The organism is Lentzea sp. NPDC059081 (genome assembly GCF_042738015.1).
Taxonomy (GTDB): Bacteria; Actinomycetota; Actinomycetes; order Mycobacteriales; family Pseudonocardiaceae; genus Lentzea.
Genome location: NZ_JBHYGW010000021.1, coordinates 29,957 through 83,458 on the forward strand (window position 1 = coordinate 29,957; position 53,502 = coordinate 83,458).

The 53,502-nt window shown below is 69.8% G+C and carries 58 protein-coding genes and 3 pseudogenes (1 of these 61 running past the window's edge); 28 read left to right on the top strand and 33 right to left on the bottom strand.

Annotated elements, in window-relative coordinates; translation table 11 throughout:
- From ACFWV3_RS33765 to ACFWV3_RS33775, 3 genes are all read left to right on the top strand, one after another.
- Window positions 1–464 (top strand): pentapeptide repeat-containing protein (locus ACFWV3_RS33765; RefSeq protein WP_382417361.1); only part of this gene is annotated, 464 nt, incomplete at its 5' end.
- A gap of 115 nt (window positions 465–579) precedes the next feature.
- Window positions 580–963, top strand: a complete 384-nt coding sequence (locus tag ACFWV3_RS33770; protein WP_382417553.1) for a MarR family winged helix-turn-helix transcriptional regulator — start codon at window positions 580–582, stop codon at window positions 961–963.
- A 7-nt stretch (window positions 964–970) separates the two neighbouring features.
- Window positions 971–1,318, top strand: coding sequence for an MmcQ/YjbR family DNA-binding protein (locus ACFWV3_RS33775; protein ID WP_382417363.1), 348 nt, complete (start codon window positions 971–973; stop codon window positions 1,316–1,318).
- Here the strand turns inward: ACFWV3_RS33775 and ACFWV3_RS33780 are convergent.
- A complete protein-coding gene (locus ACFWV3_RS33780) occupies window positions 1,315–1,695 on the bottom strand; it encodes a VOC family protein (protein WP_382417365.1) in 381 nt (126 codons plus the stop codon). The genes ACFWV3_RS33775 and ACFWV3_RS33780 overlap by 4 nt on opposite strands.
- A gap of 56 nt (window positions 1,696–1,751) precedes the next feature.
- Between ACFWV3_RS33780 and ACFWV3_RS33785 the strand changes: the two genes are divergently transcribed.
- Entirely contained in the window at window positions 1,752–2,144 is a 393-nt protein-coding gene (locus ACFWV3_RS33785; protein WP_382417366.1) for a VOC family protein, read from the top strand.
- On the opposite strand, the gene ACFWV3_RS33790 is transcribed toward ACFWV3_RS33785, so the two are convergent.
- From ACFWV3_RS33790 to ACFWV3_RS33800, 3 genes are read right to left on the bottom strand one after another with little or no spacing between them, the layout of a single operon-like run.
- Window positions 2,145–3,071 (bottom strand): ABC transporter permease, encoded by a 927-nt coding sequence (locus tag ACFWV3_RS33790; RefSeq protein WP_382417368.1) that lies wholly within the window; start codon window positions 3,069–3,071, stop codon window positions 2,145–2,147.
- Window positions 3,068–3,376 (bottom strand): hypothetical protein, encoded by a 309-nt coding sequence (locus ACFWV3_RS33795; protein WP_382417370.1) that lies wholly within the window; start codon window positions 3,374–3,376, stop codon window positions 3,068–3,070. The genes ACFWV3_RS33790 and ACFWV3_RS33795 overlap by 4 nt, the downstream gene beginning before the upstream one ends.
- Window positions 3,369–6,215 (bottom strand): alpha/beta fold hydrolase, encoded by a 2,847-nt coding sequence (locus ACFWV3_RS33800; protein WP_382417371.1) that lies wholly within the window; start codon window positions 6,213–6,215, stop codon window positions 3,369–3,371. Before ACFWV3_RS33800 ends, ACFWV3_RS33795 begins: the two co-directional genes overlap by 8 nt.
- A gap of 358 nt (window positions 6,216–6,573) precedes the next feature.
- Here ACFWV3_RS33800 and ACFWV3_RS33805 point away from each other — a divergent pair, with 358 nt between their 5' ends.
- Window positions 6,574–7,581, top strand: a complete 1,008-nt coding sequence (locus ACFWV3_RS33805) for a TerC family protein (RefSeq protein WP_382417373.1) — start codon at window positions 6,574–6,576, stop codon at window positions 7,579–7,581.
- Here ACFWV3_RS33805 and ACFWV3_RS33810 read toward each other — a convergent pair.
- The gene (locus ACFWV3_RS33810; RefSeq protein WP_382417375.1) at window positions 7,578–8,780 is read right to left on the bottom strand and encodes an amidohydrolase family protein; all 1,203 of its coding nucleotides are present in this window, start codon (window positions 8,778–8,780) and stop codon (window positions 7,578–7,580) included. The two genes, ACFWV3_RS33805 and ACFWV3_RS33810, sit on opposite strands and share 4 nt — an antisense overlap.
- Window positions 8,781–8,869: 89 nt before the next feature.
- Between ACFWV3_RS33810 and ACFWV3_RS33815 the strand changes: the two genes are divergently transcribed.
- Window positions 8,870–10,729 carry a S9 family peptidase gene (locus tag ACFWV3_RS33815; protein ID WP_382417377.1) on the top strand — a complete coding sequence of 620 codons (1,860 nt, stop codon included), beginning with the start codon at window positions 8,870–8,872 and terminating at the stop codon, window positions 10,727–10,729.
- A 31-nt stretch (window positions 10,730–10,760) separates the two neighbouring features.
- Here the strand turns inward: ACFWV3_RS33815 and ACFWV3_RS33820 are convergent, their stop codons facing one another.
- Both ACFWV3_RS33820 and ACFWV3_RS33825 read right to left on the bottom strand, forming a co-directional pair.
- A complete protein-coding gene (locus ACFWV3_RS33820) occupies window positions 10,761–11,417 on the bottom strand; it encodes an RES family NAD+ phosphorylase (RefSeq protein ID WP_382417379.1) in 657 nt (218 codons plus the stop codon).
- Between the two features lie 28 nt (window positions 11,418–11,445).
- Entirely contained in the window at window positions 11,446–12,030 is a 585-nt protein-coding gene (locus ACFWV3_RS33825; protein WP_382417381.1) for a DNA-binding protein, read from the bottom strand.
- Between the two features lie 156 nt (window positions 12,031–12,186).
- Here ACFWV3_RS33825 and ACFWV3_RS33830 point away from each other — a divergent pair, with 156 nt between their 5' ends.
- Window positions 12,187–13,356: a glycosyltransferase 87 family protein gene (locus ACFWV3_RS33830; protein WP_382417383.1), complete on the top strand. Its 1,170-nt coding sequence runs from the start codon at window positions 12,187–12,189 to the stop codon at window positions 13,354–13,356.
- Here ACFWV3_RS33830 and ACFWV3_RS33835 read toward each other — a convergent pair.
- Complete coding sequence (locus tag ACFWV3_RS33835; protein ID WP_382417385.1) at window positions 13,298–13,843, bottom strand: HdeD family acid-resistance protein; 546 nt, start codon at window positions 13,841–13,843, stop codon at window positions 13,298–13,300. The genes ACFWV3_RS33830 and ACFWV3_RS33835 overlap by 59 nt on opposite strands.
- Window positions 13,844–13,896: 53 nt before the next feature.
- Here ACFWV3_RS33835 and ACFWV3_RS33840 point away from each other — a divergent pair, with 53 nt between their 5' ends.
- A complete protein-coding gene (locus ACFWV3_RS33840; RefSeq protein ID WP_382417386.1) occupies window positions 13,897–14,418 on the top strand; it encodes a hypothetical protein in 522 nt (173 codons plus the stop codon).
- Here ACFWV3_RS33840 and ACFWV3_RS33845 read toward each other — a convergent pair.
- The 7 genes from ACFWV3_RS33845 to ACFWV3_RS33875 all read right to left on the bottom strand — a co-directional run bounded on the left by ACFWV3_RS33845 (window position 14,415) and on the right by ACFWV3_RS33875 (window position 22,087).
- The gene (locus ACFWV3_RS33845) at window positions 14,415–15,308 is read right to left on the bottom strand and encodes a hypothetical protein (RefSeq protein ID WP_382417388.1); all 894 of its coding nucleotides are present in this window, start codon (window positions 15,306–15,308) and stop codon (window positions 14,415–14,417) included. The genes ACFWV3_RS33840 and ACFWV3_RS33845 overlap by 4 nt on opposite strands.
- A 139-nt stretch (window positions 15,309–15,447) precedes the next feature.
- Window positions 15,448–15,891, bottom strand: a complete 444-nt coding sequence (locus ACFWV3_RS33850; RefSeq protein ID WP_382417389.1) for a hypothetical protein — start codon at window positions 15,889–15,891, stop codon at window positions 15,448–15,450.
- 36 nt (window positions 15,892–15,927) lie between these two features.
- Window positions 15,928–16,398: a hypothetical protein gene (locus tag ACFWV3_RS33855; protein ID WP_382417391.1), complete on the bottom strand. Its 471-nt coding sequence runs from the start codon at window positions 16,396–16,398 to the stop codon at window positions 15,928–15,930.
- Window positions 16,370–20,683, bottom strand: a complete 4,314-nt coding sequence (locus ACFWV3_RS33860; RefSeq protein WP_382417393.1) for a hypothetical protein — start codon at window positions 20,681–20,683, stop codon at window positions 16,370–16,372. Before ACFWV3_RS33860 ends, ACFWV3_RS33855 begins: the two co-directional genes overlap by 29 nt.
- Window positions 20,683–20,988: a type VII secretion target gene (locus tag ACFWV3_RS33865; RefSeq protein ID WP_382417395.1), complete on the bottom strand. Its 306-nt coding sequence runs from the start codon at window positions 20,986–20,988 to the stop codon at window positions 20,683–20,685. The genes ACFWV3_RS33860 and ACFWV3_RS33865 overlap by 1 nt, the downstream gene beginning before the upstream one ends.
- Before the next feature lie 52 nt (window positions 20,989–21,040).
- Complete coding sequence (locus ACFWV3_RS33870; protein ID WP_382417397.1) at window positions 21,041–21,568, bottom strand: YbaB/EbfC family nucleoid-associated protein; 528 nt, start codon at window positions 21,566–21,568, stop codon at window positions 21,041–21,043.
- A 144-nt stretch (window positions 21,569–21,712) separates the two neighbouring features.
- Window positions 21,713–22,087, bottom strand: a complete 375-nt coding sequence (locus tag ACFWV3_RS33875; protein WP_382417399.1) for an FKBP-type peptidyl-prolyl cis-trans isomerase — start codon at window positions 22,085–22,087, stop codon at window positions 21,713–21,715.
- A 173-nt stretch (window positions 22,088–22,260) separates the two neighbouring features.
- Between ACFWV3_RS33875 and ACFWV3_RS33880 the strand changes: the two genes are divergently transcribed.
- Both ACFWV3_RS33880 and ACFWV3_RS33885 read left to right on the top strand, forming a co-directional pair.
- Complete coding sequence (locus tag ACFWV3_RS33880) at window positions 22,261–23,067, top strand: S1 family peptidase (protein ID WP_382417401.1); 807 nt, start codon at window positions 22,261–22,263, stop codon at window positions 23,065–23,067.
- A 56-nt stretch (window positions 23,068–23,123) separates the two neighbouring features.
- Complete coding sequence (locus ACFWV3_RS33885) at window positions 23,124–25,073, top strand: beta-propeller domain-containing protein (RefSeq protein ID WP_382417403.1); 1,950 nt, start codon at window positions 23,124–23,126, stop codon at window positions 25,071–25,073.
- Here the strand turns inward: ACFWV3_RS33885 and ACFWV3_RS33890 are convergent.
- A complete protein-coding gene (locus ACFWV3_RS33890; RefSeq protein WP_382417405.1) occupies window positions 25,063–25,821 on the bottom strand; it encodes an EI24 domain-containing protein in 759 nt (252 codons plus the stop codon). The genes ACFWV3_RS33885 and ACFWV3_RS33890 overlap by 11 nt on opposite strands.
- A 48-nt stretch (window positions 25,822–25,869) precedes the next feature.
- Window positions 25,870–26,619 carry a GNAT family N-acetyltransferase gene (locus tag ACFWV3_RS33895; protein WP_382417407.1) on the bottom strand — a complete coding sequence of 250 codons (750 nt, stop codon included), beginning with the start codon at window positions 26,617–26,619 and terminating at the stop codon, window positions 25,870–25,872.
- 61 nt (window positions 26,620–26,680) lie between these two features.
- Here ACFWV3_RS33895 and ACFWV3_RS33900 point away from each other — a divergent pair, with 61 nt between their 5' ends.
- Window positions 26,681–27,046, top strand: coding sequence for a hypothetical protein (locus ACFWV3_RS33900; protein ID WP_382417409.1), 366 nt, complete (start codon window positions 26,681–26,683; stop codon window positions 27,044–27,046).
- On the opposite strand, the gene ACFWV3_RS33905 is transcribed toward ACFWV3_RS33900, so the two are convergent.
- Window positions 27,017–27,949 carry a YihY/virulence factor BrkB family protein gene (locus ACFWV3_RS33905; protein ID WP_382417411.1) on the bottom strand — a complete coding sequence of 311 codons (933 nt, stop codon included), beginning with the start codon at window positions 27,947–27,949 and terminating at the stop codon, window positions 27,017–27,019. The genes ACFWV3_RS33900 and ACFWV3_RS33905 overlap by 30 nt on opposite strands.
- Window positions 27,936–28,124 (bottom strand): hypothetical protein, encoded by a 189-nt coding sequence (locus ACFWV3_RS33910; RefSeq protein ID WP_382417413.1) that lies wholly within the window; start codon window positions 28,122–28,124, stop codon window positions 27,936–27,938. Before ACFWV3_RS33910 ends, ACFWV3_RS33905 begins: the two co-directional genes overlap by 14 nt.
- Before the next feature lie 95 nt (window positions 28,125–28,219).
- Here ACFWV3_RS33910 and ACFWV3_RS33915 point away from each other — a divergent pair, with 95 nt between their 5' ends.
- Window positions 28,220–29,821 carry a hypothetical protein gene (locus tag ACFWV3_RS33915; protein ID WP_382417415.1) on the top strand — a complete coding sequence of 534 codons (1,602 nt, stop codon included), beginning with the start codon at window positions 28,220–28,222 and terminating at the stop codon, window positions 29,819–29,821.
- Between the two features lie 2 nt (window positions 29,822–29,823).
- On the opposite strand, the gene ACFWV3_RS33920 is transcribed toward ACFWV3_RS33915, so the two are convergent.
- Window positions 29,824–30,966, bottom strand: coding sequence for a cysteine desulfurase-like protein (locus ACFWV3_RS33920; RefSeq protein WP_382417417.1), 1,143 nt, complete (start codon window positions 30,964–30,966; stop codon window positions 29,824–29,826).
- Between the two features lie 139 nt (window positions 30,967–31,105).
- On the opposite strand from ACFWV3_RS33920, the gene ACFWV3_RS33925 reads away from it, so the two are divergent.
- From ACFWV3_RS33925 to ACFWV3_RS33935, 3 genes and pseudogenes are all read left to right on the top strand, one after another.
- Window positions 31,106–31,609 carry a DinB family protein gene (locus tag ACFWV3_RS33925; RefSeq protein WP_382417419.1) on the top strand — a complete coding sequence of 168 codons (504 nt, stop codon included), beginning with the start codon at window positions 31,106–31,108 and terminating at the stop codon, window positions 31,607–31,609.
- A 128-nt stretch (window positions 31,610–31,737) separates the two neighbouring features.
- Window positions 31,738–32,130, top strand: a pseudogene (locus tag ACFWV3_RS33930) (DUF6359 domain-containing protein); the annotation flags it as partial.
- Entirely contained in the window at window positions 32,116–32,895 is a 780-nt protein-coding gene (locus ACFWV3_RS33935; protein ID WP_382417554.1) for an endonuclease I family protein, read from the top strand. The pseudogene ACFWV3_RS33930 and the gene ACFWV3_RS33935, both read left to right, overlap by 15 nt.
- Here ACFWV3_RS33935 and ACFWV3_RS33940 read toward each other — a convergent pair.
- The gene (locus ACFWV3_RS33940) at window positions 32,882–33,328 is read right to left on the bottom strand and encodes an NUDIX domain-containing protein (protein WP_382417421.1); all 447 of its coding nucleotides are present in this window, start codon (window positions 33,326–33,328) and stop codon (window positions 32,882–32,884) included. The two genes, ACFWV3_RS33935 and ACFWV3_RS33940, sit on opposite strands and share 14 nt — an antisense overlap.
- A gap of 25 nt (window positions 33,329–33,353) precedes the next feature.
- Here ACFWV3_RS33940 and ACFWV3_RS33945 point away from each other — a divergent pair, with 25 nt between their 5' ends.
- Together ACFWV3_RS33945 and ACFWV3_RS33950 are read left to right on the top strand one after the other, a co-directional pair.
- Window positions 33,354–34,412 (top strand): DNA polymerase IV, encoded by a 1,059-nt coding sequence (locus tag ACFWV3_RS33945; RefSeq protein ID WP_382417423.1) that lies wholly within the window; start codon window positions 33,354–33,356, stop codon window positions 34,410–34,412.
- 31 nt (window positions 34,413–34,443) lie between these two features.
- The gene (locus ACFWV3_RS33950) at window positions 34,444–34,656 is read left to right on the top strand and encodes a hypothetical protein (protein ID WP_382417425.1); all 213 of its coding nucleotides are present in this window, start codon (window positions 34,444–34,446) and stop codon (window positions 34,654–34,656) included.
- Window positions 34,657–34,813: 157 nt separating this feature from the next.
- On the opposite strand, the gene ACFWV3_RS33955 is transcribed toward ACFWV3_RS33950, so the two are convergent.
- Window positions 34,814–34,987 (bottom strand): hypothetical protein, encoded by a 174-nt coding sequence (locus tag ACFWV3_RS33955; protein ID WP_382417426.1) that lies wholly within the window; start codon window positions 34,985–34,987, stop codon window positions 34,814–34,816.
- A gap of 159 nt (window positions 34,988–35,146) precedes the next feature.
- Here ACFWV3_RS33955 and ACFWV3_RS33960 point away from each other — a divergent pair, with 159 nt between their 5' ends.
- The 4 genes from ACFWV3_RS33960 (at window position 35,147) to ACFWV3_RS33975 (ending at window position 39,306) form a co-directional block, all read left to right on the top strand.
- Window positions 35,147–35,974 carry a hypothetical protein gene (locus ACFWV3_RS33960; RefSeq protein WP_382417427.1) on the top strand — a complete coding sequence of 276 codons (828 nt, stop codon included), beginning with the start codon at window positions 35,147–35,149 and terminating at the stop codon, window positions 35,972–35,974.
- 226 nt (window positions 35,975–36,200) lie between these two features.
- Window positions 36,201–36,386, top strand: coding sequence for a DUF397 domain-containing protein (locus tag ACFWV3_RS33965; RefSeq protein WP_382417428.1), 186 nt, complete (start codon window positions 36,201–36,203; stop codon window positions 36,384–36,386).
- Between the two features lie 229 nt (window positions 36,387–36,615).
- Window positions 36,616–37,422 carry a helix-turn-helix domain-containing protein gene (locus tag ACFWV3_RS33970; RefSeq protein WP_382417429.1) on the top strand — a complete coding sequence of 269 codons (807 nt, stop codon included), beginning with the start codon at window positions 36,616–36,618 and terminating at the stop codon, window positions 37,420–37,422.
- Between the two features lie 291 nt (window positions 37,423–37,713).
- Window positions 37,714–39,306, top strand: a complete 1,593-nt coding sequence (locus ACFWV3_RS33975; RefSeq protein ID WP_382417430.1) for a TIR domain-containing protein — start codon at window positions 37,714–37,716, stop codon at window positions 39,304–39,306.
- A gap of 1 nt (window position 39,307) precedes the next feature.
- Here the strand turns inward: ACFWV3_RS33975 and ACFWV3_RS33980 are convergent, their stop codons facing one another.
- The 3 genes from ACFWV3_RS33980 to ACFWV3_RS33990 form a co-directional block, all read right to left on the bottom strand.
- Window positions 39,308–40,189 carry an SRPBCC domain-containing protein gene (locus ACFWV3_RS33980; RefSeq protein ID WP_382417431.1) on the bottom strand — a complete coding sequence of 294 codons (882 nt, stop codon included), beginning with the start codon at window positions 40,187–40,189 and terminating at the stop codon, window positions 39,308–39,310.
- A 3-nt stretch (window positions 40,190–40,192) separates the two neighbouring features.
- Window positions 40,193–40,504 carry an ArsR/SmtB family transcription factor gene (locus ACFWV3_RS33985; RefSeq protein ID WP_382417432.1) on the bottom strand — a complete coding sequence of 104 codons (312 nt, stop codon included), beginning with the start codon at window positions 40,502–40,504 and terminating at the stop codon, window positions 40,193–40,195.
- A gap of 117 nt (window positions 40,505–40,621) precedes the next feature.
- The gene (locus tag ACFWV3_RS33990; RefSeq protein WP_382417433.1) at window positions 40,622–41,077 is read right to left on the bottom strand and encodes a GyrI-like domain-containing protein; all 456 of its coding nucleotides are present in this window, start codon (window positions 41,075–41,077) and stop codon (window positions 40,622–40,624) included.
- 74 nt (window positions 41,078–41,151) lie between these two features.
- Between ACFWV3_RS33990 and ACFWV3_RS33995 the strand changes: the two genes are divergently transcribed.
- Both ACFWV3_RS33995 and ACFWV3_RS34000 read left to right on the top strand, forming a co-directional pair.
- Window positions 41,152–42,288: a PLP-dependent aminotransferase family protein gene (locus ACFWV3_RS33995; protein WP_382417434.1), complete on the top strand. Its 1,137-nt coding sequence runs from the start codon at window positions 41,152–41,154 to the stop codon at window positions 42,286–42,288.
- Window positions 42,285–42,728 (top strand): class I SAM-dependent methyltransferase, encoded by a 444-nt coding sequence (locus ACFWV3_RS34000; RefSeq protein ID WP_382417436.1) that lies wholly within the window; start codon window positions 42,285–42,287, stop codon window positions 42,726–42,728. The genes ACFWV3_RS33995 and ACFWV3_RS34000 overlap by 4 nt, the downstream gene beginning before the upstream one ends.
- On the opposite strand, the gene ACFWV3_RS34005 is transcribed toward ACFWV3_RS34000, so the two are convergent.
- The 4 genes and pseudogenes from ACFWV3_RS34005 to ACFWV3_RS34020 all read right to left on the bottom strand — a co-directional run bounded on the left by ACFWV3_RS34005 (window position 42,713) and on the right by ACFWV3_RS34020 (window position 44,844).
- A complete protein-coding gene (locus ACFWV3_RS34005) occupies window positions 42,713–43,135 on the bottom strand; it encodes a PPOX class F420-dependent oxidoreductase (RefSeq protein ID WP_382417438.1) in 423 nt (140 codons plus the stop codon). The two genes, ACFWV3_RS34000 and ACFWV3_RS34005, sit on opposite strands and share 16 nt — an antisense overlap.
- Before the next feature lie 281 nt (window positions 43,136–43,416).
- A pseudogene (rnhA, locus tag ACFWV3_RS34010) lies at window positions 43,417–43,860 on the bottom strand (ribonuclease HI); the annotation flags it as partial.
- 11 nt (window positions 43,861–43,871) lie between these two features.
- Complete coding sequence (locus ACFWV3_RS34015; RefSeq protein WP_382417440.1) at window positions 43,872–44,249, bottom strand: DUF1801 domain-containing protein; 378 nt, start codon at window positions 44,247–44,249, stop codon at window positions 43,872–43,874.
- A gap of 4 nt (window positions 44,250–44,253) precedes the next feature.
- Window positions 44,254–44,844 carry a TetR/AcrR family transcriptional regulator gene (locus ACFWV3_RS34020; protein WP_382417442.1) on the bottom strand — a complete coding sequence of 197 codons (591 nt, stop codon included), beginning with the start codon at window positions 44,842–44,844 and terminating at the stop codon, window positions 44,254–44,256.
- Between the two features lie 59 nt (window positions 44,845–44,903).
- On the opposite strand from ACFWV3_RS34020, the gene ACFWV3_RS34025 reads away from it, so the two are divergent.
- Window positions 44,904–45,446, top strand: coding sequence for an NADPH-dependent FMN reductase (locus ACFWV3_RS34025; protein ID WP_382417444.1), 543 nt, complete (start codon window positions 44,904–44,906; stop codon window positions 45,444–45,446).
- A gap of 273 nt (window positions 45,447–45,719) precedes the next feature.
- On the opposite strand, the gene ACFWV3_RS34030 is transcribed toward ACFWV3_RS34025, so the two are convergent.
- A complete protein-coding gene (locus ACFWV3_RS34030) occupies window positions 45,720–46,700 on the bottom strand; it encodes an amidase family protein (RefSeq protein WP_382417446.1) in 981 nt (326 codons plus the stop codon).
- Here ACFWV3_RS34030 and ACFWV3_RS34035 point away from each other — a divergent pair.
- Window positions 46,699–47,280, top strand: coding sequence for a hypothetical protein (locus ACFWV3_RS34035; protein WP_382417448.1), 582 nt, complete (start codon window positions 46,699–46,701; stop codon window positions 47,278–47,280). The two genes, ACFWV3_RS34030 and ACFWV3_RS34035, sit on opposite strands and share 2 nt — an antisense overlap.
- Before the next feature lie 3 nt (window positions 47,281–47,283).
- On the opposite strand, the gene ACFWV3_RS34040 is transcribed toward ACFWV3_RS34035, so the two are convergent.
- Complete coding sequence (locus tag ACFWV3_RS34040; protein WP_382417450.1) at window positions 47,284–48,330, bottom strand: hypothetical protein; 1,047 nt, start codon at window positions 48,328–48,330, stop codon at window positions 47,284–47,286.
- Window positions 48,331–48,600: 270 nt separating this feature from the next.
- Between ACFWV3_RS34040 and ACFWV3_RS34045 the strand changes: the two genes are divergently transcribed.
- Window positions 48,601–49,728, top strand: a complete 1,128-nt coding sequence (locus ACFWV3_RS34045; RefSeq protein WP_382417452.1) for an HIRAN domain-containing protein — start codon at window positions 48,601–48,603, stop codon at window positions 49,726–49,728.
- A 39-nt stretch (window positions 49,729–49,767) separates the two neighbouring features.
- Here ACFWV3_RS34045 and ACFWV3_RS34050 read toward each other — a convergent pair whose 3' ends face one another.
- The gene (locus tag ACFWV3_RS34050; protein ID WP_382417453.1) at window positions 49,768–50,469 is read right to left on the bottom strand and encodes an MBL fold metallo-hydrolase; all 702 of its coding nucleotides are present in this window, start codon (window positions 50,467–50,469) and stop codon (window positions 49,768–49,770) included.
- A 115-nt stretch (window positions 50,470–50,584) separates the two neighbouring features.
- On the opposite strand from ACFWV3_RS34050, the pseudogene ACFWV3_RS34055 reads away from it, so the two are divergent.
- Window positions 50,585–51,541 (top strand): annotated as a pseudogene (locus ACFWV3_RS34055) (acyltransferase family protein); the annotation flags it as partial.
- A 50-nt stretch (window positions 51,542–51,591) separates the two neighbouring features.
- On the opposite strand, the gene ACFWV3_RS34060 reads toward ACFWV3_RS34055, so the two are convergent.
- A complete protein-coding gene (locus ACFWV3_RS34060; protein WP_382417455.1) occupies window positions 51,592–52,344 on the bottom strand; it encodes a maleylpyruvate isomerase family mycothiol-dependent enzyme in 753 nt (250 codons plus the stop codon).
- A 225-nt stretch (window positions 52,345–52,569) separates the two neighbouring features.
- Between ACFWV3_RS34060 and uvrA the strand changes: the two genes are divergently transcribed.
- On the top strand, window positions 52,570–53,502 hold the beginning of the coding sequence (gene uvrA / locus ACFWV3_RS34065) for an excinuclease ABC subunit UvrA (protein WP_382417457.1). It continues 1,947 nt past the right edge of the window; 933 of the gene's 2,880 nt are visible here — the first part of the coding sequence; the start codon lies at window positions 52,570–52,572; the stop codon falls past the right edge of the window.

Sequence of the window (53,502 nt, forward strand, 5' to 3'; positions counted from 1 at the left end):
ACCGTGCCCGGCTCGACCGTGCCCGGCTCGACCGTGCCCGGCTCGACCGTGCCCGGCTCGACCGTGCCCGGCTCGACCGTGCCCGGCTCGACCGTGCCCGGCTCGACCGTGCCCGGCTCGACCGTGCCCGGCTCGACCGTGCCCGGCTCGACCGTGCGCCGCGGCAGGCAGCACGGCCCGGCAGCACGGCCCGGCAGCACGGCCCGGCAGCACGGCCCGGCAGCACGGCCCGCCCCAGGTCCCCGAAACCACGTCCGAGCCTGTCGCTCTCACCCCCGGAGCACCCTCACCGCACCCTCGCCGAGGCCCTCGCTCCCGCCCTTTCGTCCTCGAACTCACCCCCAGCGGTGTTGCTCTCCGTGTGTCCTTTGTGTCATGTCTCGTTTTGTCTGTCGCTCACGGTGAGTTCCGCATGTGCGGTGAGTAGCAATTTTGTGCCTAAGCCCATGTTTTGCCGCTCGTAAATCCCCCTCTGGGGTGAGATGTCGGCTGACACCTTTCGTCACGGCGCAAGTTGGCCATGATCGCACGGTGGATGTGGACTCCCACCTCGCCGCGGTGGAGCAGGCGCTGATCGCTGTGCGGCGCAGTCAGTCACGTCGAGCGCTCGCTGAGCTTGCCGTACCGGCTTTTGACGTGTTGGACGTTGTCGAGGCCGCCGAGCGCGCCGGGGTCCAGGCGACTGTGTCCAGTGTGGCTTCGGCCCTGCACGTCGACCAGCCCCGTGCCAGCAAGCTCGTCACCAGTGCCGTGGACGCCGGGCTGGTGTCGCGGGTCGCCGACAAGGCGGACGGGAGGCGGGTGTTGCTCGTCCGGACCCCTCGGGGGCGGGCCACGTCGGCTGAGCTGCACCGGGCCCGGCAGGCCGCCTGCGCGACCGCCATGGCGGACTGGACCGAGGAGGAGCGCACGATGTTCGCCGGGTTGCTCACGCGTTTCGTCGCGGTCTTCGGCGGGCGATAATCCTGTTGTGACACTGGACGAGTTGATCGCCTACTGCGCCGGCAAGCCCGGGGCGGAGGAGACGTACCCGTGGGGCGACGCCGAGCTGGTGTGCAAGGTGGGTGGCAAGGCGTTCGCCTTCATCGGGCTCGACGCACACACCGTCGGGGTCAAGTGCGGCGCCGACGCCGAGGCCGCCGCGCCGTGGCGAGAACGCTTTCCCGATGACGTCTCGGTCAGCGGGTACATCGGGCGGTACGGGTGGAACACGGTCGCCCTCAAGGGATCCGTGCCGGACGACGACCTCCTGGAGCTGGTCGACGGGTCCTACGAGGCCGTCGTCGCACGGCTGCCCAAGCGCAAGCGGCCCGCCTAGCGCTCGTCCGGCTGCAGGATGCCGAAGATGTTGCCCTCGGTGTCCCTGTAGTAGGCGAGGAGGCCGACGCCGGGCATCTTGTCCTTGGGCAGGGCCACGGTGCCGCCGTTGACCTCGATGGCCGCTATGGCGACGTCGATGTCGACCACGCTGATCGTCATCACGAAGCCGTTCACGGGTGCGTCGGGGGCCGGGTCGGGGCCCTGGCGCGGGAGCAGGCCGCCGTTCACGCCCGCCTGGTCGTCGTCGCCCGTCACGATCGTCCAGTAGGGGATGTCGCCCCACTGTTCGATCTTCCAGCCGAAGACCGACGTGTAGAAGTTCCGCGCTCGCTCGGGATCTGCGGCGTGGATCTCGAAGTGCACAGGACGTTGCATGGGGCGGGACGCTACTCCGGACAGTGGGTGTCCGCATTGGTCTCTACGGTTGCGCCATGGCTATCGGAATCCAGGTCACGATGGACGCGGCGGACCCCGGCAAGCTGGCCGCCTTCTGGGCGGAGGCGCTCGGGTACGTGGTGCAGCCGCCGCCTCCCGGCTTCGACTCGTGGGAGGACTTCGCCGTCAAGAACGGCATTCCCTTCGAGACGGTCAACGACTACTCGGCCATCGTCGACCCCGAGGGCAAGGGGCCGCGGTTCTTCTTCCAGCGCGTGCCCGAGGGCAAAACCGCGAAAAACCGCCTCCACCTCGACGTGAACGCCGGGCTGGAGGCGGTTGACCGGCTCGTCGGCCTCGGGGCGACCAGGGTCCAGGAGTTCCACGACTCCAAGGGGCACTGGGTCGTGATGCTCGACCCCGAGGGCAACGAGTTCTGCGTGCAGTAGCTAGCTCGTGATGTCCTTCGTCTTGAACTGGCGCGCGGCCAGCAGGGTGAAGACGCCGCCGAAGACGAGCGCGGAGAACGTCCCGCGGGCCATCTGCGACCAGTCGATGTCCGTCGAGAGCAGGTCGACCCACGCCATCGAGTAGTGCGTGGGCAGGTAGTTGCGCAGGTCCCCGAGCGGTTCGATCTGGTCGAGGATCTGCGACAGGATCGACACGAGCACCGTGCCGCCGACCGCGCCGAGGGGCGCGTCGGTGGTCACGGACAGGAACAGCGCCAGGCCCGCCACCCAGAACAGGTTGATGGCGATGTAGCAGACGGCCAGCCCCATCGCGAGCACGCCGTCGCCGAACGGGGCCGCCTCGCCCGTGGGGCTCACGACCTCACCCGCGCCGTACCAGAGCAGGCCCACGCCGAGCGCTACCGCGGGGAGCAGGGCGAGGGCGAAGAAGCTGAGGATGCCCGACGCGATCGCCTTCTGCCGCAACAGCCGGTGCCGCGGGATCGGGGCGGCCAGCAGGTACTTGAGGCTCGACCAGGACGCCTCGGACGCGATCGTGTCGCCGAAGAACAGCGCCACGATCATCGGCAGCAGGAAGCTGCCGCTCACGAACAGCGTCAGCACCACGAAGTTGATGCCGCTCGCGGTCGCGAGGTCCACGAACCCGCCGGAGCGGCGGTTCGGGTCGGACTGACCGATCTCGAAGCTCAGCGCGAGGATGAACGGCAGCAGCACCAGGAAGCCCAGCACGAGCTGGGTCCTGCGGCGGCGGATCTGCCGTTGCAGCTCCACGCGGATCGGGAGAGTGCGGCGCGCCTTATAGCCCACGGCCGACCCGTCCGGCGCCACCTCGGTGCGCTGGTGGGCCGCGGCGTCGGTGAGCTCGGTGATCGCGCCGGGGTCGGTGTGGACGCCGTGCTCGCTCATCGGTCCGCCTCCTGCCGGATCGGGGCCTTCGTGCGGTTCGGGTTCGCCGTGAGCACGGTTTTCACCGTGGGCGAAACCGGGGCCGCCGGGGGCTGTCCGGCGCCGGAACTGTCGGTGCCGGCTGGGATAATTGATTCAAGGGGTCCCCCTTCGCGCGCGGGCGACGTGCGCTCGCTCGGAGAGGGGACCTCTGCCTCGGCTCGGGCCAGCGCCTCGCCCAGGCCCGCGTCCTCGAGCGCGTCGAGTGCGGCGGGGTCCGGGGCGTCCGCCGTGGCGGACGCCGCTGCCATCAGGAAGTCATTCACCGACCAGCTCCAGGAACGCGTCTTCCAGCCTGCGGCGCGGACCCGCCTGGTCCACCGCCACGCCCGCGGCGACCAACGCCGTGAGTGCGGCGGCGCGCGGGACGCCGTTCATCGACGCGTGCACGGCGTCCTCGTCCTCGTGCACGTCGTGCACGCCTTCGAGGCCCCGCAGCACGTCGGCCGCCTTCGCCGGGGAGTCGACGCGGAACGTCGCCTCGCCACCGCCTGCCGCGATGTCACCGACCTCGCCCGCGGCGACGAGCCGGCCCTTGTGCATCACGACCACGTGCGAACAGGTCTGCTCCACCTCGGCCAGCAGGTGCGACGACACGACCACCGTGCGGCCCGCCGCGGCGTAGCGGCGCAGGACCTCGCGCATCTGGTGGATCTGGGGCGGGTCGAGACCGTTGGCCGGCTCGTCCAGGATCAGCAGGTCCGGCAGGCCCAGCATCGCCTGGGCGATCGCGAGCCGCTGCCGCATGCCCTGGCTGTACGTGCGCACCCGGCGGTGCACCGCGTTGCCGAGACCCGCGATCTCCAGCGCCTCCTCGACGTGCGCCTCCTCCAGCGGACGGCCGGTCGCCGCCCAGTAGAGCTTGAGGTTCGCGGCGCCCGAGAGGTGCGGCAGGAAGCCAGACCCCTCGACGAACGACCCGATGCGCGACAGCACGGGCGCGCCCGGCGTCACCTTGTGGCCGAAGACCCGGATGTTGCCCTCGGACGGGTGGATCAGGCCCATGACCATGCGCAGCGTCGTGGTCTTGCCGGCGCCGTTGGGGCCGAGGAGCCCCAGCACCATGCCGTGCTCCACGCGGAACGACAGGTCCTTCACCGCGGTCAGACCGCCGGGATAGGACTTGGTCAGGTTCGAGATGACCAGCGGGACACCCGCCAGCTCCGGGTCCGAGTCGTGCGCCATGCGGCGGCGGAACAGCGCGATCACGCCCGCGCCGATCAGCACCAGCAGGGAGATCGCGATGCCCCACAGGGCGCCCGTCGGGAAGCCCTCGGTCACGTTGCGGCCGGGCACCACGGGCACCGACAGCTCGTCGGAGGCCAGCGAGATCCGGTACGCGGCGGGCTGCTCGGCGTTCGCGAACGCCTGGTCCGTCGTCGACACGACCAGCGCCAGCTTGTGCTCCGCCTCGACCGGGCGCACCGCACCCGGCAGCGTCACCGTCACCTCGGCGGCCGAACCGTCCGGCGGCAGCGCCACGCGGAACGGGGCGACGGTCGAGCCCGGCAGCGTGCGCGTGCCGTCCGCGGAGACGTCGTAGAGCTTCGCGAACAGGATCGCCTCACCGGTGTTCTGGTCGCCGCGCGCGACCTTCAGCTTGACCGTCGACGACCCGGTCAGCAGCACCTGCGAGGTCAGTTCCTCGGACGTGAACACCGCGGCCTGGCCGGGCATGTCGAGCGAGAGCCGCGAGGAGATCGCGGACGAGCGCGACAGCGCGGAACCGAGGCCGGGCAGGTTGCTGATCGCCGCCGGGTTGCCGCCGGCCGGGTTCACCGCGACCTGCTCGCGCCCGCTGAGCTTCAGCGTCTTGCGCTCGGTGGCCGACCCCCCGGTGAGGCCGGGGTAGGCCGGTGCGACGACGGTGCGCAGCGAGGGCTGGCCGCTGGAGCGGAACGCGCCCTGCACCGTGTACTCGAAGCCGGTGCCGGGGTCGGTTCCCTTGCCGCGCAGGTGGAAGTCCATCCAGTCGGCGATCTCGCCGCGCAGCGCGGTGCCGGGGTTGCCGCCGTCGTGGCCGCCCGCGTACCAGACCATCTTCACCGGGCCGCCGGCCGCGGCGATCTGGCGCGCGGTCGCGTCGGACTGGTCGAGGCCGAACAGCGTGTCCGCCTCGCCCTGCACGAGCATCGTCGGCTGCTTGATCTGGTCGGTCACCGCGACCGGGGACGACTTGCGCAGCAGGTCGAGCGTCTGCTGCGACGCGCGGCCCGTCGTGGCGACCTCCGTGTAGGCGGCGCACACCTCGGGCGTGAAGCGGCCGCACGCGCCGAGAGACGGCGTGGGCGGCTGCAGGCCCTGGGCACCCGAGTTGCCACCCGGCTGCTGCTGCGGAGCCTGCACGGAGTTCTGGCTCGTCTCCCGCTGGCCCTGCTCGGGCGCCTCGCCGGTGGGCGACGACAGGTCGATCGACGTCATGCCCGCCGAGAAGAAGATGCCGGCCCACGACCGCTTGAAGACGCCGTCCTCGCCGAACGCCGTGGCGGACGGGGTGGCGTCCGCACGCGGCGTCGCGAGAGCCGAGTTCGGCAGCAGCGCCTGCGCGAGGTCGTTGTAGGTGATGACGGGCACGAGCGTGTCGACGCGCTTGTCGACGCCCGCGAGCAGCAACGACAGCGCGCCGCCGTACGACGCGCCGGTCACGCCGACCCGCGGGTCGCCGGCGCCGTCCTTCTGCACCTCGTCACGGGTGCCGAGGAAGTCGAGGAGCTTCTGCGCGTCGCGGACCTCGCGGTCGAGCGAGTTCAGCGCGATCTGGCCTGTGCTGCGACCGAAACCGCGCGCGGACCACGTCAGCACGACGAAGCCGCGGCGGGCGAACTCCTCGGCCTGCGTGTGCACGCTGCGGAGACTGCCGCCGAAGCCGTGCGCGAGCATGATCGCGGGCGCGGGCGTCTGCTGGGGGAGGTAGAGGCGTGTCTCGATCGTCACCGTCTGAGCGCTGTCAGGGCTCTCGGGTGCGTCGATGTTCGCTTCTTTGAAGGAAACGGCTACGGGGTCGTCTCCGGATCGAGTGAAGTACACGCCGCCTGCGACGACGGCGAGCACCACGATCAATGCGGGGATCGTCCACCTGCCGCGAAGGCGGGAGAGGCGGGACACAGCGATGACGATATGCGAGTTTTGCTGAGAACCGCCTGTCGGGATCCGGTCGCGGTCTCAGCATGTGTCGATCTTCAGCCGCGCTTCAGGTAGGGCGCGTCCGGCCTGGTGCGGCGCTTCCCTTATTCCCGTTGCGCCTGGTTGCGTGCGTCTGATCACCCCGTGTGGCGCAAACCGGGCAAGGTGGAGCACAATCATCCACGCAGCATGGAGGGGAGTACTCCCTAAGCGGCGGTGTCGTCAGTACGGAGCTCGGCGTGGAGCTCCCGGTGCCGTCGGTCGTTCGAGAGATCATCTCGGCGGCGGAGGAGACCTCCGGGTTCATTTGGCGTGCGCTGAGAATCCCGGAGGTTGGGTTGTGAACGTCCCCGCATGGTTGTGGATCGCGACGATCGGTGGTCTGCTCGTTCTGCTCGCTGTGGACCTCGTGATCGTCGATCGAAAGCCCCATGAGGTGACGATCGGTGAAGCCGCGCGCTGGGTGGTCTTCTACGTCGCGGTGGCCGCTCTCTTCGGTCTCGGTCTCTGGTACTTCTCCGGCGGGCAGTACGCCACGGAGTTCTTCGCCGGGTACATCACCGAGTATTCGCTGAGCGTCGACAACCTGTTCATCTTCCTGATCATCATGACGACGTTCAAGGTGCCCGCGATCCACCAGCACAAGGTGCTGCTGATCGGCATCCTGATCGCACTCGTCATGCGCGGCATCTTCATCGCGGCCGGCGCGGCGCTCATCAGCCAGTTCAGCTGGGTCTTCTTCCTCTTCGGCGCGTTCCTCATCTACACCGGCTGGCAGCTGGCGCGGGAGAACCACGACGAGGAGGAGGAGTACAAGGAGAACCTGATGCTCCGCGTGGTGCGCAAGGTCTTCCCGGTGACCGACGACTTCCACGGCTCCAAGTCGTTCATCAAGCTCGAGGGCAAGCGCTACGTGACCCCGATGTTCATCGTGATGGTCGCGATCGGCTCCACCGACCTGCTCTTCGCGCTCGACTCGATCCCCGCGATCTTCGGCCTCACCAAGGAGCCGTTCCTGGTGTTCACGGCCAACGCGTTCGCGCTGATGGGCCTGCGCCAGCTGTACTTCCTGCTCGGCGGCCTGCTGGAGAAGCTGGTCTACCTCTCGATCGGCCTGGCGGTGATCCTCGGCTTCATCGGCGTCAAGCTGATCCTGGAAGCCCTGCACACCAACAACCTGCCGTTCCTCAACGGCGGCGAGCCGTTCCACGTGCCGACCATCGGCATCGAGGTCTCGCTGTCGGTGATCGTCGGCGTGCTGGCGATCACGACGATCGCCAGCCTCCTCAAGGTGAAGCGCGACCCGGATGCCGTGAAGCACATCGGTGCCGACGCGCACCACGGCTAACCGACGGAGACGCCGTTCTGGTAGACGGCGCGGACGGCCTGCTTGAGCGTTCCGGCCTTCACGTGCTGCTCGGCGTCCCCCTCCACGAGCACGAGATCGGCGAGCTTGCCCGGTGCGAGCTCGCCGAGGTCGTTCTCCAGGCGCATCAGCCTGGCTGCGGACGTCGTGGTCGCGTAGATCGCCTCGGCGGGGGACATGCCGTACTCGGCCATCAGCGTGAGCTCGGTGAGGTTGTCGCCGTGCGGGCCGACGCCCGAGTCGGTACCCATCGCGATCTTCACCCCGGCCTGGTGAGCCTTCTGGAACGACTGGAAGTGCTGCGCGACAACGGTCTTCGCCTTCTCCAGCACGACGTCGGAGATCGCCGCGCCCGCCGCGGCCTGGTCGAGCACCATGCGCGGGGCCATCAGCGTCGGCACCAGCCACGTACCGTTCTTGATCATCTCCTCCACGCCCTCGTCGGTGAGGAAGACGCCGTGCTCGATGGACCGCACGCCGTTGCGCACGGCCGTGAGGATGCCGTCGCCGCTCATGGCGTGCGACATGACCGCGATGCCCGCGGCGTTGGCCTCCTGCACGATCATCGCGATCTCCTCGTCGCGGAAGTGCGCGTGCCGGGGGTTGCTGCGCGGCGACATCACGCCGCCGCTCGACGCGATCTTGATGATGTCGGCGCCGTGGCGGACGAGCGTGCGGATGACCTTGCGCAGCTCCTCCGGGCCGTCGGCGACGGTGTTGGGCAGGCCGGGGTGCAGCGGGGGCGAGATGTGCGCGCCGCACTGCATCCAGTCGTCGTTGTGGCCGCCGGTCTGCGAGACCATGTTGACCGCGATCTGCATGCGCGGGCCCTGGACCAGGCCGCGGCGCACCGCCTCGGCGACACCGAGGTCGGCGCCGAGCGCGTCGCGGACCGTGGTGATGCCGCACTGCAGGGTCGCCCGCATGTTCCCGATGGCCTCGTAGAACGGCAGCGAGAACGGCGTGGTCAGCGATCGCACCAGGTCGGCGCCGCTGAACATGAAGTGCACGTGGCAGTCGAACAGCCCCGGCAGGATCGTGTGGCCGGTCGCGTCGACCGCCGTGTCGCCGTCGAGTCCGGTGCCCACGTCGACGATGCGGTCGCCCTCGACCACCACGTCGCCGGGCTCCGTCGTCGAGCCGGTGAAGACCCTGCCCCCAGAGAACACGATGCGCGTCATACGCGGAAATCTATGCGGCGAGTCAATTTTTGTGATCGGTCAACAAACGACGCTGAGCCTTGCTAACAAGTTCTGTTAACGTCCTGGCCGTGCGCCCTGAAGACCTGCAGCTGCTCACCACACCCGGCTCCGTCGCCGTGTCCGGGGACTTGGTGCTGGTCAGCATCACCACGCCCGACCTCGACAAGAACACCTACCGGGGCGGTCTGCACCGGGTGTTCCCGGACGGCACGACAACGCCGTGGACACACGGTGATCGTGACAATGCACAGCGCATTTCTCCGGACGGCCGTCTGGTCGCGTTCTTGCGCGTCTCCGGAAAGTCGAAGCCGCAGCTCCACGTCGTCCCGGTGGACGGCGGCGAGCCCCGCAAGCTGACCGATCTGCCGCTGGGCGCCGGTGCGCCGGTGTGGTCGCCGGACTCGACGCGGCTCGCGTTCGTCGCCCGCGTGCCCGAGGAGGGCCGCTACGGCACGACCGACGACGGCCCCGAGGCCGAGGCGCCCCGCCGCATCACGCGCCTGGACTACCGCGTCGACGACGTCGGCTTCCTCGGCGACCGCCGCCCGCGCGTGCACGTCGTGGACCTGGACGGCGCCGTGACCGAGGTGACCGACGGCTCGTTCGACGTCTCCGACCCGGCCTGGCTCGACGACTCGACGCTGGTGCTCGTCGCGCCGCGCGACCTCGGCGCCGCCGAGACGCTGCACTCGGACCTGTACACGGTGCCCGCTTCCGGTGGCTCGCCGTCGGTGCTCGTGACCGGCGCGGGCGAGGTCGCGATGCCGTTCGTGGCGGACTCGTCGTTGTTCTGGCTGGGCACCGAGTTCACCGGGATCGACGGTGTGGCGCGCAACCTCGGCCTGTGGAAGGCGGCGCTGGACGGCTCCGGCGCGACCCGCCTCACCGACGTCGAAACCGTTGACGTGGAACGACTTTCCGGCCAACCCGTCGCCGACGACTCCGGCGTGCTGCTGGTCGTGCGCAACCGCGGCGCGCTGGAGCTGCGCCGGATCCCGTTCGACGGCGGCCCCGGCGAGGTGCTCGCGGGCGCCTCGGCCGCAGTGCGCTCGTTCGCCACCGACGGGTCCACTGTGGTCGCCGTCGTGTCCACTCCGGACAGCCCGGGCCAGGTCGAGCTCGTCGGAACCGGTGTGCGCACGTCGTTCTCGTCGGTCGAGGCACGGCGCGTGGTCGAGCTGACCGGTGAGGCCCCGGACGGCTACCCGGTGCACGGCTGGCTGGTGCTGCCGGAAGGCGAGGGCCCGCACCCCGTCGTGCTGGCGGTGCACGGCGGCCCGTTCATGTACCACGGCTGGGGCTTCTTCGACGAGGCCCAGGTCTACGCCACCGCCGGCTACGCCGTGGTGCTCCCGAACCCGCGCGGCTCGGCGGGCTACGGCCAGGCGCACGGCCAGGCGGTGATCGGCAAGTTCGGCACCGTCGACGTGGACGACGTGCTGTCGCTGCTGGACGTGGCACTGGCCCGCGAGGACACCGACGCCGACCGGGTCGGCGTGATGGGCGGCTCGTACGGCGGCTTCATGACGTCCTGGCTCTCGGCCCACCACGGCGAACGCTTCCGCGCGGCCTGGTCCGAGCGCGCCGTCAACGCCTGGGACTCGTTCTCCGGCTCGTCCGACATCGGCTACTTCTTCGCCGACGCCTACTGCGGCACCGACCCCGAGGCGCAGCGGACGATGTCCCCGCTGACCTACGCCGAGAAGATCAACCTGCCGTTCGCCGTCGTGCACTCCGAGCACGACTGGCGCTGTCCGCTGGAACAGGCGCAGCGCATGTTCGTCGCTTTGAAGCGGCGGGGTGTGGAGACGGAGATGCTGCTGTTCCCGGGTGAGGGGCACGAGCTGACGCGGACCGGGCAGCCGCGGCATCGCAGGCAGCGGTTCGACGCGGTGCTGGAGTGGTGGGGCCGCTACCTGAAGGCCTGACCGGGGGACGCAGGGGGCTGACGCGGCGGCGTCAGCCCAACAGCGTGTAGTTGAGCTCCTCGCACACGCGCGCCAAGGGCAGATCCAGCCCCGGATGGTCCAACGGCAGCAACACGTCCGGAGCCGCCGGCAACCCCGAAGCCCCAGGCGGGTCCCACAAACAGATCGCAGGGTCACCCGAGTCCATCGAAGACCGGTACCAAAGCCCGTCCAACTCCGGATAAGCCGCCCGAATCGCCCGAGACCAAGCCTGCGTCACGAGCTTCGGCCCGGTCGAGATCTCCTGCGACGCGCCGACACGTGTGGGCCACAACCCGCCGAGATCCAGCAGGCGCAGAGTGCGGCGCGGGCGCAGGACCACCAGAAAAGGCGAGCGGGTGCGGCGGTCCACGATCGACGTCGCCTGGAAGACCTCGGCGATCGACGTGCGGACGGAGAGGCCGAAGTACAGGACGCCGTTCTCGTGGTCCTGGGCCGGTGAGCCGTCGTCGGCCGGTTGTTGGGCGTCGAAGCGGGCGTGGGGGAGGGGGCCCGTGTAGCGGAACGTGTTCCAGCGCTGGGGGTGGGAGCCCTTGGCCGTGAAGACGCGTACCAGGCGGGTTGCCCGGTGCACTGCCACCACGTCTTCTGTTCGGCGCAGCTGTGCTTGGAGCACGGCAGGGGCAGGCGGCTGTGGAAGCCGTGACATTCGGGTCCTGTCGGGTGTTCGGGAACGCTCAGGCGGGTGTGCCGAGCACGGAGGCCAGGTCGGCCACGCGGCGCGGGTCTCCTCCTGCGAGGAGCCACTCGCGGGGGGTGGCGGGCTTGCCGTCGACCAGCAGGTCCTCCTGGAGCTTCGTCATGAACGCGGCCACGACCAGGGCGGGCTGGTCGGCCGGGATGGTGGCCAGCACGGTCTCGAGGCCGGGGAGCACGCCGGTGCCCGCGAACTGCCACGCGGGCAGGCGCCAGCTGCCCCTGTCCTTCCAGCCGACGAGCCTGCCCACGCCCAGGCGGTGGCGGATGCGGCTGGTGTCGACCTGGAGCTGGCGGGCGGCCTCGTTCACGGTCAGGGCGGAGTCGCGCAGGACGGCGTGGGCCACGACCGTGCGGGTGCGGGGCTTCGAGTCGGCCGGTCCCGCGGGGGAGAGGTCCAGGCCGACGTCCTTCAGCGCCGTCTGCTGGTCCGGCGTGAAGTACGTGGCCGGTTCCGGGTGCGGTGGAGCCAGCCTTCGTGCCGCGTCGGACACGAGGGCCAGGAACTCGTCGGGACTCACCTGCAGGCCGGCCTTGGCCAGCACCGTCTCCAGTGCGGGACTCATGCGCACAGAATATCCCGTGCGTGCGCTTTTGTGCGCCCTACGAACGGTCTAAGGCCGTAAGTTCCACTTTGCGCGGTCACCCGGCGACGCTACGTGAGATTCACCGGTCCGCAACGGTGACGTGGGCCTCAACCGGCACACCGATACCATTTCCCGATGCAGCTGGACCGCTCCGCCAAGCGGGTCGTGGTGGCGTGGGGCGCCGTCATGGTCGCCACACTCGCCTACGTCACGATCCGCCCGCCGGGGTGGTCGCTGGACCTGCGCGTCTACCGCAACGGCGGCGCGGCGTTCCTCCAGGACCTGCCCCTCTACGTCGAGGGCTTCGCCAAACCGCTCGGCGGGCCCGACCTGCCCTTCACCTACCCGCCGATCGCCGCGGTGCTGTTCTCGCTGCTCGCGATCGTGCCGCTGGGTGTCGCGATCTTCGCGGTGGCGGCGGCGAACCTCGTCATGCTCACCGGGCTCTGCCTGATCGCGGCACAGCGCGTGGTCGGGTGGGGGCCGGACGCCGTCAAGTGGGGGCTGGGCGCCGCGGCGGTGTCGTCGATCTTCGATCCGCTGCGCGAGACGCTGTGGTTCGGGCAGATCAACCTGCTGCTCGGCCTGCTCGTGATGGCCGACTGCCTGCTCGAACGCACGCGGTGGTGGCCGCGAGGCGCGCTCATCGGGCTTGCGGCGGCTATCAAGCTGACGCCCGCGTTCTTCGCGTTGTACTTCGTGGCGCGACGGCAGTGGAAGCCCGTGTTCGTGTCCATCGGCTCGTTCTTCTTCTTCGGACTGGTGGGGTTCCTCGTCTCGTTCGGTGACGCGAAGGAGTACTGGACGCACGCGCTGCTCGATCCGGGCCGTGTCGGACGCCTGACGTACGCGTCGAACCAGGCGGTGCGCGGCACGTTGGCGCGCTTCGGGCTGGAGAACGGCGCTCAGGTCGCCGTGTGGCTCGTGGTGTCGCTTCTCGTCGTGGCAGCGGTGTGGTGGCTGGCGTCGCGTCTCGGGGACGTGGAGGCGTTCTTCGTCGTGGCGATCGGTGGCCTGCTGATCTCACCCGTGTCGTGGGGGCACCACTGGGTGTGGATCGCGCCCGCGCTCGTGTTGCTCGCACGGCCCGCGCTGCGCCGTCACTGGGCGCCGTGGGCGATCGTGGCGGTGTTCGCGGTGGGGCCGCACTGGCTGTTCCCGCGCGACAACGACGTCGAACGCGACTGGGCCTGGTGGCAGCAGGTGGTCGGCAACCTCTACGTGTTCGTCGGGATCGCCGTGCTGGTCACACTCGGTGTGCTGGCCGTGCGAGACCGCCGTCGAGCCGCTTCAACCGCAGGCTGAACAGCACGAGCACCACACCCCACAGGATCGCGAACGCGCCGATGGTGATCACGAACGCCAGCGCGCCCGCGGCCGGGTTCAGCACGAGGATCACGCCGAGCAGCACGGTCAGCACGCCCGTCACGACGTAGAACCACTCGTTGCGCATCACCTTGCGCAGGCGGATGGCGTCGACGATCTGCAGCACGCCGGCGACCAGTGCCCAGACCGCTATCAGGAGCAGCAGCGCGCTCGCCGTGATGCCCGGCCAGAACAATGCGACCAAGCCCGTGACCAGGCCCAGCACGCCGACGAGCCCGAGCGCCCAGCGCGCGGGCCACTCCTGGTGGGCGAAGGTCAGGTACAGCATCATCGCGCCGTCGAAGAACACGTAGGCGCCCCACAGGATGATCAGGGCGATGAGGGTGAGGCCCGGCCAGACGAGGGCGGCCACACCGAACAGGACAGCGAACACTCCGCGCACCGTGAAGAGCCACCACCGTTGCATGGCCAGGATGGTCTCGGCTGTTCGTCGGCGCGGCAACCTGAGACCCTCTTCCGGTGCTGATCCGACTGGCTGACTGGGACCGGATCCGGTCCGGCGAGGTCACGCTGCAGTTCCGGCGGTGGAAGAGACCGACGGTGCGTGCCGGCGGGACGTTGCGGACGTCGCAGGGCGTCCTGGCGATCGACGAGGTGGAGGTCGTGTCGCGGGTGAGCCGCGCGGAGGCGATCGCGGCCGGCTATCCGACGGCGAAGGCCCTGATGTCCTTCATGGAGGGACGCGAGGGCCGGATCTACCGCATCCGCCTGCGTTTCATCGGTGAGGACCCGCGCGCCGAGCTGCGTTCGTCGTCCTATGTGGACGGACTGGAGCTGCCGGAGCCGGCGATCGCGCTGCTGCGGCTGATCGCGGCGAACCCCGGGGTGCGCGCGGCCGACCTCGCCGAGTCCGTCGGGCGCGAGAAGCTGCCGTTCAAGGCGGACGTCCGCAAGCTCAAAGCGAAGGGGCTGACGGAGTCGCTGCGGGTGGGGTACCGCCTCTCCCCGCGAGGAGAGGCGTACCTCAAGACCCTGGACTAACCCTGCCCGGTGATCAGCGCAACCGCGCGGTCCTGCGTCTGCTCCGGGACCTCCGCGACCTGGAAACCGCGCGCCACCGCGTGCGCCACCAGCTCGGGCTCCGGCGGCAGGCCGTACTTGCGCAGATAGTGCGGCACGGCGCCCGCCCAGATCCAGGTGCCGTCCGTGCGGAAGTTCAGCGGCACGTCCTGCTCACCGCTCTGCGAGAACTCGTCGAGGTCGTAGCTGCGCGCGGCGAGCACGACCGGCGCCGACTCGAGGTAGGCGAGCAGGTTCTCGACCATCTGCGGGTCGACCGGCTGCCGGTTGACGACGATCCGCCCGTCGTCGTTCTTGCCGTCGTACACGCGGGCCGTGCGCAGCTCGCCCGGCGCGGCCGGAGCCGCCTGACCCGGCTGCTGCGGCGGAACCTGGTACTCCTGCTGGGGTTCCGGCTCCGGCGCCGGCAGCGGCGGCAGGCCGACGCGCTGGCGCCACCAGTCCGGGATCAGCCGGTCCGGCCGCGGGAACGTCTGCAGCTCGTCGCGGAACCCGATGGGCGGCGGCGCGTTGCGCCAGCGCGGCTCGTCCTCCGCGTTGAAGTCGACCGTGAACGCGGCCGGCGCCTCGATCTCGTACAGCGCGTTCAGCCACGTGCCTCGGTCAGGGTGGTACATGCCGCCGCGCAGCTGCCCGAACATCTGCACGACCTCCATCGGAGGCCGCACCGGCCGGAACTGGCCGTCGGGCCCGGCGAACGCCAGGTCGACCTCGATGTGCCTGCCCGCCGCGCGGTACTCGGCCCGGATGCGCTGCCAGCCCTGCGGTACGGCCGGCAGCATGGCACGGCCGATCTGCCGCACCAGCAGCTGCTGGTCCTGCTCGCTCAGCGGTGTCGCCGGCTGGCTCATGATGGTCCTCGCCCCTCTCCCCGTGAAACCCCGCTGATCTTATCGGGCGTCCGCCGCACGCGCGGGGCGGTCGCGTCGAAGGGTGCGGGAGTGCTACTCAGAGTGGAGTTCCGGGTGGAACTCCGGGCGTGCGAACGGGTCACGAGGCGCCTTGCGCCAGCCCCTCGCGGTACCAGTCGGGCTGGTGCGACTCGACGCGCGGGAACCGCTCCTGCTCGATCTCGTACTGGTCGCGGCCGATCCCGCCGGAGAACTCCGGCTTGCGGTCCCAGTTGAACTTGACCGAGAACTTGTCGGGCTTCTCGAGCTTGTACTGCGCGCCGAACCAGGTGCCCTCGCCCTCGGCGTACATGCCGCCGCGGAGGTCCTGGAAGCGGTGCCACGTCTCGAGCGGCGGGTCCCAGTCGCGCATGATCCCGTCGCCGCGGACGAGTCCCACGCGGCCGTCGCTGTGCCTGCCGACGACGCGGTACTCGATCTGCACCCGCTCCCAGTCCTGCGGCAGCGCCTCGAGCAGCATCACCGTGAGCCGGTCGAGCACGTCCTTCTGCCCGGCGGGGTCGAGCGTCGGCCATCCGGTCATCGCGTTCCGGTCCTCCTCCGAGTCGGTCGCCCGACCCTATCGTCCGTCCGGCGGACCGGCGGCGTCCGCCTCGGCGGCGGCCAGTTCGACCTGCTCCCGCAGCCAGGCGGGGACGTGCTCGTCGTCGCGCGGGAAGAACTCCAGGTCGCGCACGTACGAGTACGGGTGCGGCCAGGCTCCCGGCCACTCCGGCTTCTCGTCGTAGTTCAGCCGCACGTCCGGCTCGGCGCCGTCTTTCAGCGTGATCGTGGCGGAGAACCACGTCCCCCGCCCCGGCTCGTAGCAGGCACCGCGGAACTGGTCGAGCTTCGTCGCGAAGGTGTCGGACACCGCGTAGGACCTGCGGGTGCCGTCCTTCTTGACCGCGGCGACCGTCGACGAGTCGGTCAGCACCGTCGCCTGCACCGAGAACCGCACGGTCTCCCAGTTCAGCGGTGCGGACAGCTCCAGGATCTCGAGGAGCTCGGCCAGCAGCGGCTCAGCCGCCGTAGGGAGTCTTGGGTCCATAGTTGGCGTTCTCCGGAACGTTCTTGAAGGTCTTCCTGATCACCTCGGACGACGCGACCGTACCGTCGGCGTTGTAGGTCACCTTGGTGTAGCGCATCTCGACCGTCTCGGGCAGGCCGTCCTCCCGGCGCGTCATCCGCACCTGGTAGTCGGCGACCGCCTGGTTCGGCTGGCGCGCGAACTTGGCCAGGTCGGCCTCCTCGGCGCGCCACGAGGCGGCGTTGCTGAACCCGTCCCTGTTGTGGCCCGAGTTCGACGCGTTCATCTGGCCGAACATGTTGATGTACTCGCCGGGGCCGCCGGCCTCGTTCGCGACGATGTGGCCGCCGGCCCACTTCACGTTCTCGTACTCGGTGCCCTCGTAGGCGGCCTTGCCCTCGCCCCCGGCACGGCCCTGGGCGCTGTAGTCGCCCGAGTCGTCGCGGAGGTTGCTGTCGGACTTGCCGTAGGTCGGCGTGCCGGACACGGAGTCGGTCTGGCCGTGCTCGTTGGTGTGGAAGTCCCACTGGTCGTTGACGCGGTACTGCACGTCGCCCATCAGCGGGTAGTCGAGGTCCGGGTTGAAGCCGTGCACGCCGTCCGCGGCACCGGACTTCGAGCCCGATGTCGCCTCGACCCACTTCACGTTGCCGTCGGCGTCGGTGAAGAACGTCGTGCGCGTCCCGTTCGGGTTGCTGACGTTGAACTGGGTGTTCGGCGGCAGGCTGGTGTGGTCCGGCGGTGTCGTGTGGCCGCGCAGCGGCTCCGGCACGGTCGGCACGTCCTCGACGGCCCTGGGCGGACCGGCGGCGTCGCGGACGCGGTCGCGCGCCGGTGCGTCGACGTCGCGCGGCGAACCCAGGTCGTCCGGCGGGTTCGGGTCGCGGTGGTAGTGCGAGTTGTTCGGGTCGCCGTGACCGGGCCGGTCGTAGTCGACGAACCTCTCGTCGAAGTCCGCGGCCGTCTCGTCGATCCGGTCGCGGTTGGGCGGAGGGTCGTAGACGGGCTGGTTGGGATCCGCCGCGCGGTCACGGGCGTCGGTCGGGTCGAGGTCCGAGTCGTGCTCGTGCGAGCCGGGCGCGAAGCCGTCGTCGCTCGCCCTGGTGCGGGAGCCGTCCGGGTGGTGGGTCTCCCACTCGCCGTTCGGGGGGATCCGCGGTTCGCGGGTGCCATCGGGACGGATCTCGGCGTCGCTCGAGAAGACACGGCCGTGGCTGTCGGTCCAGGCGGGCCTGGTCGGCGCCACGACGGGGGCGTCGAGGTGCCGCGACAACTGCTGGGCGAAGTCGTTGCTGCCGGCGTCGCACCCGATCAGGCGAACGGGACGGCTGCCGTCGTAGCCGCCGCGCCGCAGCATGTCGGCGTACTCGGCGGGCGTGTAGTCGTGACCACCGATGCGCGCGTGGCCGTCGGGCGTGATGTGGACGTCCGCCGTGAAGAAGCGCGGGTCGTTCGGCACGCGGTGGGGCAGGTCGCCCATGTCGCCGTCGCCGCCGTGGTGGGAGATCCCGGCGGGGGTGGGCTCGGCGTGCCTGGCGTGCGCGTCCTCGGGGCTCGGACGGTCGGCGGGCGGCGCGTCGTGGGTGTTCGGCGCGTCCGGGTCGCCGTCGTGCGGGCGGTCCGGGTCGTGGGGGCGGTCGGTGTCGTGCGGACGGTCGGCGTCCGGGCCGTGGTGGGGAGCGTCGGGGCTGTGCGGGGCGTCCGGGCTGTGGGGCGTGCCGGGACCGTTCGGGTTGTGGGGAGCACTGGGCTGGTGCGGGATCGCGGACTCGGGACGGGTGGCGTCCGGAGCGCGGTGCGGGGCCTGGGACGTGTCGGTGCCGCGCGGGCGGGCGCCGTCCGGGGTCTGCGGGCGCGAGCCGTCGGGGCGTGCGCCGTCGGGTCGGGTGCTGTCCGGGCGGTTGCCGGGACCGCTGCCGTCGGGGCGGTGGGGAGCGTCGGGACGCGACGGCGAGCCGGGGCCGCCGTGGGGCGCGTCCGGACGGGACGGTCCGTTGGGACCGCCGAAGGGGCCGTCGGGGCGTCCGCCGTGGGGCGTGCCGGGGCCGCCCTGCGGACCGTTCGGGCGCGACGACGGCGCGTCGGGACGGGACGGGGCGTTCGGGCCGCCGTGCGGTGCGTCCGGACGGCCGGAGGGACCGCCGTGGGGCGTGGTGGGGCCGCCGAAGGGACCGTTGGGACGGCCTTGCGGGGCGTCCGGGCGCGCGGACGGGGTGGTGGGGCTGTGCGGTGCGTTCGGGGCCGTCGGTGCGGCCGACTGCGGGCGCATCGGGGCGTCGCCGCGCGGTGCGTTCGGCCCGCCTGCCGACGGGGCGTGCGACGGCCCGGCGGGAGGCATGTTCGGGGACGACGGAGCGTTCGGCGCCGACGGTGCGTGCGGAGTCGCGGCCGACGGCGTGGTGGCGCGGCTCGGGGGAGTCGCTTCGGGACGGCCCGCGTTCGGGGACGACGGGCTGGTGGTGTGCGGGGCGCTCGCCGACGGGCTCGTGGCCGACGGGCTGTGCGGAGCGTTCGCCGACGGGCTGTGCGGGACGCCACCGGACGGGGCGCCGCCGGACGGGCCGTGCGGAACGCCACCGGATGGGGCACCGCCGGACGGGCTGTGCGGCATGCCGCCCGAGGGCATCCCGCCGGACGGCGCCGGCGGGGCCGACGGTGCGGACGGCATCGAGCTCGGGCGGGACGGGGCGTCGGCGCGGGAGGCCGACGTCGACAGGTCGGGGGACCGCGGCGCGGGAGCGCTCGACCCCAGGTCACCACGGCTGCCCGGCGTGCCGGTCCAGCCCTGGCCGCCGGTGGATGGACGGCCGGCCGCCGGAGACGACGGGGCGTTGCCGCCGGCGTTCGGAGCGCCGCCGCCCATCGGCGCCGCCTGGGACGGCGCGGTCGACGGCGAGCTGTCGGGGGTGCGTGACGGGGCGTGCGGGACGTCCGGACGCGCGGGGGCCTCCGGAGGTGCGACCGACGACTGGACCGTCTGACCCGTGTTGCGCGGGGCCGGCGCGTCGGGCGCCGAAGGGGCTGACGGCGACGACGCGCTGTGCGGGGCGCCGGACGGGGACGACGGGGAGCTGTCCGGCGTGCGGGCGACCGAGGGCGCCGAGGAGGAGTCGGGGGCCCGCGACGGCACGTCCGGGGACGAGCTGTCCGGGGCCCGCGACGGCGTCGGCGAGTCCGGTGTTGACGGGCTGTCGGGCGCGCGCGACGGCGACGGCGACGGTGCCGATGAAGGCGCCGACGAGTCCGGCACGCGGGAAGGTGCGTCCGGCGTCGACGAAGTGGAAGGCGACGACGAGGACGGCGAAGAAGGCGAACTGTCCGGAGTGGACGAAGGCGACGACGGTGACGACGGCGAACTGTCCGGAGAGGACGGTGACGACGGCGAGCTGTCCGGCGACCGCGTGGACGACGGCGCGCCGTGGCTGCCGGACGGCGTGAGGTCCGCGGCGTCGGGGCGGTGGAAGAACCCGCCCGGCTTGATGGACTTCGTGGAGATCACGTCGAGGCCGGTCACCTTGCCGACCAGCTTGCCGATCACCTTCATGATCTTGGTGAAGATCTCGACGAGACGGCCCAGCAGCGGCGAGACCTTCTTGATGGTCTTGATGAGCTTCTGGATCAGCTCACCGATGCGGGTGGCCCACTTCGAGATCGCGGTCACGGCCTGCGCCACGATCACCGGCGTGCCGAAGCCGAGCGTGAACACGGCCTCCAGCACCCACGTGATCAGCTTCGCGACCAGGTCGGCGATCAGGTCGCGCACCATCTCGCGCACGAACCCGACGACCATGCCCATCACGCCGACCACGGTGCCGACCGAACCCGCGGTGGAGGCCGCGCCGGACAACGCGTCCAGCTGCTCGCCCGCCGACTTGCGGTAGGCGTCACCGGCGGCACCGGTCCACGACGCGGTGGCGTCGACCGCCGCCTTGTAGTCGCCGGCGATCTTGCCCAGCTCCGCGGAGACGTTGCCCCACGTCGTGGAGTACGACTGGATCACCGGCGGGTCGCCCGCCAGCCAGTCCAGCGCCTCCTTCAACGGCTGCATGTGCTCCATCAGGAACGACGCCGCGGACGACAGCAGCGTGCCGAACGGGTCGATCGCCATCGACGCCGCGTCGGCGACGAGACCCACGACGCCGAGGCCGCCCTCGATCCAGCTGCCCTCGGAGATGCCCTTGTACGCGTCCACCGCGGAGTCGGCGATGGAGAAACCGGTCGCCCAGCCGTTGTCACCGGTGCCGGCGTTGAAGAAGCCGGACGGCTCCGCGGGCGCCTGAGCCACCAACGGGTTCGGTGTGGACATCAGAAGCCCTTCAGAGCGTTGGCGATCTGGTCCTCGACCGCCTGGTAGTGCTTGGCGGTCTCGGTGACCTTCTTCGAGGTCGCGTCCATCGCGTCGGCCACGCCCTTGAGCGCGTTCATGCCCCACTGCTCGACGGGGTCGAGCAGCATCCGGAACGGCTGGCAGATGATCCCGTACGCGTCGGTCGGCATCGACACGGTGTTCGCCGCGTCCACTGCTCCCTGCAACCGCCCGTGCAGGCCTTCCAGAGCCTTGGCGTGCGCTTCCAGCACGTCCGAGGTGACTTCGAAACCACCGGAAGTCATCGAACCCCCTCAAGTTCGGGCAGTGGAACAGGACGATCAGCGGACAGGACGATCAGGTGAGCACGGACTCCCCGCCGAAGTCGTCGTCGTCGGACGGCGGCCTGCGGCGCGGGGGAGGCGGTGGCGTCGGGCGGGCGGGCGGCGGTGCGTCGTCCTCCACCCGGAAGTTGATCTCGTTGCGGTCGTACGGCGTCCGCGTCGGCTCCTCGGCGGGAGGCGCCGGGAAGTTCTTCCTGGCCTCGTTGAACAGGACGTTGGCGGTCTCGTCCTGCGTGCCGATGGTCTCGGCCATGGCCTCCTGCAGCAGCTCGGGAATCCGGGACTGCGCGCGCTGCAGCAGCCTCATGATCTCGCCGCTGACCTCGGACATGCGCTTGCCGGCGGCCGACTCGTTGATCACGAGGTTCTGCAGGATCCCGTTGGACCCGACGGTGAGCTCGACGGAACCGTCCGAGGACCGCTCGGAGATCGTCATCCCCTGGACCCGCGTCGCCATCTCCTGGTAGCGGGCGGCACGTTCCTGGATGTTCTGGTTCCAGTTCGCGAGCATCTGCTCGGACCCGGCGATGTCCTCGGGCACCGGTCTTTCCTCCCCAGCTTGCGGCGGACTCAAAGGATGACGCAGCCGGACGGGATCCCGTTCCACCCCGGCGGCAAATAGGCCGTGCAGACCAACGGCGTCCCACCGAACGAACCAGTGGGACGCCGCGGAGTCAAGCTGGAGTCAGTTCACGCCGAGCAGGTCTACGACGAAGATCAGCGTCTCGTTCGGCTTGATCACGCCACCGGCGCCGCGCGCGCCGTAGCCCAGGTGCGGCGGGATGACCAGCTTCCGGCGGCCACCGACCTTCATGCCCTGGACGCCCTGGTCCCAGCCCTGGATGACGCGGCCGCCGCCGAGCGGGAACTGGAACGCCTCGCCGCGGTCCCAGGACGCGTCGAACTGCTCGCCGGTCGAGTGCGAGACGCCGACGTAGTGCACGGACACGAACTGCCCTGCCGTGGCCTCCGGACCGTCGCCGACGGTGATGTCCTCGATGAGCAGGTCGGCGGGCGCCGGGCCGTCGTGCGGGTCGACCTCAGGCTTCGTGGGGGCCATCACAGACTTCCTCTCGGAACGGGGTTGTTCGCGGTCGATCCAATCACGCGCGTGTGAGGACGGCCGAATGGCCTACGCGGACCAGCCCTACCCGGTGCCCGCGCGCTCGTGTCTTCCTTTTAAGCACCCACCGGCCCTGCACCGGCGGGTCACAACAGAAGAAGGAGACGATCATGGCGGCAACCCTGCACCGCCTCCGGTCCCTGCTCGGTGCGGCACTGGCGGCGGCGACGCTGTCCATGGCCTGCGTCAGCGTGGCCGAAGCAGCTCCGGTCCCCACCGCCGACGGCGAGTTCGGCACCCAGATCGTCGGTGGCACGCGCGCGAGCACGTCCACCTACCCCTGGGTCGTCTACCTCGCCACCAGCAGCGGTTTCCAGTACTGCGGCGGCACTCTCGTCGCTCCCAACAAGGTCGTCACGGCGGCGCACTGCACCGTGGGCGACTCGGCGTCGGCGGTCCGCGTCGTGGCCGGTCGTGACGACAAGAACTCCACCGCGGGCGTCACCGCCAGGGTCACCAAGATCTGGATCCACCCGAGCTACCGCGACGTGACGCGGGGCTACGACGTCTCCGTGCTCACCCTCGACCGCAACCTCTCGCAGACCCCGCTGCCGTTCGCCACGTCGTCGGACAGCGGCCTCTACGCCGCCGGCACCAGCTCGCGGATCCTCGGCTGGGGGACGACGTCGTCCGGTGGTTCGGCCTCGCGCTACCTGCTCACCGCCACCGTGCCGCTGACGAGCAGCTCGTCCTGCTCCAGCTCGTACGGCAGCGACTTCAACGCGACCCACATGGTGTGCGCCGGCTACGCGCAGGGCGGCACCGACACCTGCCAGGGCGACTCCGGCGGCCCGCTCGTGGCCGGCGGCAAGCTGATCGGCATCACGTCGTGGGGCGAGGGCTGCGCGGCGGCCGGGTACCCCGGCGTCTACACCCGCGTCGCCACCTACGCGGCGCAGATCCAGGCTCAGCTGTAAGGGCGAAAGCCGGGAAGGCGGGCAACCCTTCCCGGCTCCGCTTCCGTCCTCACACCATGAACGGCAAGAAGCTGTGGGCCGGCGCCGCCGTGCTGGCCGTCGCCGGAGTGTGCGTGAGCTCCGCGGTGAGGGACGAGACCCTCGCTCCACCACCGGTCGCCGACTACGGACCGGTACGCCTCGTCGCGTTCGACTCGTGCGACAACGCGGTCACCGAACTGCGCCGCGCCATGGCCCCGTACGTCGGCCCGTACGGCCTCGCGAGCGGCCGGTTCATGACGATGGAGAGCTCGGCATCGGACACCAGCGCGGGGGTCGCGCAGAAGAGCGTGCCCGACGCGATGCCCGCCACCCCGCCCCAGCCGCAGCAGGACCACTCGACGACCAACGTCCACGAGCAGGGCGTCGACGAGCCGGACATCGTGAAGACGGACGGGAAACGCGTCTTCTCGATCGCCGACGGCAAGCTGCGCGTGGTCGACGTGGCGTCGAAGACCATCTCCGGCACCGTCGACCTCGGCGAGCGGCGGGCGACGCAGCTGCTGGTCTCCGGCGACCGCGCGCTGGTGGTCACCGACAACCCGGTGCCGATCACGAAGCCGACGCGCCCCGGCCGGCCGTCGTTCGCGCCCGAGTCCGGCACCGAGCTCGTCCTCGTGGATCTCCGGGGGCTCAAGGAGATCAGCAGCCTCAAGGTCGACGGCTCCTACCTCGACGCCCGGCAGATCGGCGGCACCGCCCGCGTCGTCGTCCGCTCGCAGCCGCGCATCCCGTGGGTGTACCCGGACGAGACGACGAACGACGCGGGATCGTTGCGCCGCAACAGGGAGATCCTGCAGAACGAGCCCATCTCGTCGTGGCTGCCGCGCTACGAGCTGGACGAGCGGGGCGCGAAGTCGACCGGCACCCTGGTCGACTGCGCGAACGTCAGCCGCCCGTCCGCGCCGAGCGGGACGTCGATGCTGACCGTGCTCTCGTTCGAGCTCTCCGGCCAGCTCGGCACCGGCAAGCCCGTCTCGATCGTGGCCGACGGCGACACGGTCTACGGCACCGACCGCACCCTCTACGTCGCCGACGACCACCGCCTGCTGCCGGAGCTCCCGGGGAAGCCCCCGGTGCAGCGCCCGGCCACGACGGCGATCCACCAGTTCGACATCAGCCAGGCGGGACCGCCGAAGCACGTCGCGTCCGGTGAGGTCGGCGGCACGCTGCTGAACCAGTACTCGTTGTCGGAGCACGAGGGGGTCCTCCGCGTGGCAACGACCACCGGCAACGCGGGACAGTGCTGCTGGCGCGTGCCGCCGGAGATCGCGCCCCGCGATCCGCAGCCGTCCGAAAGCTTCGTCACGACGTTGCGGCGACAGGGGAACGCGCTCGCGAAGGTCGGTCAGGTCGGTGGCCTGGGCAAGGGCGAGAAGATCTACAGCGTCCGCTTCATCGGCCGCACGGGCTACGTCGTCACGTTCCGCCAGACCGACCCGCTCTACACGCTGGACCTCAGCGTTCCCGAACAGCCCAGGGTCACCGGCGAGCTGAAGATCACCGGCTTCTCCGCCTACCTGCACCCCGCGGGCGACGGCAGGCTGATCGGCGTCGGCCAGGAGGCGACGGACCAGGGCCGCACCACGGGAACGCAGGTGTCGCTGTTCGACGTGAGCAACCCCGCGGCACCGCGCCGGCTCGCGCAGCACCACCTGCCGAACTCGGCCTCCGAGGCCCAGGTCGACCCGCACGCGTTCCTGTTCTGGCCCCAGGACGGCACCCTGGTCGTCCCGGTGCAGAACTACCGGACGAACTACGAGGTGTCGTCACTGGTGCTGAAGGTCGAGGGCGACCAGCTGCGCGACGCGGGGAAGATCGTCGAGCCGGAGAGCCAGAACTACGGCGCAGGCCAGCGACGCACCATCGTGATCGGCGACCAGCTGTGGTCGATCTCGATGGGAGGCGTGCAGATCAACGCGCGCAACGGGTTGGCTCAGCAGGCCTGGCTGCCGTTCACGCAGTAGTGGCGCGGTCCCCGGTGAGCAGGCGGTGCGCCAGCACCGTGCCGCCTGCCATCGCCGCCGGGATCACGACCAACGCGGCCAGCGGGATCAGGCACAGCAGGTAGGTCGGCACGGCGAACCCGAGCACCATCGACCGGCGCGTGGCGAGGATCTGCCTGCGCTGCTTGAACGTCCGGCCGCGGCGGGTGAACGGGATGCCGGTCAGCTCTATGCCGAGCAGGTAGGCGTTGATGCAGACACCCAGCACGGGCACGACGGTCTGCCCGACGACGGGGATGAAACCGCAGAGGAACAACGGGATCGCGAACAGCACGGACACGCCGACCAGCAGGATCGTGCTGCGCAGGCCCACGACGAACCCGCGCCAGAAGCCGACCTGCTCGGTCCCGGGCACGCCGCCGAGCTCGTCCTCGACCTCCTCGGCGATGTACTCGTAGAACGGGCCGCCGATCATCAGCGTGATCGCGGTGAACAGCAGCACGCTCAGCCCGAGCACCGCCGCGATCACCGAGATCCCGACGGCGACCTGGACGACGTTCTTCGCGGTGTCGCTCCACGAGTCGGCGAAGCCGGTCAGCCAGTCGGCGATCGAGTCGATGTTGGTGGCCAGCAGCGTCCAGCCGACGATCATCAGCACGACCGTGATCACCGCGGGCAACGCCCCGACGAGCACGCGCTTGGGTGAGCTGAACACCAGCCTGAACCCGCGCAGCAGCAGTCCGAACCCGGCCCCGAAGTCCTTGATCACGGCCGCAGGATAGTCGGTGCGGGAGCTCCGCGAGGCATTTCGTCCGGTTCAGGCGGGCGGTGCGGCGATGCAGGCCGTTCCGACACGGCGGAACCCGACGCGTTCGTACACCCGTGCGACGTCCAGGCTGCCCGCCGACAGGAAGACCAGCTCCGCGCCCCTGTCCAGGGCGTCGCGCGCGAGCCCGGCCGTGACCGCGGCGCCGAGTCCACGCCGGCGGGCCGCCGGCAGAGTGCCGATGCCCACGATCTCGACGACGTCACCGGCCCGTTGCGCGGTGCCGACCGCCAGCACGCCCTCACCCGGCAGGTCGGCCACCGCGTGCCGGTGCCGGGTGCTCGTCGGGGTCGCCTCCGCGAGCGCCGCGTCCCGTTCCGCGATGCCCGCCTCGCCCTTCTCCGTGCCGGGGGACGAGAACGCGAGCTCCGCCACGACCGGCACCTCGGCCGGCCGGGTGTCGAGCACGCGGACGTGCGGGTGCGGTTCCGGCAGCTTCTCGGGGTCGAGCACCATCAACGGCGCTGGGAGCACCTCCAAGCCTGCCTCGACGGCCACGGCGAGAAGGCCGGGGGTCGTCTCGTGCACCCACTCGAACGCCTCGGGCACGCCCAGCTCGCGCTGCCGTTCGCGCACCGCCAGCACGTCGGCGAGCGCCGGGGCCCCACCGGGGAACCGGGGCCGCGCGTAGAACGGGTAGCCGTCGCCGGCCTGGAGGAACAGCACGAGCTCGCCGTGGTCCTCGACGCGAGATCCCGGTCGGGGCACGGAGTCGTAAAAGCTTTCGAGAACGTCCCACACGGACGATCACGCTAGCTACCTTGGGCGGTATGAGGCACGGCAATTTCCGCAGCGGTCCGTCATGAGGGCACTGGCGGTCCTGGCCGCCCTGGTGCTGCTCCTCGGGGGCTGCGGCGACGACTCCGGCGACCGGTTCGTCCGCCCCGGCGCGCCGAAGAACTCGCCCAGCGGGAAGTTCGTCGCGCACGCCGAGAGCGCGAGCGAGGTCCGGGTGACCGACCGCAACGGCGGTGACGTGTTCCGCAAGTCCTACGAGTACGCCACGAGCTCGCGCGCCGACGGCATCGGGGTGGTGTGGCTGGAGAAGAAGGACCAGCTGTGGGTGCTGGTCCCCGGCGACACGAGCGAGCGCGTCGAGGCGGGCCCCGACGGGGTGTGGACAGCGGTCGAGGCCGAGCTACCCGGGGAGATCACGCGGCTGGGGTGAGGCGTCCTCCTCGCCCTCCGCGAGCCGGCGGCCGCGTTCCAGCTCCGCGTCGAACTCGGCGCCCAGCAGCACCGCGATGTTCGAGATCCACAGCCACACCAGGAAGACGATCACGCCACCCAGCGAGCCGTAGGTCTTGTTGTACGACGCGAAGTTCGCCACGTAGACCGCGAAGCCGACGGTCGCGAGCGCCCACAGCACGATCGCGAGCAGGCTGCCCGGCGTGACCCAGCGGAAGCCCGGCTGCCGCACGTTCGGCGCGGCCCAGTAGAGGACCGCGAGCGCGAGGCTCACGAGCAGCAGGATGACCGGCCACTTCACGACGTCCCAGACGGTGACGACGGTGTCGCCGAGCCCGATGGCGTTGCCCACGGTGTCCGCCACACCGCCGGTCAGCACGAGCGCGCCGAGGGTGAGCGACACGAGCACGACCGAGCCGAGCGTCAGCCCGAGGCGCAGGGGCACGGTCTTCCAGAACGGGCGGCCCTCCTCGACGTCGTAGACGACGTTGCACGCGCGCATGAACGCGCCGAGGTAGCCCGATGCCGTCCAGAGGGCCGTCAGCAGACCGATGATGCCGAGCAGGCCGGCCGCGTTCTGGCTCTTCTGCAGTTCCTCGATCGACGACTTCACCAGCTGGCCGGCCTCGCCGGGGGCGACCTCGTCGACGTACTTGATGAGCTCCTGAGTCGTCGTGTCGCCGAGCAGGGCGAGCACGGACGTGAGCACGATGATGCCGGGGAACAGCGAGAGCACCGCGTAGTAAGTCAGCGCGGCGGCCCAGTCCGTCAGGTTGTCGTCGTTGAACTCTTTGACGGTTCGTTTGAGCACGCCCCACCAAGCGCTCTTGGGCAGCTTGGTGGGGCTCTCGACCTCGTCGACAGCCGGTTTACCTGCGGGCACGGCGACGCCAGCTGAACGACCGTGTGCCGGTGCCGACCCCGGCGAGGTGCAGCGCGAGGAGGAGCAGGCCGAGCAGGAGCAGCGTGTTGCCCGTGATGACGTCGCCGAGCCCGGCCTTCGCGAGGTCCAGGATCAGGGCTAAACCGAACGCGATCGCGGCGATGATGGCGAGCATTGTGTCTCCACCTCCGTATTGGGTGAGGTGCGGATACCCGTTTCGATAGGGGTGAAGCGCGCCGTTCGGAGCAATGGACGTGTCATGATCGGACCGTGGACCTCCAGCGCTGGCAAGCGGCCGCGGTTCCGTGGTGGGTGACCAGGGTCGGGCTCGTCGGAGGGTGGGCCGTCGCCTTCTACTTCGCGGCGAGCGCGAACGACGCTCCGTGCACGGCCGCCCAGCCGTGCGTGCCGGACCCGTTGTTCTCGCTCGCGGTGGTCCCGCTGCTGGCCACGCCGTTGCTGCTGCTGTTCGGCCGGGTGCTCACGGGCTGCGCGATGGGTGTGGTGTTCGGTGCGCTGGACATCGTCCTCGACGGCAGCGCGGCGTCGAATGTCGCGTTCGGACTGCACGCCGCCGCGTGTGCCGTGGTGGCGGCGTGGACCGCGAGGTCGCGGGCGGACCAGCACGAGGCGGCGGGGTCGACGGTCGTCTCCCTGCCGGACATGCCGCCGCAGCGCGGAGTTCTCCGGATCGTCGCCGTGCTGCTCGTCGTGTTCGGGTTCCTGACGTTCGTGCAGTACGACATCACCAACAGCGAGATCGAGCGGCACGTCGCGAAGGCCAGCCGGGTCGAGGCCGAGGTCGTCGAGGTCAAGGACACCTACGAGGTGTGGGTGCAGCTGCCGGACGAGCAGCGCGCCGGGTTCGAGCCGCTCGCGCCGGAGAGCTACCAGGTCGGCGACTCGGTGCCGGTGCTGGCGGACGGCACGTGGGTGCGGATGGAGAACGAGCCCGAGGACGTCACGTGGTGGCTCACGCTCGGTGGCGCCGCGGTGTTCTTCGCCATCATGCTGGCCGCCCGGGAACGCCGCCGCCGTTCGCTGTGGAGCGGACCGGTCAAGGCCGTCCGGGTGCAGGCGGTCCCCATCGGACCGCGCCGGGTCCTGTTGCGGCACGACAAGGCCGACGTCGCCACCGTCACCACCCTCGCCGACCTCGGCCTGGAGGAGCCGCTCTACCACGACACCGAGCAGTTCGGCCGGGTCTGGCGCGGCGAGGAGGACCCGCCGGTGCAGCTCGACCCCGCCGAGGTCCTCGTGGCGGGCGAGTGGCACCACGGCGGCCAGGTCGCGTTGCTGCTCGACGGCGAGGTGGTGGCGACGAGCACGCTCAGCCGCGTCCGGCCGCGCCACACCGTCCACAGTGCACACCTGCCGGGGGAACCGGTCACCGCGGGCACCCCGGTCGACCTGCCGCACGCCGTGTGGCCGGGCGACCGCCGCCGGACCGAGGGAGCGGTGCTGCTGCTCGCCGCCGCCGGTGCGCTGGTCGCGCTGAAGTACTACCCGGACCTCATCGTGCTGGCGTTGATCGGCGTGCAGTGCGTGCTGTCGGCGGTGACGCGGTTCCAGCCGATGCTGCGCCTCGACCACGGCTCGGTCGTGCTCTACACCGGCATCTGGACCTACCGCGTGCCGTGGGCGCAGCTGCACGGCGTGCGCCGGTCAGGGCCGCAGCTCATGCTCGCGTTCGGCCCGCACGGCGACGTGCTCACGACACCGCAGCTGCCGGACAGGCAGGCGGGCGAGAAGCTGATGTGGGCGCGCGCCCGCTCGTTGGTCGCGGAGCACCACGGCGAGCGGGTGACCCGCCGGCTCAACGTCAGCGTGTTCGTCGGGCTCGCCTACGCGGCGCTCGTGCTGTTCGTCTGACGCTATTTCAGGCGGGCCACGGCTTGGAGCAGACGGTCCACATCGGACTCGTCGGTGTACGGCCCGATGCCCGCCCGCACCGCGCCCTTGTCGCCGAGCCCGAGCCAGCGCGAGCACTCGAGCGCGTAGAAGTGGCCCGCCGGCGCGTTGACGCCCTCGGCGCCGAGCCGGCGGTACACCTCGGCCGGCTCCAGCCCGTCGACCGAGAACAGCACGGTCGGCGTGCGCGACGACGCCTTGCTGTAGATGCGCGCGCCGAGCTCCAGCAGGCCGGTCTCCAGCTTCTCGCGCAGTCCCAGCTCGTGGTCCTCCAGACCGTCGAGACCGCGCATGAACTCGACGGCCGCGGTCGTCCCGGCCAGCAGCTCGTAGGGCAGCGTGCCCAGCTCGAACCGTTCCGGCACGGCGTTGGTCGAGGGCAGCAGCTTGTCCGGCCGCAACGTCTCCAGCAGCTCCGGTGCCGCCGCCAGCACGCCGAGGTGGGGGCCGAGGAACTTGTACGGCGAGCACACGAAGAAGTCGGCGTCCAACGCCTCGACGTCGACCGGGATGTGCGGGGTGTAGTGCACGCCGTCGACGTAGACGAAGGCCGCCATCTCGTGCGCCGCCCGTGCGATCTCCGCGACGTTCGGCCGGGTGCCGAGGAGGTTGGACGCGGCCGTGATCGCGACGACGCGCGTGCGGTCGGACAGCAGCTTCGTGACGGCCTCGACGGGCAGCTCACCGGTCGTGCGGTCGAACGGCGCCCACCGCACGGTGGCCCTGGCCGCCTCCGCCGCCTGCACCCACGGCCGAATGTTCGCGTCGTGGTCGATCCTGGTCACGATGATCTCGTCGCCCGGCCGCCAGTTCTTCGCGAGCGTGCGGGCGAAGTCGTAGGTCAGCTGGGTCATGCTGCGCCCGAACACGATGCTGCCCGCGTTGAGGAACTCCGCCATCGTGGAGCGGGCCTTCCGCACGATCTCCTCGGCCCGGCGTTCGGCGGCCGTGACGGAGCCGCGGTTGGCGACCGCCGAGGTCAGCGCGTCCCTGACCGCCTCGCCGACGACGTCCGGGACCTGCGCCCCGCCCGGTCCGTCGAAGTGCGCGGCGCCCTCGCGCAACGCGGGGAAGTGGGCGCGGACAGCTGCGACGTCGTAGGCCATGGCCTCATCGTGCTGGAGCACCCGCGGATTGCGAAAGGATCAGCCGTAGGGTCATCACCTGTTCGGTCGCCGGTCTGCCGGACATCTCCAGGACATCTCAGGACAGTGGATGTCCGCGTGCGGTCCTACGGTCGTCGGCATGGACTGGAACAAGCAGTTGACGGACCAGCTGGAATGGCACTGGAACGTGCAGTTGCGGCCGCGTCTCGAAGGGCTGACCGACGAGGAGTACCTCTGGGAGCCGGTGGCCGACACGTGGACGGTCCGGCCGCCCGGCGGGATCGACTGGGAGTACCCGCCGCCCGACCCCGCGCCGGTGACCACGATCGCGTGGCGGCTGGCGCACGTGACGGTGGGCGTGTTCGCGATGCGGTCGGCGTCGCACTTCGGCGGTCCGCCGGCCGACTACGCGACCTGGCAGTTCGCGGCCGGCGCCGACGAGGCGTTGAAGCAGCTCGACGACGCCTACGAGACGTGGATGGCCGGCGCGCGCAAGGCGGACCTCTCGGTTCCCGTCGGTCCGGCGGAGGGACCGTTCGCGCCGGAACCGATGGCGACTCTCGTGCTGCACATCAACCGCGAGGTGATCCACCACGGTGCCGAGATCTCCCTGCTTCGCGATCTCTACCTGCGGAAGTCGTGACTTCGGCGCCGGCGGCGACTTGACGTTGACCGACCTCTGGTCGTCCTGTTGCCGTGACCGCGCGTTAACCGTTCGTTGACCGTGTCCCCTGATCGTGTGGGAAACATCCACACGATCGGGGAGTGCTCATGGCACGGTGGAGTCCACTTGCGTTAGTCGTCGGCCTGTTGGCGGCGGTCGGCCTGTACGGGTCGACCAGCGCCGTGGCCGCTGCTCCGCTCACGGTCGCGCAGGCGATCAACCAGCAGAACGGGGCGTCGGCGACGGTCCGCGGGTACGTCGTCGGGCAGCCCACGGCCACGACGACGGTCATCTGGTCGAACTACCCGAACGACTACGCGCTGGCGCTCGCCGACTCGGCGTCCACCACCAGCACGTCGAGCATGGTCTACGTGCAGATCCCGTCCGCGTTCCGCGCGCAGTGGGGGATGAAGTCGAACCCGTCGCTGCTCGGCAAGCAGATCGACGTGACGGGCACGTTGGGCGCGTACTTCTCGCACGCCGGTCTGACCTCGTCCACGGCGTTCGCGTTCGCCGGCACGACTCCGCCGACGTCCACGACGACCACCACAACAACGACAACGCCACCACCGTCGTCGTGCGAGAGCTACTACACGGCGGCGTGCGGCAAGACCGGTACGGCGTTGAAGTCGGCGTTGAACGGCATCATCAAGAACCAGACCAAGCTGAGCTACGACCAGGTCTGGGACGCGCTGAAGTCCACCGACCAGGACCCGGCCAACTCGAACAACGTGATCCTGCTGTACAGCGGCCGCTCGCAGGCCAAGTCGGCGAACGGCGGCGGGGTCGACGACTGGAACCGCGAGCACGTCTGGGCGAAGTCGCACGGTGACTTCGGCACCGCCACCGGTCCGGGCACCGACGTCCACCACCTGCGGCCCGAGGACGTCTCGGTGAACTCGGCCCGCGGCAACCTGGACTTCGACAACGGCGGCTCCGCGGTCGCCGAGGCACCGGGCAGCTACGCCGACGGCGACTCGTTCGAGCCCCGCGACGCCGTGAAGGGCGACGTCGCGCGCATGCTCTTCTACATGGCCGTGCGCTACGAGGGCAACGACGGCTACGTGAACCTCGAGGTCAACAACTCGGTGTCCAACGGCACGGCGCCGTACATGGGCAAGCTCTCGGTGCTGAAGCAGTGGAGCCAGCAGGACCCGCCGGACGCGTTCGAGAAGCGCCGCAACCAGGTGATCTTCGACAGCTTCCAGCACAACCGGAACCCGTTCATCGACCACCCGGAGTGGGTCGCCGCTATCTGGCCGTGAGTCGTTCGAGGAAGGGGCGTTGCGCGGAGACGATCTTCGCGCTCGCCTCCTCCACCGAGAACCACTGCACGCGGTCGACCTCGGGGAACGTCTTCTTCTGCCCCGACTTGGGCGGCCACTCCATCTCGAACGTGCCGGGCGTGACGCTCTCCGGGTCGAGGTCGCCTTCGAGCGCCCAGACCGTGATGACCTTGCCGGAGCCCTTGGCCTCGCCCAGCGGGAGGAGCTCGCCCTCCGGCACCGGCAGCCCGAGCTCCTCGGCGAACTCGCGCCGCGCGGCCGCCTCCGGGGTCTCGTCCTCGGTGTACTCGCCCTTCGGCACGGACCACGCGCCCGCGTCCTTGCGAGCCCAGAACGGGCCGCCCATGTGCCCCAGCAGCACCTCGAGCTGGGCGGTTCGTCTGAAGAGCAGGATTCCGGCGCTGCGTTTCATACCCCCAGTATCTACTCTGGCCGGCATGGCGGACCGGGTCCTGCACGTGGACCTCGACCAGTTCATCGCGGCGGTCGAGGTGCTGCGCGACCCGTCGTTGCGAGGCCGGCCCGTGGTGGTGGGCGGCAACGGCGACCCGGCCGAGCGCGCGGTCGTGGCCACCGCGTCCTACGAGGCGCGCGAGTTCGGCGTCCGCTCCGGCATGCCGTTGCGCACGGCGTTCAAGAAACTCCCCGACGCCGTCTTCCTGCCCGTGGACCACGCGCTGTACGAGGCGGCGTCGGCGGACGTGATGGCCGTGCTGCGCTCGTTCCCGGTGGTCGTCGAGGTGATGGGCTGGGACGAGGCGTTCGTCGGCGCGTCCGTCGACGACCCGCTCGCGCTGGCCAGGTCGCTGCAGGCGGCGGTGCTGTCGTCGACCGGCCTGCACTGCTCCGTGGGCATCGGCGACAACAAGCTGCGCGCCAAGATCGCCACGGAGTTCGGCAAGCCCGCCGGCGTGTTCGAGCTGACCAGGGACAACTGGGTCGAGGTGATGGGCCACCGGCCGACGTCCGCGCTGTGGGGCGTCGGCGCGAAGACCGAGCGCAAGCTGGCCGAGATGGGCCTGACGACCGTGACGGACCTGGCCCGCGCCTCCGAGGCCGACCTGGCCGCCCGGTTCGGTCCGCGGATGGGCCCGTACTTCCGCTCGCTGGGGCTGGGCGCGGGCGACACGGTCGTGAGCGCGACGCCGTGGGTCGCGAAGTCCCGGTCGCACGAGAAGACCTTCCAGCAGGACCTGACGTCGCTGGACGACATCCGCCGCGAGGTCGTGGCCCTGGCCCACCAGGTGGCGGTTGACGTGGTCGCGGAGGGACGCCCGGTCGTGCGCGTGGGCGTGAAGGTGCGGTTCGCACCGTTCTTCACGAAGGTCCGCCTGATGAAGCTGCCCGCGCCGACGTCGTCCGCATCGGAGCTGGCCGAGGCCGCGCTGGTGGTGCTCGACCGCTTCGAACACGGCCGCGCGGTGAGGCTTCTGGGCGTCCGCGCGGAATTCTCCGGCGACGATGTCGAACCGAAGCCTTCTTCTTCGACGTATTAGTGAGTAGACGCTTCACCGCTAGGAGAAGAAGATGAACACCTCACTGACACATCACGACCGCGCCGTTCTCAGAGCCGTGGCCGACGGCCGGTGCGAGATCACCGGGAGCTCCCTGCTCGTCGACGGCCTGTGCTGCGCCGACCAGTTCGCGGGCCTGCGCCTGCGCACTGCGGGCCTGATCAGCGCTGGTCCAGGCGTTGCCGCACTGACCGACGCCGGCCACGCCCTGCTCGACGCGGCCTGACCGTTCATTTGCGGAAGACCGACATCAGGTACTTGTTCGCGAACCTGTATTTCCCGTCCGGGGTTTTGTACGGCTCGGCGGCGGCCCGGATCTGCGCAGCATCGTGTCCTCGTCTGAATGAATCCGGGGAATGTCGATCGTGAGCTTTTCGAGTGGCTCAGGGGTCTTCGCGCGCCTGCGCCCGCTCGGTCCGCGCACTGCCTGCCCGATCGTGTGCGAAGAACAGCGCGTCGAACGCCGTGACGACGTCGAACGTGCCGTCGTCCCAAGGAAGTTCGCCCAGCGCACGTACGTGGAACCCGGCCTCCGGTGCGGTGGTCCGCGCACCCACTTCCTTGTGGCGGCGCAGAACTAACTGCTACCGCACGCGAGGTCGAGCACGCCTTGCCCGGCTTTACGACCCCACAGGTCGCCTTCCCCGGTCACGTTCCGACCCTGGTCAGCTCCGGGTCGCGGAAATCCGGTCGCCGCGACCCGGATCATGGACCGCATGGGTGTGTTGACGCGCGTGCTGCGATCACTGGGCGGTGAAGAGACGCTGGACCGGCTCGCCGCGTTGTCCGGCAGCGACCTGACCAGCCTGCTGCTTGCCTTGACGCGACGGCGCGCGTCGACGCTGTCCGGACCGGACGTGTTGCGGCAGTACAGGTCTGACCGTTTCGTGGCTCCTTCCGCCGTGCCGTTCTCCGTGCTGCGCGCCGCCGAGGACCGCTTGCTGGCCGCGTTGCCGTCGTCGTTCACCGTGGTGGGGCTGTCGCCCGTGGCCCCCCTCGGAACGTGTGCCGCCGTCGCCGAACAGGACCAGAACAACGTGGTGTCCACGGTGCGCGGCACCGAGGTCGCCGCCGACCCGACCAACGCTCTGGCCCTGGAAGTCGCCGTGCGTCGACAGTCCGGTGCCGACGACGTGCGGCTCGCGGCCGTGCAACGCGTGGTGCGTGCACAGCTCTTCAGCGGCGAGGGCAGGTTCGCACACTTCACGTTGTTCGCGTTGGTCTCGGCTTGGCGCGACCGCGGTTCGCTTTCGTTGGAGCGCCAGCACTTCGCCGAGCACGTCGCGTTCCTGCGCGAGGCGTGCGGCGCCGTCGAGGTGCGCGTGACCGTGCTCGACCCGCGGTTCGAGGTCGTGCGCGGCGACCTGCCCGCCGACCCGTCGCGGAGCACCGGGTACTACCAGGGGCTGTGCTTCAAGGTGTACCGCGACGGGGTGGAGATCGGGGACGGCGGGTTCGTCGACTGGACGGCTCGGTTGACGGGCAACCGCAAGGAGCGGTTGCTGATCACCGGTGTCGGCGTGGACCGGTTCGCGACGCTCTGATTCCACGTCATAGCAACAGGTTCCGCTTCGAGTATGTCCTTGATGTGTCCACTTTTCCTTGTGGCGTAGGCAAACCTCTGGCGGTGTTGATTGGCGACTTTGTTGACCTACTCTGAGCTGTGGCCTCGCGGGTCGGAGGCGTTCCTCCGCCGCCTCCCGGGGTGCACGCGGGTGGCCGGGCCGAGGGCGGTGGGGTTGTGGTCGGGGACCCGTGATGGGAGCGACGATGGCGGCAGAGCTCAGGTGGATCCGAAGCTCCTACAGCAGTGACAGCGGTGCCTCTTGCGTCGAGTGCGCCTCCGGCTCCGGGCGAACCACCTTCGTCCGTGACAGCAAAGATCCATCCGGACCACTTCTGCGGTTCTCCGCAGATGCCTGGTCTGTGTTCGTTGCATCCACGCACCTGCTCTGACCGGCGGATATTCACACGATCGTGCATGTAAGTCGATGCCTGCATGCGTGCCTCTGGCTGGCCAGTAGCATTTTCAAGATGTGCAATCTGCATACAGTCATGCTATGTACGCGCACCTTGCTAAGTGGCAGAATGGTGGTAGGCAGGTTCTTCCTGCCTGCGACCGAGGGGGCGCTGCACCTTGCCAGTTAAGGAGAACGCCGCTGCGCAGCGGCGGAGGCTGCTGGGAGTGCTGAGGCAGGCACGTGAGGACCTCAAGCTCACCCAGGACTCCGTCGCGGAAGCGCTCGACTGGCACAAATCCAAGATCAACCGCATCGAGCAGGGCAAGAGCGGTATCTCGGTCACTGACCTGCGCGCGCTGCTGCTTCATTACGGGATCACCGAGTCGACGCGCGTGAACGAGTTGGTTGATCTCGCGCGTGCGACAAAGCGTCCCGACTGGATGGCGAAGTACCGCGGTCTGCCCAAGGGTTTTGCGCAGTTCGTCGAACTTGAGTCGGTTGCGATCCGCTGTCGGTACGTGCAGACCCTTCTCATCCCCGGCATGCTGCAGACAGTCGGCTACGCCACCGCGATCGTCTCCGGAGGCGGTGGCACCGCGGACGAGGTGAAGAACGGCGTCGACATCCGCATGCACCGCCAGACCCTGGTGGGCCCGGATGGCCCGGAGATGTTCTTCATCATCGACGAGTCCGCGCTCCACCGGACTATTGGGGGTCCCGATGTCATGCGGGAGCAGCTCAACCGCATCAAGGAGCTGGCTGCGACAGAACAGATCAGCATCCAGATCGTGCCCTTCTCGGCGGGAATGCATCCGGCCATGAGGGGCTCGTTCTCCATCCTCGAGTTCAACGAGGTCGAGGAGGACTACTCGTTGTTCCTCGAGGAGCTCTACCAAGAGTCGCTCGTCCAGGACAACTCGGAGGAAGTGCGGAAGTACCTCGCGTACTTCTTCCAGCTCGAGGAGTTCGCTCTACCCGCCAGTGAGACGCCGCGCGTCATCGACGAACGGCTCAAACAGCTAGCAGACTGACCTGTTCGAAGTTGGACGGGTGTCTGCGCCAACAGACACCCGTCCGAAGGCAACGCCGCTTACCCGACACCACCGCGCAAAGTGAGGCGAGAAGACAACGCGTCGTCAGCTTATGACGTTCGTCCGGTTCTGACTGCCGCCATGCGGACCCTTCCGGGTCAAATGGCCTCGCCTCATCGATCCAGAGAGATCGGTGGCCCGAGGTCACCCGTGCCGGCAAGGAGGCCGTGATGAACGCGAGACGCTCCACCCCGCTGTTACCGGGGATCGCCGCGATGTGGGGGAGTGGCGATGAACGGTCTCTTCATTAGCTACAGCCACAGCGACGGCGCCCCGATCGCCTCGGCGCTGGTGGCTTTGTTGCGGCCGCGTGGATTCGACGTGTGGTGGGACGGCGACCTCCCTGCCGCCGCACCGTTGTCCATCCCGTCGTGGATGGAGGAGGGCTTCCGCGACAGGACCGTGCTCGTCGTCGTCTCGCCCGACTACCTGAGGGCGTTGGAGACCAACAACTTCACCGAGCGCAAGGGTGTGCGGTACGAGGCGAGGCTCCTGCGGCACAAGCTCTACCACCACGGCTCTGCTTATGGGTGCGATGTGGTGCCGGTGGTGTCACCGGGGTTCGACAAGAACATGTTGCCGGCGGTGCTGCAGTCGCTGGTGATCCACACCTTCGACCGGGACACGGGAGAGGGGTTCGGGGAGCTTGCGGAGGCGCTCAGGGGAGCGGGGGCCGCGGAAGGCGGTGTGGCGATGAGCACGGGACCTTCGACCGCGTCGCCGACGGTGCGGGAGATGCTGCGGGACCTGGAAGAACGCGATCCTGCGGAGCCGGCGGCCCTGGTGCTGGCCGAACGGCTGGTCGAGCTCGGTTCGGGGGATATCGAGCTCGCCAGGTCGTTCGACTCCGTGGTGGGGGTCGCCAAGGCTCACGGGGACGTGGATCTGGTGCGGCGGACGTCCGAGATGTGCTTGCGCACGCTGTCCTCGACCGAGCGCTTGCGCGGGGAGGGCGCGTTGGAGGCGAAGATCCTCGTCGAGGGGCAGGGTTGGTACCTGCTGCGCGAGCATCGGCTGGTCCGGGCGGCAGCTGTGGCCGAGGAAGGTACGAGGTGCGCGGAGAAGTATCGCGACCTCTACACGGCGGCACGAGGCACTCTCTGTCATGCAACGGTTTACCTGCGCATGGCGGGCGAGGGTGCGGCGTACGACCGTGATTTCTACCTGCGCAAGAGCGAGCTTCTTCTGCTGCAAGCGATCGACCGCTTCACTGCCATCTCCGGCGCTGCTAGCGAGGAGGTAGGCCTCTGCGCCTCGCTGAACGCGGAGTGGTGGCTGGCGCGCTTCCACCTGAACGGTGATCGGGCGAACCTCACCATGGCGATGACGGAGGCGCACTCCGCGGAGGCTCTGCTGAGGCCTGGTGGCGAGTGGTACCACTGGTTGATGGTGCTGCGGGCGCGCCTGTGCCATGCCGCCCGCAAGTACAACGACGGCAAGGCGTTCGTCACCGGTGTCATCGAAGCCGGTTCTTACCCGGAGGTGGTGGCGCGGGCGCACCAGGTACGGGCTGAGCTCTCGCTCGGTAGTCGAGAGAGGGCGAACGCCGTCCGTGACTTCCTCTCGGCGGAGAAGAGGTTCCGTGCGCTGCGCTACGAGTACGCGGCGGCAGGGTCCTGGTGGTCCGTCGCCAAGCTCGACCCGGCGAGGATCACCGAGGTCAAGCTGACCCCCGCCGACATCGACTACCTGGAAGAGCTGACGCCGGATCCGCGGACCCGGCGCCGGGCCGTGCTCGAGCACGAGGAATCGAGCGCACGCCGGCTCGGACGTCGTTGCCCGCCGGACTGGCGTTTTCTGGTGGAGCGCGTCCGGTACGCGTGAGTCAGCCTCCGGCGTAGCGCTCGGCCAGTTCCTCCTCCCGGTCCTTCGGCCACGGGCAGCGGATGTCGCCCTGCGTGGCCGCGAAGAACAGCTCCAGGTGCACGTGCCACGCTGCGAGCGCTTCGGGGCCGTGTGCGTTTTCCTGGGTCAGTACGACCGTGGTGCCTTGCAGTGGCACGTGGTCGAACTCCCAGCGCACGACGCCCTTCGGCACGCCGTTCTCCAGCCACTCGTACTCCAGCAGGCGCGGGGCTTCCGACCTCGTGACCTTGCCAGGTTCGATGCCGGGGTGTGCGGCGCGGGCGGGTACGGCGTCCTCGGTGCCTTCGGTGAGGAGTTGCCAGACGTCGTCGAGCGGGGCCCACACCAGGTCGCGCACGAACCGCACGCCTTGTGGGGTGTCGGTGCCCTCGTCGAGGCCGAACTCCCTGATGTAGTGCTCGATGCGTGACAGCCACTCCGTGGGTGGCTCGAACTTCGTGCCGTCGGCGTGGGCGACCAGTGCGTCGAGGCACGTGATCCAGCCGGGGGCGTCCCGGCCCACCGAGAGCTCGCTGCTGACCGTCGCCGTGAAGACCAGCAGGCAGCCGTCTTCGCGCGGCAGGATCTCGAAGCGCAGCACGTCGCCCGCCCAGCGGAAGGCGAACACCTTCGGCGGGTCGGACTCGAGCAGTTCGCCCTCGCCGCCGTCGGCGTCGACGGGCGCGGACTCCGGGAAGGTGAAGCGCATCGTGCGGCCGTCGATCTCGACCTCGGCCGGGAACCAGTGCTTCATCTCGGCGGGCTCGGTGACGACCCGCCAGACCTTCTCCTGCGAGTGCCGCAGCCTGCGCTCGAAGCGCAGCACGGGCTTGCCCTCGATCATCCGCAGTTCGACGTCCACGGGTCAGTCCCCTTCGATCTCGTCGAGTCGTCGTTCCAGTGCGTCCAGGCTCTTCTCCCACATCCGCCGGTAGGGCGCGAGCCAGGCGTCGATCTCGGCCAGCGGGCCGGGGGAGACGCGGTACCAGCGCCGTTGGGCCTCGGTGCGCACCTCGACCAGGCCGGCCTCCCGCAACACCTTGAGGTGTTTCGAGACGGTCGGCTGGGCGAGCGTCAGCCGGTCGACGAGGTAGCCGACCGGCTGCTCGCGGTCGCGCAGCAGGTCGAGGATCTCCCGGCGGCTCGGGTCGGCCAGCACGGCGAACGTAGATGCCATGTCGGCAATATAGCCACAGTGGCATATACGTGTCGAGTGGTGTGGAGGAGGACGTCGCACGGCCTGGGCCGGCGGACCGATCAGTTCGTCACCTGTCCGCCGGCTCCTCGACGGGGCTCAGTCGGCTAGGCGGATCGCCACCTCCGTGCTCCACTTGCTCTGATCGGGTTCGACCGCCGGGTCGGTGAAGTAGGTCTCGAGGCGTGCGCCCCACCTGTCGCCGTCGCGGTCGAACCGCACGGCGTGAGCGAGGAGCTCGTCGGTGGTGGCGGCCAGGCCGTCGAGACTTCCCTCGTGCAGCGCGACGAGGTACTGACCGGCGGGCAGCGTCGAGGTGAACACGTCACCGTCGCCGGGCACCTCGGCGGCGGTGGGGATCCCGGCCTCCACCTCGAACTCCTCGCCGGTCACGCGTAAGTAGCGCAGGAACGGCGCGCCGAGGACCGGTAACTCGCGATCACCCAGCCACCGCATGATCTCGGGGAAGCGGTCGGCGATCTTGGCGAAGGTCTCCAGCGTCACCTTGGCCTTGATCGCGGCGTAGGGCTGCTCAGCGCGTGTCTCGATGTCCATGTGACCACGCTAACCACGAGCACCGACAGAAAATCCGCGTTCGCCGGGAGAGCACCCCGGTTAACGTGAAGTTCATGCACCGCACCCTCCCCGTGGCCAGCTCCCCGGTGCGCGACCTGCTCGCGCTGACCTCGCGCCCCGAGGTGATCTCCTTCGCGGGAGGACTCCCCGCCTCCGAGCTGTTCGACCTGGACGGCCTGCGCGCCGCCTACGACCTCGCGCTGCGGGACCGCTCCGTGCTGCAATACGCCCCCACAGAAGGAAATCCGGCACTTCGCGCGCTGGTCTCCGCCCGCCTGACCGGCCGCGGCCTGCCGACTTCGGACGTCCTGGTCACCACGGGATCCCAGCAAGCGCTGACCCTGGTGACCACCGCCCTGCTGGAGCCGGGAGCCGTCGTCGCGGTCGAGGAACCGACGTACCTGGCCGCGCTGCAGTGCTTCCAGATGGCGGGAGCCCGGATCGTGCCCGTCGCGAGTGACGCGGACGGCCTCGTCCCCGACTCGTTGCGCGAGGTCGTGGAGCGCGAACGCCCCTCGGCGCTGTACCTGGTGCCGACCTTCGCGAACCCGACCGGCCGCACCCTGTCCGCGTCCCGCAGGTCGGAAGTCGCTGCCCTGGCCGCGGAACACGACTTCTGGGTCATCGAGGACGACCCGTACGGCGAGCTGCGCTACCGGGGCTCCGCGGTAGCGCCGATCGCCGCCATCAGCGACAGGACGGTGTACCTGGGCAGCTTCTCGAAGATCGGCGCTCCCGGCATGCGCCTCGGCTGGCTGCGCGCCCCCGCCGACCTGCTGCGCACCTTGACGATCGTGAAGCAGGCCGCCGACCTCCACACGTCCACTGTGGACCAGGCCGCTGCCGCCGCCTACCTGTCCCACAACGATCTCGACGCCCACGTCGCCCGCCTGTGCGTTGCGTACGGCGAGCGCCGGGACACGATGATCGCCGCACTGCCGTCCGTCGTTCCCGACGGCACGACGTGGAGCGACCCGGACGGCGGCATGTTCGTGTGGCTGAGGCTGCCAGGTGACGTCGACAGCGCCGCGCTGTTGAAGGAAGCGCTGCGCCACGACGTCGCTTTCGTGCCCGGTGCGCCGTTCTTCGCGACCACACCGGACCACGCGACGTTCCGGATGTCGTTCACCACCAACACGCCCGCGGAGATCGAGGAGGGCATGAAGCGGCTGGCGAAGGTGCTGCGGTGAGCCTGCTCGACGACGAGACGCTGTGGAGCTCCTCGGTCGTCGCCAACTGCGCCATGAACCGGGAGCGCGGCCTGGCGAGCTACCGCCGTGAGCTGGGAACCGACCTGGCACTGAGACCGGGCGACCGGTGGGTGGACCTGTGCTGCGGCTCGGGCAAGGCCCTGGCGGAGGCGGCACGGGACGACGTGACGATCATCGGCGTGGACCTGGCGAACTTCGACGTCGACAGCGTGCGTCGCGCCGATGGCACGGCGTTCGGCCGTGTGCTGACGAAAGCGTTGCGAGAGGCCGGTTTCACCTACGACAACCGCAATCGCCGCGTCAGCCGTGTCGGCGCGGGATCGCCACGGCTTCCGTTCGCCTACCTCGGCGCTGACGACAAGGCCGGCCCCAACTACACGGGCCAGCCCGCCGTCCACTCCTGCTACGAGCCCTGCTGAGCCCACGGGCCGACACCCGCCACGCGGTCGACCTTGATGCGCGTGACGAAGCCGGGTGGCGGGTTGTCCATCGGCGGGAACTTCGCGTCCGGGCCGACGTAGGTGTGCGCGAGGCGTTGCAGCAGCTCCGGCGCGCCGCCCTCGGTGATGCGCGCGGTGCCGTAGACGACCAGGTACTCCCGCATGCCGATGTCGTTGACGTTCGGCGCCTCCAGGGAGAGCACCACCCGGCTGTCGTTGCGGATGTTGCGGACCTTCTGGTGCTGCGCCAGGTGACCGGAGACGATCTCGTCGCCGTCCAGGCCCACCCACACGACGGTCACCTGCGGGGAGCCGTCCTTGCCCAGCGTCACGAGGTGGGCGAGCGCGCCGGACTCCAGCACCGCCCTGGCCGATTCGGGAAGCATGCCGCGACGCTACGCCGGTTCTGGCCGGCTCAGGTGAAGAGTTCGAGCGCGTTCTGGTGGTGCTCGCAACGGCCGCCGCCGGTCGCGATCGTGCACGGCGCGCCCTTCCTGGTGAGGGCGCCGCACTGCAGGGCCGGGTCGTGGATGTGGCACAGCCCGTTCTTGCCGGCGGTGATCGGGCAGGGCGTGCCCTTCTTCGTGGGCGCTCCACACGGTTCGCCGGACAGCTCGCGCGGCTGCTTCGGCTTGGCCACCTTCCGCGGTTTCGCCTGGGGCTGCGTGACTTCCCGCCCCGTCACCTCCTCGACGCCGCGCACGGCGAGGCGGTCGGCGCGCTCGTTCTCCGGGTGGCCCGCGTGGCCCTTCACCCAGTGCCACTCGACCTCGTGCCGGCCGTTGGCCTCCTCGAGCCGGCGCCACAGGTCGGCGTTCTTGACGGGCTCGCGGGACTTCGTGAGCCAGCCGTTCGCCTTCCAGCCGTGCACCCACGAGGTGATCCCGTTGCGGACGTAAGTGCTGTCCGTGTAGAGCTTCACGGTGGACGGACGCGTGAGGCTCTCCAACGCCATGATGGGCGCCATCAGTTCCATGCGGTTGTTCGTCGTGGGGCCGATGTCACCGCCGTACATGTCCTTCTCGTGCTCGCCGTAGCGCAGCACGGCACCCCAGCCGCCCGGTCCGGGGTTGGGGCTGCACGCCCCGTCGGTGTAGATCTCGACCTCCATGCGTCATGAGGCTACCGACGAGGTCCGACAGCCTTCCGCCGACGGTTGGCGGCGATGATGTGGCGGAACATCTCAACGAGCGCCGGAGCGTTGATCTGCTGGTCGCGGTACACGGAGATCATGCGCGCGGTCTTGTTGCCGTGGCCGCTCGTGATGATGTTGTGCGGGTCCGGCACGCTCGCCTTGTCGTAGAGCATCACGTTCACGTGGTCCTTCGTGCCGAGCAACGCGCAGATGTTGCCGTCCAGCACGAAGTACGGCCGGTTCGTGAACTTGATCGTCTCCTCGACACCGGGGTCGGCCTCGTGGACGAGCCGGCGGACCTCGCGGCAGATGTCCTGCTGCCACTCCGGCAGGCTCGCGATGTAGTCGTCGATGCGTGTGTCCATAGCCCTATGTCGCCGCCCTCGGTCGCTTCTCGACATCATGACCGTGCAGGAAGACGCGGACGCCCGCCGCGATGTCCTCGTCATCCGGTCGTGTGCCCCGGATGCTCGGGTCGCCGGTCATCGTGAGCAGCATCAGGTGGACGGCCGCGCGGTCCGGATCCCGGAACCCGAGCTCGCGCAGTTCGTGCGACAACGCCTTCCGCACCCTGCGCGGCCCCGTCTCCTGCCACGCCTCGATCGCCTCGGGCGGGATGTGGCCGAGCTCGGCGTTGATCTGCCGCACCAGCGCGAAGTGCTCGGCGTGACCGTGCTGCGCGCACATGTCCCTGCCGAACGCGACCAGGTCCCGCTCCAGGTCGGTGACCTTGTGGAAGTGCCGCTCGATGATCGCGAGCTGGTCGCGCGCGGCCTCGTCCGCGCTGGCCCTGATGACCTGCCGGAAGAGGTCGGCCTTGTCCGCGAAGTGGTTGTAGAGCGTGCGCGTCGACACCTCCGCCTCCTTCGCGATGGCGTCGACGGCGGCCCGTGCGTACCCGTCGCGGGCGAAGATCGTCAACGCTCCGCGCAGGATCGCCTGCCTCTTGTCTGATCGCACGGAGGCGATAGTACAACGGTCGTTGCACTTGTTGCCACGACCGTTGTACTTTGGCGGCCATGCGAATCGCAGTGATTCTGGGGAGCACGCGTCCTGGTCGCCGTTCCGAGGCCGTGGCGCAGTGGGTCGTGAAGATCGCCAACAGCCGTGACGACGCCTCGTTCGACCTGGTCGACCTCGCGGAGGTCGATCTGCCGTTCCTCGACGAGCCGATGCCCGCCATCGTCGGTCAGTACCAACACGAGCACACGCGAGAGTGGGCGGCGCGTATCGCGTCGTACGACGGCTTTGTGTTCATCACGCCCGAGTACAACCACTCCTTTCCTGCTGTGCTGAAGAACGCCATCGACTACCTGTACGCGGAGTGGAACCACAAGGCGGCCGGGTTCGTGGGCATCGGAGGTACCGGCGGCTTGCGCGCGGTCGAGCAGCTGCGGCTGGTGCTGGCGGAGGTGAAGGTGGCGACTGTGCGCACGCAGGTCGCGTTCGCGCGTGGTGACCTGCAGGGGGAGCCGCCGCACGCGGACACGCTCAACGTGATGCTGGACGAACTGGTGGCGTGGGCGTCGGCGCTTCGGTCGGTGCGAGCGGTGGCGGTCTAACGCGGCAAGCAACTGGCGATGTCGGCCATGGCGTCGAGCACGTCGTTGCTCACCTGGCCGGATGCGGACTCCGTTTCCGCGATCACGACCGTGCTGCCGTCTGAGCGGGACTGGTAGTGCAGGCCTATGAAGCGGATGTCCGCGCACTTGGGCGAGGGAGTGCAACACGCACTTGGCCGTCTGCTTGAGCGTAGGCATGTTCAGCTGACGCCCCGCTCCGTCGCCGCCCCGCCACCACCGAGCCTGCCGTTGCCCGCCGCGACCGACACTCGATCAGGTGGTGTTCGGCACCAGCGGTAGCGGTCTGGCGTTGAGCACGGCGCGGGCAGCGGCGACCAAGTCCGCTTCCCGCCCGTGTCGTGCCACGGCCTGCAACCCGACGGGCAGGCCGTCTGCGTCGAGCCCCGCCGGGATGCTGATCGCCGGGTGACCACTGAGGTTGAACGTCCAGGTCAGCGCGGTGTTGATGCGCGGTCCCGGGCCGTCGTGACCGTGCGGCGGGCCGGGTGTCGTCGGGGTGAGCAGCAGGTCGGCGTGTTCGAACAGCTCGTCCAGGGCGGGGTTCGGGCCGCAGTGGTTCGCGTACCAGTCGTCGGCAGGGTCCGGCAGATGCAGCGAGACGGGGCGTGGACGCAACGGTGCTGCCGCTCGCCAGGCGATCTCGACCTGTTCGTCGTCCACGGTCGCGAAGCCCAGGTCGGGAGACCAGACGGCGGTCGGTTCGCTGGTCTCCGCGGTGCCGAGGTAGGTCGCGAGCAGGGCGGGGTCGCGGGTGAATACGCCCACCGCGGCCCGTTCGGACGACGTCGTCTTCAGTCCGAGCACACCGCACCACGCGGCGGGGATGCGGATCGAGCCGGCGCCGTCGACGCCCGTGGCCAGCGGAACCACCCCCGCCGCGACCGCGACCGCCGAGCCCGCTGACGAACCGCCGGGCGTGCGGTCGAGGTTCCACGGGTTGCGTGTGACGCCGCGAGAGTTGCGGCCCCACGTCTGCCACGGCGTGCTGCCGTCGGGCGTGGTCGTCAGACCTATCGGCACGCAGCCGAGAGCCATCAACGACTCACGGTGGCTCTTGCGTTCGCCGCGCTTCACCGCGATGGGCATGCCGGCGAGAGGCAGTGACGGGTCGATGGGCGCGAACGTGCGGTAGACCTCGTGGAACGCGCACAACTGCGGCTCCACGGAGTCGAGACGTGCCAGGGCCTGCTCGACGGCTGACGGCACCGAGTTCTCCAGCAGAATGAGGCGCATGAAATGGACCCGCGCAGTGCATCATCTGACCGAGCTCGTGGAGAAGTGCGCTGAGCCGCCCAACCCCGTCTTCCGCTTTGACGTCGTGGAGCTGTGGGCGTTCGGTGACCTGCTCGGGGTGCCGCGGGAGCTGGACGTGATCGAGGTCGCGGTGGTCTCGGACCTGCCGGTGGACGAGGTGCCGTGGCTCACCGAACCGCTCGGGGCCGAGCACTGGGCGCACTCGACGAGGGTGTCGCGCAACCCCATCTCGGTGAGGTGGCGCTCGGTGCACGCGCCGGTGTGGAACCACGAGATCGAACGGCCGGCGCTGGTGTGGAGCCGGGCCCACGGCGTCGTGGAGGAGGCGCTGGTCGCGGTGAGCGACGGCACGGCGGAGCTGGTCCGGCTGCCGGAGCCGTCGCCGGACGAGCTGCGCAAGCGGATCGAGGACGAGCTGGTGGTGAGCTTGGCGGCAATGCGCCGGGCGAACCAGGTCTACACCGACAAGCGCTGGAGTCCCGGGAAGCTCACGCCGCACGCGGACTCGTTGTGGCACACGACCAGCGGCTACCTCGACTTGCTGGACGCGGCCGGCTAGCACCTACAGCTCGGCTGGTGGCCGCTTCGCCAGGTGTTCGAGGTGGTGTGACATCGCCATGGCGACCCAGCGCGACACGGTTTTCGCTGACCGCCCGCCTCCACTGCGGCAGCCGGCCAGCTCGCGGTCGCCCCACGAGTAGGTGCTGCCGGCGAAGTCCGGCCGGGCCACCAGTTCGTCGGCGAGATCCGCGAAGGCTTCGCCCGTCATCAGCTTGCCGTCGTCCTTGACGGGCTGCCTCCGCATCGCGATCACGCGGCTGGGCACGGTGTAGTAGAGGTACGGGTAGATGGTGCGCGGCCCGGAATCCATTGACGCTTGCGGGATGGGGTTGACCACGCCGTAGTCGCCGTAGTTGATTCCGGGAACCTCGTCGGCCACCTCCTGCCACAGGACGACCTCGGGCCGCTCCCGGACCGTGGTCACGAAGCCGTGCCGGACAGCGGGTATCGATCCGGCCAGCACGGTCGTGGAGGACGCGCCGAGCCGGTCGCCCAACTCGGCGGCGAGTGACCGCGTGAGCGCCACCTGCATCGGGTGGACCGACTCCACGAAACCCAGGTCGACCACGGCGTGCAGCGGGTTGCCGCGAGTGATGGGAGAGACGCGGCGGAGGCAGCCGTCGACCTGGTTCGGCGCGAGGCCGCGGAACCGGATCACGACCGGCCGGGGCCGGTGCTCCTGCAACAGACCGACCCGCACGAGCTCGTCGTCCGTCGGCGAGGCCGAGATGACCGGGACGAAGGCCGGGACGTCCGGGGCGAAGAGGCCGTGCTTCTCGAGCAGAGCGGCTTCGATCCGGTCGTCGAGGAACTCGAACGCGCCGCCCGCGTACCGGGAGAGCGCGGCATTCGGGCTGAGCAGGTGCGTGTCGATCCAGACCGGCTGCCGCAGTTCGGCCATGCGCACGGCGGCTTTGACGAGCGCGGGCAGGAGCAGGCCGCCGTCGGGTTCGACGGAGTCGCGCAGGTCGATCACGACTCCGGGGCCGGCTGTCTCGCGGTCGGCGAGGTTCTGCAGGGCCTGGAACTCGCCGAGCTTGCTCTTCATCGCGACTAGAGGAGTGAACGCCATCGCCTGGATCCCCCTTCTCAGCGGCAGCGCGAACCACTTCGATCGTGGTGGGGGATGGCCCCGCGATGTAGCCCACTGGACGGGTGAATTCAGCTCGTCGAAGTCAACCGCGAGTAATAAGGCTTGGGGTTATTCCACTCGCCCGAGTGATGGTTGCGGTCATTCGTAACAGAGATCTGCTGCCCCGACGAATAGGTGTGTGAGCCGGACGTTGCCGAGCACGCACCGAGTCGACGGGAGTGATCGATGGACGGATACGGCATTTCCGTTGGCTTCGACGGTCGGCAGCTCGTCGTCGTGCCCAAGAACGCCGTGGCCGAAGTCGCGTTGGGCGGCGGAAGGCTCGAGGTGAGCAGCTCGGCGTTGCTGTCGGTCTCGATGACCAAGGCACGGCTGTTCCGAAACGGATGCCTGGACCTCGTCGTCCGGGACGGGCGGGCTTGCCGGCTGCACTTCACCCGCGGACAACAAACGGATTTCGAGAAGCTCTACCACGGTCTGCTGTCTTCTCGCGTGGAAGCCTCGAGCGCTGTGGAGGTCTCTCGTCCGCAGCCCGAGAAGTCGCGGCCTGCTCCAGTCGCGCCGTCCGGCACGACGCTCCTGCTTCGAGGCCGCGGCTGGTTCGGCCAGGAAGTGGTCGGTGAGTCGCACTACTTCCGGGCGCTCCGCGCGCTGGCCGGCAAAGCATCGACCGGCGAGCGGGAAACAACGGCGCGATTGCGTCGTGAGCCGTCGAATCCCCACGATCGCAACGCGGTTCAAGTACTGGTCGAGGGGCAGTTGGTCGGCTATCTGCCGCGTGAGTCGGCTGTCGAGTACGCCGCCTCGCTCCAGGTGCTGGAACGGTCGAACAGGATCGCCGAGTGCCGTGCGCGCTTGTGGTGGCGCCGAGGACCGGGGGATTTCATCGCGAGCGTCTCGCTTGACCTGGCCGATCCGGATGTCCTGTTCCCGATCAACGACGTCGACGACAGGTCGCCCCACATGACCGTTCCGGCGGGCCGTTCCTACCAGCTGACTCGCGAAAGCGAGCACATGGACGTGCTGGAGCCTCTCCTGCAGCGGGCACACCCGCAGAGCAAGGCGCTGGTCGTCGCGAGCCTCCGGGCTGTGGAGAGAACCGGTCCTCGTTCCACGAGCGAGGTCGTCGTGGTCTTCGTCGACGGTCAGGAGATCGGTGAGCTGACGAAGCAGACCTCGGCCAAGCTGCTGACCGTCGTGCGCCCGCTGCAGAACGCCGGGATCACCTGCTACGCGGACGTCGTGCTGACCGGCAACGCCCTGGCGGTGGAGGCGAAGCTCAACATCTCGTCTCCGGAGGACCTGCCGCACGACTTCGTCCAGCGGCTAAAGAACACGACCCGGCAGGCCTGAGCGGGGCTCCCGGCACGTCGGCCGGGAGCCATTCGAAGCTCACCAGCCCCGGGCTCGCCACTCCGCCAGCGACGGGCGTTCCTTGCCCAGCGTCGAGTCGTCGCCGTGGCCGGGGTAGAACCAGGTGTCGTCGGGCAGGACGGCGAACAGGCGGTCCTCCACGTCGTTGATCAGCGAGGCGAAGTTGTCCGCCGACGTGGTCTTGCCCACACCGCCGGGGAACAGGGAGTCGCCGGTGAACAGGTGCGGGTGGCCGGTCGGGTCGTCGTAGACGACGGCGATGGAGCCCGGCGTGTGGCCGCGCAGGTGGATGATCGAGAGCGGGACCTCGCCCACCTTCAGGGTGTCGCCGTGGTCGACCAGGACGTCCGGGGTGACGGGGAGCACCGGGGCGTCCAGTTCGTGGGCGACGGTGTTCGCGCCGCGGGCGTCGGCCAGGGCTGCCAGTGCCTGCCAGTGGTCGCCGTGCTGGTGCGTGGTGACGATCGTGCGCAGGCGCGGGCCGTCCGGGGTGGTGTCGAGCAGGTCGGACAGGCGCTCGGGGTCGTTGGCCGCGTCGATCAGCAACGCCTCGTTCGTGGACCGGCAGACCAGCAGGTAGGCGTTGTTGTCCATCGGTCCGACGGAGATCTTCGTGATGGTCAGCGCGTCCAGCGCGCGGCGGGCGGCGGGGCCGCCCGGATCGACGTGACCGGTGTAGTTCTCGAGTACGTCCACGGTGGCAGACGGTAGTCGGTCCATGCGGCGAGACGCACACCTTCAGGTTGCATACAGGTCTCACTCATAGGGTAAGTAAGGATCAAGCTTTGGTCCGCGAGTACGCCGAAAGCACCAACGACGAGGGTCCCCGCCTATCGTGATTCCAGCGCAACGAGAGAAACCCCGTACGGCCCGCAGGGTCAGTTGGGACGTCCTGCGCGTCGTCGCCATCGGGTGCGTGTTGCTCCACCACGCCACGCTCACGAGCGTCAGCAGCCACCCCGAGCTGGGGCCGCTGCCGTTCACCTTCCCGATGTCGATGGGCGCGAGCACGCTGATGGTCGTCTCGGCCTTCTTCGCGTGCGCGTCGCTGAACAGCGGCAGACCAGGGCAGTTCCTGTGGAGAAGACTCGCCCGGCTGGTGCCCGCCTACCTGGCGGCGGTCCTGCTCACCTACTCGGTGCAGCGCTGGATCGCGCCGGAGGGGTGGAGCCAGCTCGACGGCAGAGACGTCCTCTACAACCTGCTGCTGGTCAACCAGTGGTTCCCGGACGTCAACATCGTCGACTTCGCCTACTGGACCGTGCCCGTGCAGATCGCCGCGTTCATCGCCGGCGCCGTGCTGGTGAAGGTCCTCAGAGGCACGTGGCTGCGGGTCTTCCTGTGGGCGCTGATCGTCACGCCGCTGCTGCTGCGGCCCCTGCTGGACCACTCGCACCCGCTGTTCGTGGTCTACAACGGGTTCGCGCTGCACAGGGCGCAGCTGTTCGCCGCCGGCATCGCGATCTGGCTGTGGCACAAGGACCGGATGAGGACCCCGCACCTGGTCGCGCTCCTGACGGCGACGCTGGTCGCCCAGGCAATTCACACGACCGAGTACGGGTCCACGTTCGGGTTCGCTCTGTTGCTACTGATGGTGTGCGCAGCGGCTGCTGGACCCGACTGGGTGTTCTTCAAGCCGGTCGCCAGGCCGATCACCTGGCTCGCGGGCATCTCGTACGGGGTCTACCTCGTGCACCAGCAGATCGGCACGGTGGTGATGGACCGCGTGCACGCCGCTGGGCTGCGGTCCGGGTGGCTGCTCGCCGGGTTCCTCACCTCGGCGCTGGTGCTCGGCTGGGCGCTGACGAAGTTCGTCGAACGACCGGCCTACCGGTGGCTGACTCAGATCCAGTCGGGCAGCTCCGGCAGCTCGCCGCGCAGGTCCGAGCCGTCGGTCCTGCCGGTCAGCCATCCGAGGACGGCGCTCGCCGACCCGCTCACCGAGATGCGGCTCGCCGGGCCGTTGACGGTCCAGCTGCGCTGAGTGCCGTCGGGCAGGGTCACCTCGATGCCGAACGGGTCGACCCTGCCCTCGAACTGCCGCACGGCGTCGTCCAGGAACTCCTGCACGAAGTCGTCCGGCAGGTCGCCGAAGCCGACGCCCGCGTCCAGGTCGACCAGGTGGACCCAGATCTCGCGCAGCCGGAACAGCGGCACGGAGGACGCCGGGATCGCCTGGCCCTTGGGCGCGGTGACCTCGGACCGCCACGCGTGCGCGGGCATCTCGCGGCAGGCGGCCTCGAACCGCAGGCACGCGGAGTCCAGGTCGGCCTTGATGACCTGCAGCAGCCGGTGGGACCCCTCCTCGATGTCGGCGTCGCGGTCCGCCCGTGACGCGTAGGCCTGGTGCTCGACCCCGGTCCGCGCCCAGGTGAGCAGGTTCACCAGCGCGTCGGCGTTGCGGGCGAGGTGGGTGATGACGTGTCCGCGGGTCCACCCGGGAAGCAGGCTGTCGCCGCGCACGGCGGCCTCGTCCAGCTCCTCGACGGCCTCGTACAGCACCTCTGTCGCCTGCCGCACTGCGGTGATGTGCCGGTCGGGCACACCTCGCGGCGCTGGGACGGTCGTGTGCTGCGTGGACGGCGTTTGGGTCATGTGCTGCCTCTCCCCGACGTTGAGGCTCTGATCGAAGTGACCAGCCTAGTGAGGAAGGCCTGCTCAGGGGAATGCGGAAGCCGCTCGATCCGTTTTTGTCGGGGGTGGCACCTAGCATGGTCGGCGGGTCGGTCGATGCCGCCGAGAAGATGCCGCTAAGCTTCGAACGCTTGTTCGGAAGAGTGTGGCGTGAGTGACCCGCCAATCGCAGCCGAAGGGACCCCAGTGGCAGACCGTCTTGTTGTTCGCGGCGCCCGCGAGCACAACCTGCGCGGCGTCGATCTCGACTTGCCGAGGGACAGCCTGATCGTCTTCACGGGGCTGTCCGGCTCCGGCAAGTCGAGCCTGGCTTTCGACACGATCTTCGCCGAGGGCCAGCGCCGCTACGTCGAGTCGCTCTCGGCGTACGCGCGGCAGTTCCTCGGGCAGATGGACAAGCCCGACGTCGACTTCATCGAGGGCCTCTCGCCCGCCGTCTCGATCGACCAGAAGTCCACGAGCCGCAACCCGCGCTCCACCGTCGGCACGATCACCGAGGTCTACGACTACCTGCGCCTGCTCTACGCCCGCGCCGGCAAGCCGCACTGCCCCCAGTGCGGCGAGGCGATCGGCAAGCAGACGCCGCAGGAGATCGTCGACCAGGTGCTCGCGATGGAGCAGGGCACCAAGTTCCAGGTGCTCGCGCCGGTCATCCGCGGCCGCAAGGGCGAGTACCTCGACCTGTTCCAGAACCTCCAGTCGCAGGGCTACTCCCGCGCGAAGGTCGACGGCGTCGTGCACGCGCTGGGCGAGGTGCCGAAGCTCAAGAAGCAGGAGAAGCACCACATCGCGGTCGTCATCGACCGGCTGAGCGTCAAGGCGTCGTCCAAGCAGCGCCTCACCGACTCGGTCGAGACGGCGCTGCGACTCGCGGACGGCCTGGTCGAGCTGGAGTTCGTCGACCTCCCGGAGACCGACCCGAAGCGGGTCAGGGGCTTCTCCGAGAACCTGGCGTGCCCCAACGGCCACCCCCTCGCGATCGAGGACCTGGAGCCGCGGTCGTTCTCCTTCAACTCGCCCTACGGCGCTTGCGTGGTCTGCACGGGCATCGGCGTGCGCAAGGAGGTCGACCCGGAGCTCGTGGTGCCGGACGACGAGCTGAGCCTCGGCGACGGCGCC

Bases quoted from the DNA above. Each gene is read 5' to 3' on its own strand.
- ACFWV3_RS33780 (WP_382417365.1), bottom strand. From the start codon at position 1,695: ATGCAACGTCCTGTGCACTTCGAGATCCACGCCGCAGATCCCGAGCGA.
- ACFWV3_RS33785 (WP_382417366.1), top strand. From the start codon at position 1,752: ATGGCTATCGGAATCCAGGTCACGATGGACGCGGCGGACCCCGGCAAG.
- ACFWV3_RS33790 (WP_382417368.1), bottom strand. From the start codon at position 3,071: ATGAGCGAGCACGGCGTCCACACCGACCCCGGCGCGATCACCGAGCTC.
- ACFWV3_RS33810 (WP_382417375.1), bottom strand. From the start codon at position 8,780: ATGACGCGCATCGTGTTCTCTGGGGGCAGGGTCTTCACCGGCTCGACG.
- ACFWV3_RS33820 (WP_382417379.1), bottom strand. From the start codon at position 11,417: ATGTCACGGCTTCCACAGCCGCCTGCCCCTGCCGTGCTCCAAGCACAG.
- ACFWV3_RS33825 (WP_382417381.1), bottom strand. From the start codon at position 12,030: ATGAGTCCCGCACTGGAGACGGTGCTGGCCAAGGCCGGCCTGCAGGTG.
- ACFWV3_RS33830 (WP_382417383.1), top strand. From the start codon at position 12,187: ATGCAGCTGGACCGCTCCGCCAAGCGGGTCGTGGTGGCGTGGGGCGCC.
- ACFWV3_RS33835 (WP_382417385.1), bottom strand. From the start codon at position 13,843: ATGCAACGGTGGTGGCTCTTCACGGTGCGCGGAGTGTTCGCTGTCCTG.
- ACFWV3_RS33845 (WP_382417388.1), bottom strand. From the start codon at position 15,308: ATGAGCCAGCCGGCGACACCGCTGAGCGAGCAGGACCAGCAGCTGCTG.
- ACFWV3_RS33850 (WP_382417389.1), bottom strand. From the start codon at position 15,891: ATGACCGGATGGCCGACGCTCGACCCCGCCGGGCAGAAGGACGTGCTC.
- ACFWV3_RS33855 (WP_382417391.1), bottom strand. From the start codon at position 16,398: ATGGACCCAAGACTCCCTACGGCGGCTGAGCCGCTGCTGGCCGAGCTC.
- ACFWV3_RS33860 (WP_382417393.1), bottom strand. From the start codon at position 20,683: ATGTCCACACCGAACCCGTTGGTGGCTCAGGCGCCCGCGGAGCCGTCC.
- ACFWV3_RS33865 (WP_382417395.1), bottom strand. From the start codon at position 20,988: ATGACTTCCGGTGGTTTCGAAGTCACCTCGGACGTGCTGGAAGCGCAC.
- ACFWV3_RS33875 (WP_382417399.1), bottom strand. From the start codon at position 22,087: ATGGCCCCCACGAAGCCTGAGGTCGACCCGCACGACGGCCCGGCGCCC.
- ACFWV3_RS33880 (WP_382417401.1), top strand. From the start codon at position 22,261: ATGGCGGCAACCCTGCACCGCCTCCGGTCCCTGCTCGGTGCGGCACTG.
- ACFWV3_RS33885 (WP_382417403.1), top strand. From the start codon at position 23,124: ATGAACGGCAAGAAGCTGTGGGCCGGCGCCGCCGTGCTGGCCGTCGCC.
- ACFWV3_RS33900 (WP_382417409.1), top strand. From the start codon at position 26,681: ATGAGGGCACTGGCGGTCCTGGCCGCCCTGGTGCTGCTCCTCGGGGGC.
- ACFWV3_RS33910 (WP_382417413.1), bottom strand. From the start codon at position 28,124: ATGCTCGCCATCATCGCCGCGATCGCGTTCGGTTTAGCCCTGATCCTG.
- ACFWV3_RS33920 (WP_382417417.1), bottom strand. From the start codon at position 30,966: ATGGCCTACGACGTCGCAGCTGTCCGCGCCCACTTCCCCGCGTTGCGC.
- ACFWV3_RS33925 (WP_382417419.1), top strand. From the start codon at position 31,106: ATGGACTGGAACAAGCAGTTGACGGACCAGCTGGAATGGCACTGGAAC.
- ACFWV3_RS33940 (WP_382417421.1), bottom strand. From the start codon at position 33,328: ATGAAACGCAGCGCCGGAATCCTGCTCTTCAGACGAACCGCCCAGCTC.
- ACFWV3_RS33945 (WP_382417423.1), top strand. From the start codon at position 33,354: ATGGCGGACCGGGTCCTGCACGTGGACCTCGACCAGTTCATCGCGGCG.
- ACFWV3_RS33950 (WP_382417425.1), top strand. From the start codon at position 34,444: ATGAACACCTCACTGACACATCACGACCGCGCCGTTCTCAGAGCCGTG.
- ACFWV3_RS33960 (WP_382417427.1), top strand. From the start codon at position 35,147: ATGGGTGTGTTGACGCGCGTGCTGCGATCACTGGGCGGTGAAGAGACG.
- ACFWV3_RS33965 (WP_382417428.1), top strand. From the start codon at position 36,201: ATGGCGGCAGAGCTCAGGTGGATCCGAAGCTCCTACAGCAGTGACAGC.
- ACFWV3_RS33975 (WP_382417430.1), top strand. From the start codon at position 37,714: ATGAACGGTCTCTTCATTAGCTACAGCCACAGCGACGGCGCCCCGATC.
- ACFWV3_RS33985 (WP_382417432.1), bottom strand. From the start codon at position 40,504: ATGGCATCTACGTTCGCCGTGCTGGCCGACCCGAGCCGCCGGGAGATC.
- ACFWV3_RS33990 (WP_382417433.1), bottom strand. From the start codon at position 41,077: ATGGACATCGAGACACGCGCTGAGCAGCCCTACGCCGCGATCAAGGCC.
- ACFWV3_RS33995 (WP_382417434.1), top strand. From the start codon at position 41,152: ATGCACCGCACCCTCCCCGTGGCCAGCTCCCCGGTGCGCGACCTGCTC.
- ACFWV3_RS34005 (WP_382417438.1), bottom strand. From the start codon at position 43,135: ATGCTTCCCGAATCGGCCAGGGCGGTGCTGGAGTCCGGCGCGCTCGCC.
- ACFWV3_RS34015 (WP_382417440.1), bottom strand. From the start codon at position 44,249: ATGGACACACGCATCGACGACTACATCGCGAGCCTGCCGGAGTGGCAG.
- ACFWV3_RS34025 (WP_382417444.1), top strand. From the start codon at position 44,904: ATGCGAATCGCAGTGATTCTGGGGAGCACGCGTCCTGGTCGCCGTTCC.
- ACFWV3_RS34035 (WP_382417448.1), top strand. From the start codon at position 46,699: ATGAAATGGACCCGCGCAGTGCATCATCTGACCGAGCTCGTGGAGAAG.
- ACFWV3_RS34030 (WP_382417446.1), bottom strand. From the start codon at position 46,700: ATGCGCCTCATTCTGCTGGAGAACTCGGTGCCGTCAGCCGTCGAGCAG.
- ACFWV3_RS34040 (WP_382417450.1), bottom strand. From the start codon at position 48,330: ATGAAGAGCAAGCTCGGCGAGTTCCAGGCCCTGCAGAACCTCGCCGAC.
- ACFWV3_RS34045 (WP_382417452.1), top strand. From the start codon at position 48,601: ATGGACGGATACGGCATTTCCGTTGGCTTCGACGGTCGGCAGCTCGTC.
- ACFWV3_RS34050 (WP_382417453.1), bottom strand. From the start codon at position 50,469: ATGGACCGACTACCGTCTGCCACCGTGGACGTACTCGAGAACTACACC.
- ACFWV3_RS34060 (WP_382417455.1), bottom strand. From the start codon at position 52,344: ATGACCCAAACGCCGTCCACGCAGCACACGACCGTCCCAGCGCCGCGA.